Source organism: Methylobacterium tarhaniae (assembly GCF_001043955.1).
GTDB classification, from domain to species: Bacteria; Pseudomonadota; Alphaproteobacteria; order Rhizobiales; family Beijerinckiaceae; genus Methylobacterium; species Methylobacterium tarhaniae.
On the sequence record NZ_LABZ01000098.1, the window covers coordinates 1 to 47,724 of the forward strand.

The 47,724-nt window shown below is 72.0% G+C and carries 44 protein-coding genes; 31 read left to right on the plus strand and 13 right to left on the minus strand.

Going from position 1 to position 47,724, the window contains the following annotated elements; translation table 11 throughout:
* The 12 genes from VQ03_RS14200 to VQ03_RS33795 all read left to right on the plus strand — a co-directional run.
* The coding region (locus VQ03_RS14200; protein WP_048451542.1) for a methyltransferase at nucleotides 1–369 on the plus strand (369 nt) is incomplete at its 5' end.
* 128 nt (nucleotides 370–497) lie between these two features.
* Nucleotides 498–1,430, plus strand: a complete 933-nt coding sequence (gene bchC, locus VQ03_RS14205) for a chlorophyll synthesis pathway protein BchC (protein ID WP_048451543.1) — start codon at nucleotides 498–500, stop codon at nucleotides 1,428–1,430.
* The gene (locus tag VQ03_RS14210) at nucleotides 1,427–2,425 is read left to right on the plus strand and encodes a chlorophyllide a reductase iron protein subunit X (protein ID WP_048451544.1); all 999 of its coding nucleotides are present in this window, start codon (nucleotides 1,427–1,429) and stop codon (nucleotides 2,423–2,425) included. Before bchC ends, VQ03_RS14210 begins: the two co-directional genes overlap by 4 nt.
* Before the next feature lie 2 nt (nucleotides 2,426–2,427).
* Entirely contained in the window at nucleotides 2,428–3,975 is a 1,548-nt protein-coding gene (gene bchY, locus VQ03_RS14215) for a chlorophyllide a reductase subunit Y (protein WP_048451545.1), read from the plus strand.
* A complete protein-coding gene (bchZ, locus tag VQ03_RS14220) occupies nucleotides 3,975–5,447 on the plus strand; it encodes a chlorophyllide a reductase subunit Z (RefSeq protein WP_048451546.1) in 1,473 nt (490 codons plus the stop codon). Before bchY ends, bchZ begins: the two co-directional genes overlap by 1 nt.
* A 94-nt stretch (nucleotides 5,448–5,541) precedes the next feature.
* Nucleotides 5,542–5,754, plus strand: coding sequence for a hypothetical protein (locus tag VQ03_RS14225; RefSeq protein ID WP_048451547.1), 213 nt, complete (start codon nucleotides 5,542–5,544; stop codon nucleotides 5,752–5,754).
* Nucleotides 5,755–5,898: 144 nt separating this feature from the next.
* Nucleotides 5,899–6,129, plus strand: a complete 231-nt coding sequence (gene pufB, locus VQ03_RS14230; RefSeq protein ID WP_048451548.1) for a light-harvesting antenna LH1, beta subunit — start codon at nucleotides 5,899–5,901, stop codon at nucleotides 6,127–6,129.
* A gap of 16 nt (nucleotides 6,130–6,145) precedes the next feature.
* Entirely contained in the window at nucleotides 6,146–6,325 is a 180-nt protein-coding gene (gene pufA / locus VQ03_RS14235) for a light-harvesting antenna LH1, alpha subunit (protein ID WP_048451549.1), read from the plus strand.
* A 103-nt stretch (nucleotides 6,326–6,428) separates the two neighbouring features.
* On the plus strand, nucleotides 6,429–7,253 hold the full coding sequence (gene pufL / locus VQ03_RS14240; RefSeq protein WP_048451550.1) for a photosynthetic reaction center subunit L: 825 nt from the start codon (nucleotides 6,429–6,431) through the stop codon (nucleotides 7,251–7,253).
* A 52-nt stretch (nucleotides 7,254–7,305) separates the two neighbouring features.
* Complete coding sequence (pufM, locus tag VQ03_RS14245; RefSeq protein WP_048451551.1) at nucleotides 7,306–8,286, plus strand: photosynthetic reaction center subunit M; 981 nt, start codon at nucleotides 7,306–7,308, stop codon at nucleotides 8,284–8,286.
* Nucleotides 8,283–9,329 carry a photosynthetic reaction center cytochrome PufC gene (gene pufC / locus VQ03_RS14250; protein ID WP_048451552.1) on the plus strand — a complete coding sequence of 349 codons (1,047 nt, stop codon included), beginning with the start codon at nucleotides 8,283–8,285 and terminating at the stop codon, nucleotides 9,327–9,329. Before pufM ends, pufC begins: the two co-directional genes overlap by 4 nt.
* A 270-nt stretch (nucleotides 9,330–9,599) precedes the next feature.
* Nucleotides 9,600–9,776: a hypothetical protein gene (locus VQ03_RS33795; protein ID WP_167376098.1), complete on the plus strand. Its 177-nt coding sequence runs from the start codon at nucleotides 9,600–9,602 to the stop codon at nucleotides 9,774–9,776.
* Nucleotides 9,777–9,949: 173 nt separating this feature from the next.
* On the opposite strand, the gene VQ03_RS14255 is transcribed toward VQ03_RS33795, so the two are convergent.
* The 8 genes from VQ03_RS14255 to VQ03_RS14290 form a co-directional block, all read right to left on the minus strand.
* Nucleotides 9,950–11,521 carry a cytochrome c gene (locus VQ03_RS14255; RefSeq protein WP_048451580.1) on the minus strand — a complete coding sequence of 524 codons (1,572 nt, stop codon included), beginning with the start codon at nucleotides 11,519–11,521 and terminating at the stop codon, nucleotides 9,950–9,952.
* A gap of 71 nt (nucleotides 11,522–11,592) precedes the next feature.
* A complete protein-coding gene (locus VQ03_RS14260; RefSeq protein WP_048451553.1) occupies nucleotides 11,593–11,862 on the minus strand; it encodes a hypothetical protein in 270 nt (89 codons plus the stop codon).
* A gap of 247 nt (nucleotides 11,863–12,109) precedes the next feature.
* The gene (locus VQ03_RS14265) at nucleotides 12,110–12,541 is read right to left on the minus strand and encodes a TspO/MBR family protein (protein WP_083467997.1); all 432 of its coding nucleotides are present in this window, start codon (nucleotides 12,539–12,541) and stop codon (nucleotides 12,110–12,112) included.
* A 53-nt stretch (nucleotides 12,542–12,594) separates the two neighbouring features.
* On the minus strand, nucleotides 12,595–13,773 hold the full coding sequence (locus VQ03_RS14270) for a geranylgeranyl diphosphate reductase (RefSeq protein ID WP_048451554.1): 1,179 nt from the start codon (nucleotides 13,771–13,773) through the stop codon (nucleotides 12,595–12,597).
* A 48-nt stretch (nucleotides 13,774–13,821) separates the two neighbouring features.
* The gene (locus tag VQ03_RS14275) at nucleotides 13,822–15,156 is read right to left on the minus strand and encodes a BCD family MFS transporter (RefSeq protein WP_048451555.1); all 1,335 of its coding nucleotides are present in this window, start codon (nucleotides 15,154–15,156) and stop codon (nucleotides 13,822–13,824) included.
* Complete coding sequence (gene chlG, locus VQ03_RS14280; protein ID WP_048451556.1) at nucleotides 15,153–16,067, minus strand: chlorophyll synthase ChlG; 915 nt, start codon at nucleotides 16,065–16,067, stop codon at nucleotides 15,153–15,155. Before chlG ends, VQ03_RS14275 begins: the two co-directional genes overlap by 4 nt.
* A gap of 328 nt (nucleotides 16,068–16,395) precedes the next feature.
* Nucleotides 16,396–17,808: a transcriptional regulator PpsR gene (gene ppsR, locus VQ03_RS14285; RefSeq protein ID WP_048451557.1), complete on the minus strand. Its 1,413-nt coding sequence runs from the start codon at nucleotides 17,806–17,808 to the stop codon at nucleotides 16,396–16,398.
* An 80-nt stretch (nucleotides 17,809–17,888) separates the two neighbouring features.
* Nucleotides 17,889–18,662, minus strand: a complete 774-nt coding sequence (locus tag VQ03_RS14290; RefSeq protein ID WP_245292082.1) for a cobalamin B12-binding domain-containing protein — start codon at nucleotides 18,660–18,662, stop codon at nucleotides 17,889–17,891.
* 384 nt (nucleotides 18,663–19,046) lie between these two features.
* Between VQ03_RS14290 and bchF the strand changes: the two genes are divergently transcribed.
* The 19 genes from bchF to VQ03_RS14385 all read left to right on the plus strand — a co-directional run bounded on the left by bchF (nucleotide 19,047) and on the right by VQ03_RS14385 (nucleotide 41,330).
* Nucleotides 19,047–19,538, plus strand: coding sequence for a 2-vinyl bacteriochlorophyllide hydratase (bchF, locus tag VQ03_RS14295; protein ID WP_048451558.1), 492 nt, complete (start codon nucleotides 19,047–19,049; stop codon nucleotides 19,536–19,538).
* Nucleotides 19,535–20,821 carry a ferredoxin:protochlorophyllide reductase (ATP-dependent) subunit N gene (locus VQ03_RS14300; protein ID WP_048451559.1) on the plus strand — a complete coding sequence of 429 codons (1,287 nt, stop codon included), beginning with the start codon at nucleotides 19,535–19,537 and terminating at the stop codon, nucleotides 20,819–20,821. The genes bchF and VQ03_RS14300 overlap by 4 nt, the downstream gene beginning before the upstream one ends.
* Nucleotides 20,822–20,826: 5 nt before the next feature.
* Nucleotides 20,827–22,356: a ferredoxin:protochlorophyllide reductase (ATP-dependent) subunit B gene (bchB, locus tag VQ03_RS14305; RefSeq protein ID WP_048451560.1), complete on the plus strand. Its 1,530-nt coding sequence runs from the start codon at nucleotides 20,827–20,829 to the stop codon at nucleotides 22,354–22,356.
* Entirely contained in the window at nucleotides 22,331–26,038 is a 3,708-nt protein-coding gene (locus VQ03_RS14310; RefSeq protein WP_048451561.1) for a magnesium chelatase subunit H, read from the plus strand. Before bchB ends, VQ03_RS14310 begins: the two co-directional genes overlap by 26 nt.
* Nucleotides 26,035–26,928, plus strand: coding sequence for a ferredoxin:protochlorophyllide reductase (ATP-dependent) iron-sulfur ATP-binding protein (gene bchL, locus VQ03_RS14315; RefSeq protein WP_048451562.1), 894 nt, complete (start codon nucleotides 26,035–26,037; stop codon nucleotides 26,926–26,928). Before VQ03_RS14310 ends, bchL begins: the two co-directional genes overlap by 4 nt.
* A gap of 259 nt (nucleotides 26,929–27,187) precedes the next feature.
* Entirely contained in the window at nucleotides 27,188–27,889 is a 702-nt protein-coding gene (gene bchM, locus VQ03_RS14320; protein WP_048451563.1) for a magnesium protoporphyrin IX methyltransferase, read from the plus strand.
* Nucleotides 27,886–29,292, plus strand: coding sequence for a BCD family MFS transporter (locus tag VQ03_RS14325; protein WP_048451564.1), 1,407 nt, complete (start codon nucleotides 27,886–27,888; stop codon nucleotides 29,290–29,292). Before bchM ends, VQ03_RS14325 begins: the two co-directional genes overlap by 4 nt.
* Nucleotides 29,293–29,304: 12 nt before the next feature.
* Nucleotides 29,305–30,096 carry a photosynthetic reaction center subunit H gene (gene puhA / locus VQ03_RS14330; protein WP_048451565.1) on the plus strand — a complete coding sequence of 264 codons (792 nt, stop codon included), beginning with the start codon at nucleotides 29,305–29,307 and terminating at the stop codon, nucleotides 30,094–30,096.
* Nucleotides 30,093–30,716, plus strand: a complete 624-nt coding sequence (puhB, locus tag VQ03_RS14335; protein WP_048451566.1) for a photosynthetic complex putative assembly protein PuhB — start codon at nucleotides 30,093–30,095, stop codon at nucleotides 30,714–30,716. Before puhA ends, puhB begins: the two co-directional genes overlap by 4 nt.
* Before the next feature lie 10 nt (nucleotides 30,717–30,726).
* Nucleotides 30,727–31,176: a photosynthetic complex assembly protein PuhC gene (gene puhC, locus VQ03_RS14340; RefSeq protein ID WP_048451567.1), complete on the plus strand. Its 450-nt coding sequence runs from the start codon at nucleotides 30,727–30,729 to the stop codon at nucleotides 31,174–31,176.
* Entirely contained in the window at nucleotides 31,176–31,475 is a 300-nt protein-coding gene (locus tag VQ03_RS14345; protein ID WP_048451568.1) for a hypothetical protein, read from the plus strand. Before puhC ends, VQ03_RS14345 begins: the two co-directional genes overlap by 1 nt.
* Entirely contained in the window at nucleotides 31,472–32,533 is a 1,062-nt protein-coding gene (acsF, locus tag VQ03_RS14350) for a magnesium-protoporphyrin IX monomethyl ester (oxidative) cyclase (protein ID WP_048451569.1), read from the plus strand. Before VQ03_RS14345 ends, acsF begins: the two co-directional genes overlap by 4 nt.
* Nucleotides 32,534–32,540: 7 nt before the next feature.
* Nucleotides 32,541–33,323, plus strand: a complete 783-nt coding sequence (gene puhE, locus VQ03_RS14355; protein WP_048451570.1) for a putative photosynthetic complex assembly protein PuhE — start codon at nucleotides 32,541–32,543, stop codon at nucleotides 33,321–33,323.
* Between the two features lie 44 nt (nucleotides 33,324–33,367).
* On the plus strand, nucleotides 33,368–34,579 hold the full coding sequence (gene hemA, locus VQ03_RS14360; protein WP_048451571.1) for a 5-aminolevulinate synthase: 1,212 nt from the start codon (nucleotides 33,368–33,370) through the stop codon (nucleotides 34,577–34,579).
* Between the two features lie 387 nt (nucleotides 34,580–34,966).
* Nucleotides 34,967–35,989 (plus strand): magnesium chelatase ATPase subunit I, encoded by a 1,023-nt coding sequence (gene bchI, locus VQ03_RS14365; protein WP_208605515.1) that lies wholly within the window; start codon nucleotides 34,967–34,969, stop codon nucleotides 35,987–35,989.
* A gap of 20 nt (nucleotides 35,990–36,009) precedes the next feature.
* Complete coding sequence (locus VQ03_RS14370; RefSeq protein ID WP_245292083.1) at nucleotides 36,010–37,764, plus strand: magnesium chelatase subunit D; 1,755 nt, start codon at nucleotides 36,010–36,012, stop codon at nucleotides 37,762–37,764.
* Nucleotides 37,765–37,769: 5 nt separating this feature from the next.
* Entirely contained in the window at nucleotides 37,770–38,657 is an 888-nt protein-coding gene (gene bchO / locus VQ03_RS14375; RefSeq protein ID WP_048451574.1) for an alpha/beta fold hydrolase BchO, read from the plus strand.
* An 86-nt stretch (nucleotides 38,658–38,743) separates the two neighbouring features.
* Complete coding sequence (gene crtI / locus VQ03_RS14380; protein WP_048451575.1) at nucleotides 38,744–40,270, plus strand: phytoene desaturase family protein; 1,527 nt, start codon at nucleotides 38,744–38,746, stop codon at nucleotides 40,268–40,270.
* Nucleotides 40,251–41,330 (plus strand): phytoene/squalene synthase family protein, encoded by a 1,080-nt coding sequence (locus tag VQ03_RS14385; RefSeq protein WP_048451576.1) that lies wholly within the window; start codon nucleotides 40,251–40,253, stop codon nucleotides 41,328–41,330. The genes crtI and VQ03_RS14385 overlap by 20 nt, the downstream gene beginning before the upstream one ends.
* 78 nt (nucleotides 41,331–41,408) lie before the next feature.
* Here VQ03_RS14385 and VQ03_RS14390 read toward each other — a convergent pair whose 3' ends face one another.
* From VQ03_RS14390 to VQ03_RS14410, 5 genes are all read right to left on the minus strand, one after another.
* On the minus strand, nucleotides 41,409–43,082 hold the full coding sequence (locus VQ03_RS14390) for an AMP-binding protein (protein WP_245292084.1): 1,674 nt from the start codon (nucleotides 43,080–43,082) through the stop codon (nucleotides 41,409–41,411).
* A 623-nt stretch (nucleotides 43,083–43,705) separates the two neighbouring features.
* Nucleotides 43,706–44,749, minus strand: a complete 1,044-nt coding sequence (locus VQ03_RS14395; RefSeq protein ID WP_048451577.1) for a DUF3616 domain-containing protein — start codon at nucleotides 44,747–44,749, stop codon at nucleotides 43,706–43,708.
* A 135-nt stretch (nucleotides 44,750–44,884) separates the two neighbouring features.
* Nucleotides 44,885–45,208 carry a hypothetical protein gene (locus tag VQ03_RS14400; RefSeq protein WP_048451578.1) on the minus strand — a complete coding sequence of 108 codons (324 nt, stop codon included), beginning with the start codon at nucleotides 45,206–45,208 and terminating at the stop codon, nucleotides 44,885–44,887.
* A gap of 190 nt (nucleotides 45,209–45,398) precedes the next feature.
* The gene (lpdA, locus tag VQ03_RS14405; RefSeq protein ID WP_048451579.1) at nucleotides 45,399–46,793 is read right to left on the minus strand and encodes a dihydrolipoyl dehydrogenase; all 1,395 of its coding nucleotides are present in this window, start codon (nucleotides 46,791–46,793) and stop codon (nucleotides 45,399–45,401) included.
* A gap of 1 nt (nucleotide 46,794) precedes the next feature.
* Nucleotides 46,795–47,724 (minus strand): dihydrolipoamide acetyltransferase family protein (locus tag VQ03_RS14410; protein ID WP_048451584.1); only part of this gene is annotated, 930 nt, incomplete at its 5' end.

Sequence of the window (47,724 nt, forward strand, 5' to 3'; positions counted from 1 at the left end):
GCCGGGCGCGCCACGGCCCGCGGCGGCAGTTTTCACGATGGGCTGCCGCCCGGGGCCGACGCGGTGTCGCTGGTGCGCGTGGTGCACGATCACGACGACGCGCCCGCCCTCGCCCTCCTGAAGGCGGCCCGCGCGGCCCTGCCCCCCGGCGGCACGCTGCTGCTGGCCGAGCCGATGGCCGGCACCCCCGGCGCCGAGCCGATCGGCGACGCCTATTTCGGGTTCTATCTCCTCGCCATGGGGAGCGGACGGCCGCGCACCAGGCCCGAACTCGCCGACATGCTCGCGCAGGCGGGCTTCTCGCGGGTGCGCGAGCACCGGACCCGGCGCCCGATGCTGGTGCGCCTCCTCGTCGCGACCGCACCCTGACGGACCGCGCCAGCGTCGGATGCCCGACGCAAAAGTGTAAAGCAAACTTGACGCCTGTTGTTGTCCATCTAAGATGACGTCTGCCGCCTCGAACGGCAGTTTTCCGCAACCGCGGGGGGCCGTACCGCATGCACGCGCAGGCCGTGATCCTCGACCGTCCCGAACGGCTCGGCCTCGCCCGGCTCGCTCTCGACGCGCCCGGCCCCGCCGACGCGACCGTGGAGGTCGCCTGGAGCGGCATCAGCACCGGCACCGAGCGCCTGCTCTGGTCGGGCCGGATGCCGGACTTCCCCGGCATGGGCTACCCGCTGGTCCCGGGCTACGAATCCGTCGGCCGCGTGGTCGAGGCCGGCCCCGCATCCGGCTGCCGCGTCGGCGAGACGGTGTTCGTGCCGGGAGCCCGCTGCTTCGGGCCGATCCGCGGGCTGTTCGGCGGCGCGGCCTCGCATCTCGTCTCCGCCGGCAGCCGGCTGCGGCCGATCCCGGACGCCCTCGGCGAGCAGGGCATCCTGCTGGCGCTGGCCGCCACCGCCCGTCACGCGCTCGAAGGCAGCGAGGGCCGGGGGCGCCAGCTCGTCGTCGGGCACGGGGTGCTCGGCCGGCTCATCGCCCGGCTGATGCGCGCCTCGGGCCTCGACCCGGTGGTGTGGGAGCGCGACCCCGCCCGCCGCGGCGGCGACGAGGGCCCGGTGATCGACCCGTCGCAGGACGAGACGCGGTACGCCCGCATCATCGACGCGAGCGGCGATGCCGGCCTCCTCGACACTCTCATCGCCCGGCTCCAGCCCGGCGGCGAGGTGGTGCTGGCCGGCTTCTACGAGGCGCCGCTCTCCTTCGCCTTCCCGCCCGCCTTCCTGCGCGAGGCACGGATCCGCGTCGCGGCGCAGTGGCAGCCCCACGACCTCGACGCCGTCGCGGTCCTCGCCGGCAGCGGCGCCCTGTCCCTCGACGGCCTCATCACCCATCGCCGCCCGGCGGCGGAGGCGCCGGACGCCTACCGCACCGCCTTCGGCGATCCCGACTGCCTCAAGATGATCCTCGACTGGAGAGCCCAGCCATGAACGCTTCGCTGACCGGCGCCGCTCTTCACGCCTCCGTGCTGCGCGCCGAGGCCGCGATCCCGCCGGACCCGGTCCCGACCACCGCGACCCGCGAGACGCAAATCATCGCGATCTACGGCAAGGGCGGCATCGGCAAGAGCTTCACGCTCGCCAACCTGTCCTACATGCTGGCCCAGCAGGGCAAGCGGGTGCTGCTGATCGGCTGCGACCCGAAGAGCGACACGACCTCGCTGCTCTTCGGCGGCCGGGCCTGCCCGACGATCATCGAGACCTCCACGAAGCGCAAGCTCGCGGGCGAAGCGGTCGAGATCGGCGACGTCTGCTTCAAGCGCGACGGCGTGTTCGCCATGGAGCTGGGCGGGCCGGAGGTCGGCCGCGGCTGCGGCGGGCGCGGCATCATCCACGGCTTCGAGCTGCTTGAAAAACTCGGCTTCCACGAATGGGGCTTCGACTACGTCCTGCTCGACTTCTTGGGCGACGTGGTCTGCGGCGGCTTCGGCCTGCCGATCGCCCGCGACATGTGCCAGAAGGTCATCGTCGTCGGCTCGAACGACCTGCAATCGCTCTACGTCGCCAACAACGTCTGCTCGGCGGTGGAATACTTCCGCAAGCTCGGCGGCAATGTCGGCGTCGGCGGCCTCGTCATCAACAAGGACGACGGCACCGGCGAGGCGCAGGCCTTCGCCGAGGCCGCCGGCATCCCGGTCCTCGCCTCGATTCCCGCCGACGACGACATCCGCAGGAAGAGCGCGAATTACGAGATCATCGGCCGGCCCGACGGGCGCTGGGGTCCGCTCTTCGCGGAACTCGCCGACAACATCGGTGCCGCCCTGCCGCACCGGCCGGCGCCGCTCTCGCAGGATGCGTTGCTCGGCCTGTTCAAGGGCGAGGCGGTCGGGCGCGGGGTGGTGCTCGATCCGGCCAGCGACGCCGACATGCGCGGCCGCCCGGTCGAGCGCCGGCCCTCCCTCGAAGTCGTCTACGAGGCGGTCTGACCATGGGCGCCTCCCTCGACCTCGCCGCGCTCCGCGCACGAACGCCCGTCGACACCCCGGTCAACCTGGAGGCGACGCGCCAGGACGGGCTCGGCTGCCACTCCGGCAAGGAGACGATGCGCCAGGCGGCCGAGGCCGCCGGCATGGGCGAGACCCTCGACGCCCTGAAGCGCGACTATCCCGTCGGTCCCCACGACCAGCCGCAGAGCATGTGCCCGGCCTTCGGCTCGCTGCGGGTGGGCCTGCGGATGCGCCGCACCGCCACGATCCTGTCCGGCTCGGCCTGCTGCGTCTACGGCCTCACCTTCACCTCGCATTTCTACGGCGCGCGGCGGACCGTCGGCTACGTGCCGTTCAATTCCGAGACGCTGGTCACCGGCAAGCTGTTCGAGGACATCCGCGACGCGGTCCACGCGACCGCCGATCCGGCGCTCCACGACGCGGTCGTGGTCATCAACCTCTGCGTTCCCACCGCCTCCGGCGTGCCGCTGCGGCTGCTGCCGCGGGAGATCGACGGGGTGCGGATCATCGGCATCGACGTTCCGGGCTTCGGCGTGCCGACCCACGCCGAGGCCAAGGACGTGCTCGCCGGCGCGATGCTGAAGGTCGCACGAAGCGAGGCGGAGCAGGGTCCCGTCGCGGCGCCACGCCAAGGCACAGCGAGCCAGGGCCGCGACGGGCGCCCGACCGTCGCGCTGCTCGGGGAGATGTTCCCGGCCGACCCGGTCCAGATCGGCGCGCTTCTCGAACCGCTGGGCCTCGCGGCCGGCCCGGTCGTGCCGACGCGGGAATGGCGCGAGCTCTACGCGGCCCTCGACTGCACGGCGGTGGCGGCGATCCACCCGTTCTACACCACGTCGTTGCGCGAGTTCGAGGCGGCCGGCCGGCCGGCCGTCGGCTCCGCGCCGGTCGGTCACGACGGCACCGCCGCCTGGCTCGACGCGGTGGGGGAGGCCTGCGGCGTCTCCCGCCACACCATCGAGGCGGCCAAGAGCCGGGTCCTGCCGGCGATCCGCGGCGCGCTCGCCGCCAACCCGATCCGCGGCCGGATCACGCTCACCGGCTACGAGGGCTCGGAGCTGCTGGTGGCCCGCCTTCTCGTCGAGAGCGGGGCCGAGGTTCCTTACGTCGGCACCGCCTGCCCGCGGACCCGGCATTCGGACGTCGACCGCGACTGGCTCGCGGCGAGGGGGTGCCGGGTGCAGTTCCGCGCCTCCCTGGAGCAGGATCTCGCCGCAGTGGAGGAGTTCCGGCCCGACCTCGCCATCGGCACCACGCCCGTGGTCCAGAAGGCCAAGGAGCGGGCGATTCCCGCCCTCTACTTCACCAACCTGATCTCCGCCCGGCCGCTGATGGGCGTCGCCGGGGCCGGGTCGCTCGCGCAGGTGGTGAACGGCGCCATGGCGCAGGCCGAGCGGTTCGACGCCATGCGGTCGTTCTTCGCCGGTGTCGGCACGGGCCATGCCGCCGGCATCTGGGAGGACGTGCCGAAGAAGCGCGCGGCCGTGAAACGGGCGGCGCCCGAGAAGCCGGTCGGGGAGACGGTCTGATGCTCGTGCTCGATCACGACCGCGCCGGCGGCTACTGGGGGGCCGTCTACGTCTTCACGGCGGTGAAGGGCCTGCAGGTCGTCATCGACGGCCCGGTGGGCTGCGAGAACCTGCCGGTGACCTCGGTGCTGCACTATACCGACGCGCTGCCGCCGCACGAATTGCCGATCGTCGTCACGGGCCTGGCCGAGGAGGAGCTCGGCCGGCACGGCACCGAAGGCGCGATGCGCCGCGCCCACGCGACCCTCGATCCGAAGGAGCCGAGCGTCGTCGTCACCGGCTCGATCGCCGAGATGATCGGCGGCGGCGTCACGCCGGAGGGCACCAACCTCCAGCGCTTCCTGCCCCGCACCATCGACGAGGACCAGTGGCAGGCCGCCGACCGGGCCCTGTCCTGGCTCTGGCACGAATACGGCGCCAAGAAAGCAGCCAGGAAAGGTGTGATCCCGCCCCGGCCGGAGCGGGCGCCCGGGATCAAGCCGCGGGTCAACCTGATTGGGCCGGCCTACGGAACCTTCAACATGCCCTCCGACCTCGCCGAGATCCGGCGCCTCGTCGAGGGCATCGGGGCCGAGGTGAACCTGGTCTTCCCCCTCGGCACCCACCTTTCCGACATCCCGCGCCTCGTCGAGGCCGACGCCAATATCTGCCTCTACCGCGAGTTCGGGCGCCTCCTCTGCGAAGCCCTTGACCGGCCGTATCTCCAGGCGCCGATCGGCGTGCACAGCACCACCAAGTTCCTCCGCGCGCTGGGCGAGATCCTGGGACTCGATCCCGAGCCGTTCATCGAGCGGGAGAAGCACACGACGCTGAAGCCGCTCTGGGACCTCTGGCGCTCGGTGACGCAGGACTTCTTCGCCTCGGCGAGCTTCGGCGTGGTGGCGACCGACACCTATGCCCGCGGCCTGCGCCACTTCCTCGAGGAGGAGATGGGCCTGCCCTGCCGGTTCAGCTTTTCCCGCAAGGCCGGCGCCAAGCCCGACAACGCGGCCGTCCGCAAGGCCATCCGCGAGACGCCGCCCCTGGTCCTGTTCGGCTCCTACAACGAGCGCCTCTACCTCGCCGAGAGCGGGGGGAGGGCGGTGTTCATCCCGGCTTCCTTCCCCGGCGCCGTGGTGCGGCGGCACACCGGCACGCCGTTCATGGGCTATTCCGGCGCGACCTACCTGGTGCAGGAGGTCTGCAACGCGCTGTTCGACGCGCTCTTCCACATCCTGCCGCTGTCGCGCGACCTCGATGCCGTCGAGGCGACGCCGGCCCGCGCTCCGAATTCCGCCCAGGCGGCTCTCCCCTGGGACGACGAGGCCCGCCGGCGCCTCGACGCCTCGGTGGAGGCGAGCCCGGTCCTGGTGCGGATCTCCTTCGCCAAGCGCCTGCGGGATGCCGCCGAGCGCGAGGCGGCCCGAGCCGGATCCGCGCGCGTGACCGGCGTTTTCGTCGAGCGCGCCCGCGTCGCGCTCGCGGCGGCCTGACGGCCGCTGTCCATCCGGCGCGGGCCCCGCCGCGCCGGTCTCGTCGCAATCGCTCGCGAGCGCCCGCTCGCGAGAAGGGAGGAGAGCCGAGACCATGTCCCGTCCGTTCGTCACGGTTTCGCGGTCCCGTTCGGAAGCGGTCCAGTTCCGGGCCATCCTGGCGGCGACCTACCCGGTCTTCCTGGTCGCCGCCGTGCTGCAGCGCCTGCGGCCGGGATCGGCCGCCCCCGCCGGGCCGCGGCGTTCGGTCTTCGGCGAGGCGCGGGCGATGGCGCTCTCGGCGATCCCCTTCGCCTTCATGGGCTGACGCCCGGGCCAGAGCCTTCTCTCCCCAGCCTTCCTGGGCCGAGTTTCCGCTGTCGTTCCAGGCGGCGGAGAGACCGCCCGACCGTCACGGCCGGGCAAAGCCGCGCGGGAGCCCCCGCGCGGATCCGCATCCGGAGGTTCGGCAATGGCCAACGGCATGGACAAACCCAGCGTACTCTCAGGACTCACCGAAGAGGAGGCGAAGGAGTTCCACGGCATCTTCGTCACCAGCTTCATCATCTTCACGGCGATCGCGGTCGTCGCGCACTTCCTCGTCTGGCTGTGGCGGCCCTGGCTGCCGGGGCCGAACGGCTACTCCGCGCTGGAAAGCAGCGTGAAGGTCGCCGCCAGCGGCATCCTGCCCTTCATCTCGTAGGTAAGGACCTCACGCCATGCACAAGGTCTGGCTTCTCTTCGACCCGCGCCGCACGCTCGTGGCGCTCTTCACCTTCCTGTTCGTCCTCGCCCTGATCATCCACTTCATCCTGCTCAGTACCAACCGGTTCAACTGGCTGGAAGGCCCGGCGGCGAAGAAGGCGGAGATCGCGCAGAGCCTCGTCCTGCCGACCTGACCGGCCAACCGGGCGCCCTGCCGGGGCGGCCCCGCACCGCGGACGGGCTCGATCCCCGCCCGCGGCCACCACGCTGTTTCTCGCGGACGGGGAGGGCCGCGCCATGGCCATGCTGAACTTCGAGCGCAAATACCGGGTTCGCGGCGGCACTCTGCTCGGCGGCGACCTGTTCGATTTCTGGGTCGGGCCGTTCTATGTCGGCTTCTTCGGCGTCACCGGCCTGTTCTTCACCCTGCTCGGCACCGGCCTGATCGTCTGGGGCGCGGCCATCGGGCCGACCTGGAACGTCTGGCAGATCAACATCGCGCCGCCCGACCTCAAATACGGGCTGGCGCTCGCCCCCTTACGCGAGGGCGGCCTGTGGCAGATCATCACCTTCTGCGCCATCGGGTCCTTCGGCTCCTGGGCCCTGCGCGAGGTCGAGATCTGCCGCAAGCTCGGCATCGGCTATCACGTGCCGTTCGCCTTCTCGGTGGCGATCGCGGCCTACGTGACCCTGGTGGTCGTCCGTCCCCTGCTGATGGGCGCCTGGGGCCACGGCTTTCCCTATGGGATCCTCAGCCACCTCGATTGGGTCTCGAACGTCGGCTACCAGTATCTCCACTTCCACTACAATCCGGCGCACATGCTCGCCGTGACGTTCTTCTTCACGACGACCTTCGCCCTGTCGCTGCACGGCTCGCTGATCCTGTCCTCGACCAATCCCGGCAAGGGCGAGGTGGTCAAGACTCCCGAGCACGAGGACACCTACTTCCGGGACACGATCGGCTACTCGATCGGCACGATCGGCATCCATCGCCTAGGCCTGTTCCTCGCCCTCTCGGCGGGCTTCTGGAGCGCGGTCTGCATCGTCATCAGCGGCCCGTTCTGGACCCGCGGCTGGCCCGAATGGTGGGGCTGGTGGCTGAGCCTGCCGATCTGGCGCTGAGTCCTCCCACCCGCTCCCGCGAGACATCACCCTTCAGAAGGCATCCGCCGCCATGGGGTACTACCAGAACATCTACACGCAGGTGCAGGTCCACCCGCTCCACCCGGAGGCCGGCGTCGAGGTCCCGGACATCGAGAACCGCGTCGGCAAGGGCGGCTTCAACTACCTGGCCGGCCTCGTCGGCAACGCCCAGGTCGGGCCGATCTATCTCGGCACGCTCGGTACGCTGTCCCTGGCCTGCGGGTTCATCGCCATCGAGATCATCGGCCTCAACATGTGGGCCTCGGTGAACTGGGATCCGATCCAGTTCATCCGCCAGCTGCCCTGGCTGGCCCTCGAGCCGCCCCGACCGGAATACGGGCTCACGATCCTGCCGCCGCTCGCCGAAGGCGGCTGGTGGCTGATGGCCGGCTTCTTCCTCACCGCCTCGATCCTGTTGTGGTGGGTCCGGCTGTTCCGGCGTGCCCGGGCGCTGGGCCTCGGCTACCACGTGCCCTGGGCCTTCGCCTCGGCGATCTGGCTCTACCTGGTGCTCGGCTTCATCCGGCCGATCCTGATGGGGAGCTGGAGCGAGGCGGTGCCGTTCGGGATCTTCCCGCATCTCGACTGGACCGCGGCGTTCTCGCTGCGCTACGGCAACCTGTTCTACAACCCCTTCCACATGCTCTCGATCGTCTTCCTGTACGGGTCGACGATGCTGTTCGCCATGCACGGCGCCACCATCCTGGCGGTGAGCCGCTACGGTGGCGAGCGTGAGATCGAGCAGATCGTCGATCGCGGCACCGCGACCGAGCGCGCCGCCCTGTTCTGGCGCTGGACGATGGGCTTCAACGCCACGATGGAATCTGTCCATCGCTGGCTGTGGTGGTTCGCCTTCCTGACGACCCTGACCGGCGGCATCGGCATCCTGCTCACCGGCACCGTCGTCGACAACTGGTACCTCTGGGCCGTCAAGCACGGCGTCGCCCCGCATTACCCGCAGATCTACGGCCCGGTGGTGGATCCGCTCGCGAACCCGGGAGGCACGCCATGAAGCTCGCCCTTCAGATCCTCGGCGTCGTGGTGGCGGTGCTGCTCACCGGCGCGATGCTCGGCACCGCGGGCTGGACCCGGCCCCCGGTCCGCTCCGAGCAGACGGGGTTCCGCGGCACCGGCATGGTGCAGGTGCAGAATCCCCGCACCCTCGCGGCCAAGATCGAGGAGAACGCCGCGCCTGCGCCGCAGGACCCCGCCCCGCCCGGCGGCGAGCCCGCGACGCAGACCTACCAGAACGTCAAGGTGCTGACCGACCTCACCACCGACCAGTTCAACCGCCTGATGGTCTCGATCACCGAATGGGTCGCTCCCGAGCAGGGCTGCGCCTATTGCCACAACGTCGAGAACATGGCCGACGACAGCGTCTACGCGAAGACGGTGGCGCGCTCGATGATCCGGATGGTCCGGCACATCAACGCGGACTGGAAGAACCATGTCGGGCAGACCGGCGTGACCTGCTACACCTGCCACCGTGGCAATCCGGTGCCGCAGGCGGTGTGGCACAACAATCCCGGCCCGCCCCACGCGCAAGGGTTCGCCGCCCGGGACGGCGGCCAGAACCACCCGGCGCCGGAGGCCGGCCTCACCTCGCTGAACTACGACCCCTACAAGGACCTGCTCGGCGACAAGGACGTCGACCAGAACGCCGTGCGGGTCGCGGCCAAGACGGCCTTGCCGACGAGCCCGTCGAAGCCGCTCCAGACCACCGAGCGGACCTACGCCCTGATGATCCACATGTCGGAGGGATTGGGGGTCAACTGCACCTACTGCCACAACAGCCGCGCCTTCTCCTCCTGGGAGGAGAGCACGCCGAAGCGCGTGACCGCCTGGCACGGCATCCGGATGGTGCGCGACATCAACGGCAACTACATCGAGCCGCTGACGCCGGTGCTGCCCGAGGCCCGGCTCGGGCCGGAGGGCGATCCGCCCAAGGCCAACTGCACCACCTGCCACCAGGGCCTGGTGAAGCCCCTCAACGGCGCCGACATGCTCAAGGACTACCCCGAACTCGCCGGAGGGCCGATGCCGAAGGCCCCGTGAGGCCGCGCCCCACCGCGACAGGGCCCCGGTTCCGACAGGATCCGGGGCCTTCGCACGTGTGCCGAACCAATGATGCGCCATCGATTGCCCGTGACCGGCCCACTATTCGCGGGCGCTATGCGACCGGACAGGTTCGGCTCATCTCACGACGATTTGCCGCATCGGCATTCTCATGGGTCCGGTGAGTTGGACTACACGTGCGACGGCGGTCTTCCGCCCGTGCGCCCGTCAACCCCGCCCTGTCGAGGGCAATCCACGGAGGCAACGGCCATGGGCGATTCAGGCCTGATCTACATGCTCGCCTTCACGACCTTCGCGCTGGTCATCCTGTTCCTGATCTGGCAGCGGATGCGCGTCCAGCGCGCCAAGGAGACCGGCGAGCGCTCGAGCTTCACCGACCATCATGGCGGCCCGCCGCGGCCGAACCAGGGGGTGGATCCGCGCTAGGCCCCCTTCCGCGAGACGGTCGACGGACATGAACCCTCCCCCCGATGGAACTCGGGCCTGCCCGATTTCCGCACAAAGAGCCCAAGTCGGAGAGGCCCGACTTGGGATGGGGGAGGGTTCCTGTGCAAGCGGTCCGGCGGTCATGCCGAGTCGAAGCGCCGCTTTGGCGGCGCCTACTTCTCCGCCCGGTTCGGCGTCTTGATCTGCCCGTAGACCACCCCCGCGAAGGCGCCGAGGGTCGTCGGCCAGTCGAGGCCGGTGGCCGAGCGGTCGGCCGCCTGGCAGTAGGTGGCCGTCAGCCCGTTGACCAGCTCGGCCGTGCTCACTTGCGGGGCGGCCTGGCGCACGGCCGGCAGCAGGGTGGCGATCCGGTGGAGCATCTGCTCGGCCTTGACGTCCTTGAGCTGGCCTGCGGCATCAGCCTGCTTCAGCGCCTCGGCCAGCGTCGGGTTCGCGACGGTCTCGCAGGGCGCGTTGCCGGCGAGCATGGTCTGGGTCTCGGCGCGCAAGGTCGCCACCTGGCCGGGCTCGGCGGTCGGCGGGGCCTGGTTGCCGAAGGTCTGGCGGACGTAGTTCGTGACCGCCGCCACCTCCGCATCGGTCATGCCGACGCCGACCGCCGGCATCGCCGCGTACTCGCCCTTGGCGTCGAGGCCGCCGAGGATCACGCGGATCACCGTCTCCGGGCCCTTGGCCAGCACCGCGCCGTTGCCGGCGAGCGACGGGATCGCCCCCGGCATGCCCTGGCCGTCCGGCCGGTGGCAGGCGACGCAGCGGTTGAGATAGGTGTCGGCGCCCGGTGCCGTGGCGGCTTGGCGGAAGTCGGATTTCACGTCGGGCGTGTAGGTGGGCTTGGGCGCCAGGGTCTTGAGGTAGGCGGCGATGGCGCGCACGTCGCCGTCGGTCATCTTGCTCAGGCTCTCCTCGATCACCTGCCGCATCGGCCCGGCGACCACGCCGGCGCGGCCCGGGGCGGCGCCGGTCTTGAGATAGGTGAAGAGCTGGTCCTCGCTCCAGAGCCCCAGGCCTTCCTTGTCGTCGCCCGACAGGTTGGGGGCGTACCAGCCGTCGATCGTGCCGCCCTCGAGATAGCCGCTCCATTGCGAGGCGCCGACGAGCTTGCTGCCGTTGTGGCAGGCGCCGCAATGGCCCGGGCCCTCGACCAGGTAGGCGCCGCGATTGACCTCTTCGCTCGCCTTCGGGTCGGGTTTGAAGCGGCCTTCCGTGAAGAAGGCGAGGCGCCAGGCGAGCAGCCCGTCGCGGATGCTGAACGGGAAGGCGATGTCGGCGGCTTTTCGCGGCGCGTTCACCGGTTCGAGCGAGAACAGGTAGGCCTTGATCGCCCCCACATCCTCGTCGGTCATGCGGGTGTACCAGGGGAACGGAAAGGCGGGATAGAGATAGCTGCCGTTCTTGGTGATGCCCTGGTGCATGGCGCGCTTGAAGTCGTCGTCGCTCCAATTGCCGATGCCGGTCTCCTTGTCGGGGGTGATGTTCGGCGTCGCGAGCTTGCCGATGCTCCCCGGGAAATTGATGTACAGCCCGCCCGCGTAGGGTTTGCCGCCGGGCGCGGTGTGGCAGGCGACGCAATCGCCCGCCGTGGCGAGGTAGCGGCCCTTCTCGACGAGGTCGGAGGGCGCCGCCTGCTGCGCCCAGGCGGCTCCGGCCGTGAGGGCGAGCGCGCCGGAGCCGAGAAGCAGGGCGTTGACCGCGCGGCGGCGGGTGACGGGCTTGCGGCGAGTCATGGGCTCGCGGCGAGTCATGGGCTCGCGGCGAGTCGTGGGCTTGCGGCGCATGGGGGGCTTCCTCCGGAGGGTTATGGGGCGGCGGACCGCAGCCGCAGCCAGAGATCGGCGACATGGGCGGCGCCCGCCCCGGCGAGCGCCGCGGCGAGCCAGAATCCGGGCGCGCCTGCGAGCACGGCGCGCAGGGCCAGCATCAGGCAGGCGCCCGAGGCGAGGTTGACGAGGAGCGCTCCCCGCCGAGGGCCGCGCCGGCGCCGCCACAGAACGAGCAGAGCGGCCTCCGCGGCGACGATCAGCAGCGCAGCATCGACGATATGGCTGCTGGTAAGGAGGTCCGGCACGCGTCAATCCTCCTGATCGCATCGACGATGCGCAGTCGATCGGGGAGATGCCTTAGGAAACGTGAGGGTCCAGTTCTGCAAACTCAGGAGATAGGGTGGCGTTCGCCGAAATCGCGCCGCGGTTCACGATGTCGCATCTGCGTCGATCCGGTCTCGGGCAATCCGATCTTTCGCGATCCAGGACGTGGATGCGAGGCCGGCCCCGGCCTGACCTGCGCCCTGTTGTGCCGATGCTTCGCGAAGCCGATCAGAATGGTCCGTTCAGCCGCACGATCGACCAGTTGAGCATGGCGGCGGTGCCGACCCAGACCAGGTAGGGCAGGAGGAGCAGCGCCCCGAGCCCGGAATGCCGCCCGACCACCAGGATCAGCAACGCCACCGAGAGCCAGAGCGCCGCCACCTCGATCAGCGCCCAGTCCGGCCGCTGCAGGCGGAAGAACACCCCGCTCCAGGCGATGTTGAGGATCCCGTTGAGCGCGAAGGCGGCCAGCAGCCAGGCGCGCTCGGACCCGTCCGGCGCCGCGTTCCAGGCGAGCACGCCCGCGATGGCGGTGAGCGTGAAGATGGTGGTCCAGACCGGGCCGAACGCCCAGTCCGGCGGCTTCCAGGACGGCACCTGCAGGCTCCGGTACCAGGGGCCCAGCGTCGTCAGCCACGCGCCCGCCGCCGCCACCACCATGGCCGAAACGGCCGCCACCAGGATCGGGCCCCAGCGCCCGCTCGAGCCGTCGATCACGGCGAGACCCAGCGGAAGAGGTGGGCGAGATCCTTGAAGAAGATCCGTGCGTGGGCCGCAGGTTTCGCCCGTACCAGTTCCTTGTTCATGTAGGCGTCCCAGGTGAGCGACTGCACGTCGGGGTCGCGGCAGATGCTGACGAAGCGCTCGCGCAAGCCGTCGTTGCGGTACCAGACGGTCTGCATCAGCCGCAGGATCCAGAACACCCGGCCATGCGCCTTGAGGAAGCGGCGGCGCGCCTGGGCCAAGGCGCGGGGATGGCCGGTGGCGAGGAAATCGTGCGCGGCCTCGGCCGCCAGACGCCCGCCGACCATCGCGTAGTAGATGCCCTCGCCCGAGGCCGGGGCGACGAGGCCGGCGGCGTCGCCGGTGAGCAGCACGTCGCGGCCGTTGTCGAAGCGCGAGAGCGGCTTGAGCGGCAGCGGCGCGCCCTCGCGCCGGACCGTCTCGCCGCCATCGAGCCCGGTCGCGGCGCGAAGCCGCCCGACCGCGCCGCGCAGCGAGAAGCCTTTTCGCGCGCTGCCGGTGCCGATGCTGAGCGTGTCGCCGTGAGGGAAGATCCAGGCGTAGAAATCCGGCGAGAGGACGCCCTGGTAATAGACGTCGCAGCGCGTCGCCTCGACCGCGCCGGAGGGCGGCGTGCGCACGATCTCGTGGTAGGCGAAGACCTGCCGCATCCGGGCATGGGCCGGGATCTCCTGGCGTCCCACCGCCGAGTTGGCCCCGTCGGCCCCGATGACGAGGCGGGTGCGGATCTGCCCTTCGACGCCCTGCGCGTCGCGGTAATGAACCGTTGCCGGACCGCCCTCCTCGCGGGCGAGGCGCAGATAGGTGCCGGTCACCCGCTCGACGCCGGCCAGCGCGGCGCGCACCCGCAGCCATTCGTCGAACGGCCCGCGATCGACCATGCCGACGAAGCCTTCGCCGACAGGCATGTCCACCGCCCGGTTCCGCGGCGAGACCATGCGGGCGGAGCGGATCTTCGCCACCAGCAGCTCGTCGGGGATGGCGAAATCGCGGATCAGCCGCGGCGGGATGGCGCCGCCGCAGGGCTTGATGCGCCCGGCCCGGTCGAGCAGCACGACCCGGCGCCCGAGCCGCGCCAGATCGGTCGCCGCCGTCGCCCCGGCCGGTCCCCCTCCCACCACCACCGCGTCGACGATGCCCTCGTCCATGGCCGTGCCTTTCGGGGTTGTCCGGGCCGGGCTCGGCCGGATGGTTCTTCAGATCGCGTGCCGCACCGACAGGCTCTCGATGGCCCGCCCGCTCCGCGCCGGCCGCCCGATCCGCAGGGCCAGCCCGGCGGCGACGAGGAACAGGACGGCCTCGGTGACGAACACCGCCGCGTAGGCCGGCACCACCGTGCCGAAGGCGAGGCGCGCGAGATCGACCCCTGCCGCACCCAGGAACCCGCCGAGGCCGAAGGCGACGCCCTGCGCGGCGCCCCAGACGCCCATGCGGGTGCCGTGGCGGCGCTCGCCGTCGGGGGCGCCGCCGCTGCCGGCGAGCGCCATCATCGAGCCGATCGCCGCGACCGCGAAGATGCCGTTGAACAGGCCGAGCCCGACCACGCAGACACGCAGGGGCGATCCGGGCCCGGCGAAGCCGCAGGCCGCGATCGCCGCGAGCGCGGCGGCCGAGCCGAGGCAGCCGGCGACGGTCCAGAGGCGCAAGGAGGCGAGCCGTCCGCGGCCGTTGGCGGTGACGAGGGCGACGAGCACCATGCCGGCGAGCACGCCGCCGTTCTGGAGGCCGGAGAGCTTGGTGGTGGCACCCGGCGACAGGGCGAAGACGAGGCCGGCGAAGGGCTCGAGGATCAGTTCCTGCGCGCTGTAGGCGAGCATCGCCAGGAACACGAACACCGTGAAGCGGCGCGCCTCCGGCTCGGCCCAGACCTCGGCGAGAACCTGGGCGAAGGGCCGCGCCGGCGGGCCTTCGGCGGGAGCGGGCGCCCGCGCCGGCTCGACGCCCCACAGGGCGACGAGCGCCACCAGGAAGGCGATCAGCGACACGCCGCCCGACACCGCGACGAGGCGCGGGGGGGAGAACGGATCGAGCAGGTGCCCGGCGGTCGGCGCGGTGACGACGAAGCCGGCGATCATCATGATCCAGACGATCGTCGCGGCCGCACCCCGGCGGTGGGGGGCGACGCCGGTGGAGAGCAGGACGAGGAGCGAGGTGCCGGCCGCCCCGACGCCGATGCCGACCCCGAGGAAGGACAGGACCAGGAGCGCGTAGCCCGCCGCCGGATGGCTCGCGACCAGGGCCGTGCCGAGGGCGGCGCCGGCCCCGCCGAGGGCGAGCAGCGCCATGCCGCCGACGATCCAGGGCGTGCGGCGGCGGCCCAGGTCCGAGCCGTACCCCCAGCGCGGGCGCAGCACCTGCACGGCGTAGTGCAGCGCCACCAGCCCGCCGGGGAGCGCCGCCGGCAGCGCCAGCTCCACCACCATCACCCGGTTGAGGGTCGAGGTGATCAGCACCACGATGGCGCCGAGCGCGGTCTGGACGAGGCCGAGGCGCAGGATCGTGCCCCAGCCGAAGGAGGCCGGCCCGGTCATGCGAGGGAACCCCGGAGGGCGAGCGCCGCGGTCAGCATGCCGAGGACGTAGAGGAGCGTGCCGGTGCCGTTGTACCAGGCGGCCCAGCGGTGCGGATCGGCGAGGAAGCGGCGCATCAGCAGGCCCTGGCCGGCGAGCAGCGCGGCGACGAGGGCGGCATGCCAGGGCGCGTCCCAGGCGAGGAGCAGCGCCACCACCGCCGCTTGCGGCGCCGCCATGACGAGGCAGGCGAGGCGGGCGGCGCGGGACGCGCCGAGCCGGACCGGGAGCGAGCGGATGCCGGTGCGTCGGTCGCCCTCCATCGACTTGAAGTCGTTCAGGGTCATGATGCCGTGGGCGCCCAGGCTGTAGAGGGCGGCGAGCCCGATGATCCGGCCGTCCGGCAGGGCGCTCCCCATCACGGCAGCGCCCGTGAACCAGGGCAGGCCTTCGTAGCAGAGGCCGCAGGCGGCGTTGCCCCACCAGCCGTCGCGCTTCAGCCGCACCGGCGGCGCGCTGTAGAGCCAGGCGAGGGCGAGCCCGAACAGGGCCGCCCCCAGCACCCAGGGACCGAGCAGGGCGGCGGCCGCGAGCGACAGGAGCGTCCAGGCGAGCGCCACGTAGAGGCCCCAGCGGCCCGGGATGCGGCCGGACGGGATCGGCCGATGCGGCTCGTTGATGGCGTCGACGTGCCGGTCGAACCAGTCGTTCGCCGCCTGGCTGGTGGCGCAGACGAGGGGGCCGGCGAGCAGGATGCCGGCGATCACCACGGGCCAGCGCCCCTGGATCGCGGCGCCGGAGGAGACCACCCCGCAGGCGAAGGCCCACATCGGCGCGAACCACGTGATCGGCTTGAGCAGTTCCAGCAGCGCCCGGGGCGCCGGAACCGCCGCAGGCGTGATCAGGGGCTTGATCAGAGGCTCGGTCGTCATGCGCCGAGGGTGGGACGGCCCCCGAGGGGTGTCAAGTAAACTTTACATTCGGGTGGTGGGCAGCGGGCGCGCAAGGCAATCCGGGACGCGGCGAGTGCGGAAGCACGGCGTTCGTTGTCGGACAATCCTTCACAGTCGCGACCGCATCCTTCGAAGCGGCGCGAACGAGGATCACGCAGCTTCGAAGCAGGGCTCCGGGTGGCTCCGAGACGTCAGGCCGCCTCTTGCGAGGCGAGCCGAGCACGCGTCTCGGGCCGAGGTCGCGAGCGGGCGCGTTCGACATCGGGAAACGGATTGCCTCGGCCGGGCGACCCTGGGACTTGCGCCCTCACTCTGCGCCCTCGTCCGCCTCTTCCGTGCCGTCGAGGTCGCCGAGGCCGTAGCGGCGCATCTTGGCGTAGAAGCCCTGCCGGCTGAGGCCGAGCATCTCGGCCGCCGAGGCGCGGTTGTCGTGGGTGATGCGCAGGGCCGCCTCGATGCACAGGCGCTCGATCAGGTCGGTGGTCTCGCGCACCAGCGCCTTCATCGAGACGCGGCCGACGAGCTCGGTCATGTGCTCGACCGAGCGCGGCAGCTCGCGCCCGCCCGGCGCCACCGCGGCGACGCGGCGGGGCAGGCTGCGCAGGGTGAAGCCGAAGCAGGGCCGGTCGCCGCCCGGCACCGAGACCGCCGCCACCTCGACCTCCTCGACCGCCCCGAACTCGCCGCGCACCACGGTGGCGAAGTGGCGCACCGCACCGTGCTCGGCCAAGGTGGTGAACAGGGCGGCGACCTCGGTGCCCTCGCGCCCGAGCCAGCGCTCCAGCGATTCGCCCTTGGCCTGGTGCTCGGTGGCGAGCTGCGCCAGGTCGAGGAAGGCGGCGTTGACGCCGATGATGCGCCGGTCGCGGTCGGTGACGACGAAGCCCTCCGGCATCGCCTCGATCACCTCCAGGGCGCCGGAGCGCGTCGCCGCCGGGCTCGGGGCGGGCGCCAGGGGGCTGAGGCGGACCAGGATGCTCATCCCGGCCTCCTCGCGGAACAGCGTGGCGGAGACCCGCGCCTCGCCCCGCCGCTGGGCGAGGCGGGTGGAGAGGTCTTCCGCCTGGCCGGTGAGGCGCAGGCCGACGAGGAGCGCCTGCACGGCGCGGGCGCCCTCGGGCTCGAACAGGTCGATCAGGTCGCGCCCGACGATGCGCTTGACCGCCCGGCCGAGGAGGCGGGCGGCGGCGGGGTTGATCTCGGCGATGCGGCGCGTCGAGGCATCGACGATCAGGATCGGCTCGCCGGCGAGCTGGAACAGCACCCGGTAGCGGGTCTCGGCGCTGCGCAGGCGGGCATAGTCGCGCTCCAGCGCCTGCTGCGATTCGGCCAGGCGCTGCTGCAGGGCCGAGAGCGCCCTGAGATCCCGTCCGATCACGATGATCCGGTCGTCGTCGGGCACGCGGAGGGCCGCGTAGCGGATCGGCACGTCGGCGCCGCCCTGCACGGAGGGGTGATTGACCTGGCGCCAGCGGGTGACCGTGCCGGGCTCGGCATCTTCGAGCAGGCTCAGCACCTTTGGCCGGCTCTCGACCGTGACGGTGTCGATCCAGCGCCGGCCGAGCCACCGGTCGCCCGCCTCGTCGGACAGCCCGTCGGCCCCGAAGGCGGCATCGCGGATCACGCCCTCCCCGTCGACGACCAGGGACACGTCGCTGGCTGCAGCGACGAGGCTGCCCGTCGTTCGGGGATCGAGGCGGGAGACGGCGTCTCGAAGCACCGCGAAAGTTTCCTTCGCAGCAGGGCTCACGGGTCTGTTCAAGGGCCACCAACACACGCCGACCGCATCGAACAGGTCTTTCAGCAGGCTCTAATCCGCAGATCAAGCAAGCTTTGTACGATTCCGGGCGCATCGCGCGCGTCGTCGACAGCCGCGTCGGCGCCGACGAGCCGGACCCGGTCCGGCCGCCCGTGGAAAGCGGGGCCGCCGACGATCACCCGCAGGTCGCGGTTGCGCGAGGCGCGCCGCAGCAGCGGGACCGCCGCGACCAGCCTCTCGACGCAGACGTCGCAGGAGAGCGACAGCCCGATCACGTCGAACCACTCGGCCCGCAGGCGCTCCAGCGCTTCGGCGAGGTGGCTGTCGAAGCTCGTCGTCACCTCCCAGCCGGCTTCGGCGAAGAAGTGGGCGGCGAGCGTCAACCCGAAGGTGTGGGTCTCGCCGGGCGCGGGCACGAGCAAGACCCGACGGCTCGCCGGATCGACCGGCTGCGGGTCGAGGCAGAGCGTCTCCAGGTCGTGGACGAGGCGGCGCAGCCGCGCCATCGCCGTCGTCACCTGGACGAAGTCGCAGACATCCTCCTCCCACAATCGGCCGATATGCCGGGCGGTGGGCGCCAGGAGGCCGGTCAGCACCTCCTCGACGGTCATGCCGTCCTCGACGAGGCCGCGGATCTCCACGAGCGCGTCGCGATCCTGCTGCGCCAGCATCAGGACGGTGAGCCGGCCGACATCGTCGATCTCGGCAAGGCGGGCGGGCTGGCGGCGCGGGCGGGTCTCGCTGCGATGGGCCAGCATCAGCCGCGGGATGATCTCGCCCTCGACGACCTGTGCGAGATCATCCCGCCAGCGCAAGTTGCGATGTACTCCCCCAGAGTGTCTGTCGAGGGGCGGCCGGTCACGGAAAGTCCGATCACGGGGACTATGCCTCTCGCCCGGCAAGGTGCCGGGCTGTGCTTGATCTCCCACCGGCACCTCCCCGATGCGCAGGAAAATCGGGTTTGCTCGATCTTCTGTCGTGTATTCTACATTGGGAGCGCCATTGAGCGTGCGGCGTCATCCGGATTCATTCCAGGATACATCTCCGGCGCCGCGCCGCAAGGCGCATTCGCGATCCACTCCCCCGAATGTCATCGCACCTCACTGTCAACTTAGATTGACACTTCGCCGTCGCCGGCCCTAGGCTTCCTCCATCGGCATCCGCGGGCAACGCGGGCCGTCCAGGCGAGGGCAGGCGCGATGGCGACGTCCACGGACCGGCCGTTTCTCTACAGCGAGGCCGAGCGACGGCGCCGGGACGCCTCGCCCTGGACCCTGGTCCAAGGGATCCTGGCCCCGCTCCAGTTCGCGATCTTCCTGGTGAGCCTCGTCCTGGTCTCGCGCACGCTCGCGACAGGGGAGGGGGCGGCCCTCGCCAACGCCTCGGTGATCGCCAAGACGCTGGCCCTCTACGCCATCATGGTCACCGGCTCCCTGTGGGAGAAGGCGGTGTTCGGGCGCTACCTGTTCGCCCCGGCCTTCTTCTGGGAGGACGCGGTCAGCATGCTGGTGCTGGCGCTCCACACCGCCTACCTGGTGGCGCTCGCCACCGGCGCCCTCGGCACCGCCGGGCTGATGCTGCTGGCGCTTGGCGCTTACGCCACCTACCTCGTCAATGCCGGCCAGTTCCTGCTCAAGCTGCGCGCCGCCCGGTTGCAGGCGCCCGCCTACGCGATGGGGGTGGCGCGATGACGGCGCACGCGACTTCCCTGGCCTGTGGCCAAAAGATCAGCCAAGAAACTCGTCAAGAGATCCGCCACGAGCGCGGCCAGCGCGCGGTGTTCTGCGGCCTCACCGGCATCGTCTGGCTGCACCGCAAGATCCAGGACGCCTTCTTCCTGGTGGTCGGCTCGCGCACCTGCGCGCACCTGATCCAGTCGGCCGCCGGCGTGATGATCTTCGCCGAGCCGCGCTTCGCCACCGCGATCATCGAGGAGCGCGATCTCGCCGGCCTCGCCGACGCGCATGAGGAACTCGACCGGGTGGTGCGCCGCCTGCTGGAGCGCCGGCCCGACATCAAGCTCCTGTTCCTCGTCGGCTCCTGCCCGTCGGAGGTGATCAAGCTCGATCTCGGCCGCGCCGCCGCGCGCCTCTCGGGCGATTTCGCTCCGGATGTCCGCGTGCTGAGCTATTCCGGCAGCGGCATCGAGACGACCTTCACGCAAGGCGAAGACGCCTGCCTCGCCGCCCTGGTGCCGGACTTAACCCGGAGCACCGACGAGTCGCTCCTCGTCGTCGGCGCGCTCGCCGACGTGGTCGAGGACCAGTTCTCGCGGTTGTTCGCCGATCTCGGCATCGCCAATGTGCGCTTCCTGCCCGGGCGCCGGGCGGCGGATCGGGCACCCATCGGCCCGAACGCCCGCTACCTCCTCGCCCAGCCGTTCCTCGCCGACACCGCCCGCGCTCTCGAAGACCGTGGCGTCACCCGCATCCCGGCGCCGTTCCCGCTCGGCGCCGAGGGCACGACCCTGTGGCTGGCCGCCGCCGCCAGCGCCTTCGGCATCCCGCCCGCCCGGGTCGTCGCGGTGACCGAGGCCGGACGGGCCCGGGCGGCGCGGGCGCTCCAGGCCCATCGCGCCGCGCTTTCCGGCCGGCGGGTGTTCTTCTTCCCCGATTCGCAGCTCGAAGTGCCGCTCGCCCGCTTCCTGTCGCGGGAGATGGGCGCCGAGCTGATCGAGGTCGGCACGCCCTACCTGCACCGCGCCCACCTCGCCGAGGATCTGGCGCTCCTGCCCGACGGCACGGCGGTGACGGAGGGCCAGAGCCTCGACGACCAGCTCGATCGCTGCCGGGCGGCGCGGCCCGACCTGACGGTCTGCGGCCTCGGCCTCGCCAACCCGCTGGAGGCGGAGGACCTTCCGACCAAGTGGTCGATCGAGCTGCTGTTCACCCCGATCCAGGGCTACGAGCAGGCCGGCGACCTCGCCGGGCTGTTCACCCGACCGCTTGCACGCCGCGCGCGGCTGGAGGCCTGAGGCGAATGCAGCTCACGCTCTGGACCTACGAGGGGCCTCCTCATATCGGCGCCATGCGGGTCGCCACCGCGATGCGCGGCCTGCACTACGTGCTGCACGCGCCGCAGGGCGATACTTACGCCGACCTGCTCTTCACCATGATCGAGCGGCACGGTGCCCGCCCGCCGGTGACCTACACCACGTTCCAGGCCCGCGACCTCGGCGCCGACACCGCCGAGATCTTCAAGCAGGCGGTGGCCGCGGCGTATGAGCGCTTCCGTCCCCAGGCGATGATCGTCGGCGCCTCCTGCACCGCGGAACTGCTGCAGGACGACCCGGCCGGGCTCTCCCGGGCGCTCGGCCTGCCGATCCCGGTGATTCCGCTCGAGCTGCCCGCCTACCAGAAGAAGGAGAACTGGGGCGCCTCCGAGACCTTCTACCGCCTGGTGCGCATGCTCGCCGGTCCGCCCGCCGAGACGCGGCCGAAGGCCAGCTGCAACATCCTCGGGCCGACCTCGCTGGGCTTTCGCCACCGCGACGACCTGCGCGAGGTGCGCGGGCTCCTCGGGGAGCTCGGCATCGCCGTCAACGTCGTGGCGCCGCTGGGCGCGACGCCGGCCGATCTCGGGCGCTTGAGCGAGGCCGCCTTCAACCTGGTGCTCTACCCGGAAGTGGCGCGCTCGGCCGCGCAATGGCTGGAACGCACCCACGGGCAGCCCTTCGTCGAGACCGCGCCGATCGGCGTGAAGGGAACGACGGCCTTCATCGAGGCGGTGGCGACGCTCGCCGGCATCGATCCTTCGCCGGTCCTTTCGGGCGAGGGCTCGCGCCTGCCCTGGTATTCGCGCTCGGTCGATTCGACCTATCTCACCGGCAAGCGCGTCTTCGTCTTCGGCGATGCCACCCATGCGGTCGCCGCGGCCCGGGTCGCGGCGCGCGAGATCGGCTTCTCCGTCGTCGGGCTCGGCACCTATTCGCGCGAATTCGCCCGCGAGGTACGGGCGGAAGCGGCCCATCATGGCATCGAGGCGCTGGTCACCGACGATTACCTGGCGGTCGAGGCGGCGATCACGGCGGCGCAGCCGGAACTGGTGCTCGGCACCCAGATGGAGCGCCACATCGCCAAGCGCCTCGGCATTCCCTGCGCGGTGATCTCGGCACCGATGCATGTGCAGGACGTGCCGGCCCGCCACGCCCCCCAGATGGGCTTCGAGGGCGCCAACGTCCTGTTCGACACCTTCGTCCACCCGCTGATGATGGGGCTGGAAGAGCATCTTCTGGCGATGTTCCGGGACGACCCGGAATTCCATGACGGCGTCGCCCCCTCGCATCTCGGCGGCCGGCCGCGCGAGGAGGCCGGGACCGTGGTCGCCGCGCCCGTCACCGCCACCGCGCCGGTGGTCTGGTCGATCGAGGCCGAGCGCGAGCTGAAGAAGGTCCCGTTCTTCGTGCGGGGCAAGGCCCGCCACAACACCGAACGCTTCGCCCGCGAGCGGGCGCTCCCGCTCATCACCGTCGAGACCCTGTACGATGCCAAAGCGCATTTCAGCCGTTGACCGGCCAGACGCGCTGCCGGAGCTGCGCGTCGTCATCGTCACCCTCGACAACCACCTCGCCGGGGCGGTGGAGCGGGCGCGCCGGGTGCTGGCGAAGACCGCGCCAAACCTGATCCTCGGCTTCCACGCCGCCGCCGAGTGGGAGACCGATCCGGCCTCCCTCGAAGCCTGCCGGGCCGACATCGCCCGGGCCGACATCGTCCTCTCGGCGATGCTGTTCATGGACGAGCATGTCCGCGCCGTGCTGCCCGCTCTGCTCGCCCGTCGCGCGGATTGCGACGCGATGGTGGGCTGCCTCTCGGCATCGGACGTGGTGCGCACCACCCGGATGAACCGCTTCGCGATGGACGGCTCGCAGCGCGGCGCGCTCGACTTCCTCAAGCGCCTGCGCGGCAAGTCGGGGCCGGGGGGCGCGCAGGGGAGCGGCGCGCGCCAGATGGCGCTGATCCGCCAGATCCCCCGGATCCTGCGCTTCATCCCGGGCTCGGCCCAGGACGTGCGGGCGTATTTCCTCACCTTGCAATACTGGCTCGCCGGCTCGGACGAGAACGTCGTCAACCTGGTGCGCTTCCTCGCCGGCCGCTACGCGAGCGGCCCGCGCGCCGGCTGGCGCCGGCATCTCTCGGCCGCCGAGCCGCTGGCCTATCCGGAAACCGGGCTCTACCACCCGCGGATCCCCGAGCGCGTCACCGAGCGCCTCGACCGGCTGCCGGCCTCGGGCCGGGCGGGACGGGTCGGGCTCCTGCTGATGCGCTCCTACGTGCTCGCCGGCAACACGGCGCATTACGACGGGGTGATCGCGGCCCTGGAGGCCCGCGGGCTCAGCGTGGTGCCGGCCTTCGCCAGCGGGCTCGACAACCGGCCGGCGGTCGAAGCATTCTTCCTGCGGGACGGGCGGCCGGCGATCGATGCGCTGGTCTCGCTCACCGGGTTCTCCCTCGTCGGCGGTCCGGCCTACAACGATGCCGCGGCGGCGGGCGCGATGCTGGCGCAGCTCGACGTGCCCTATCTCGCCGCGCAGGCGGTGGAGTTCCAGAGCCTGGAGCAGTGGGAGGCCTCCGCCCGCGGCCTGTCGCCGGTCGAGGCGACCATGATGGTGGCGATCCCCGAACTCGACGGGGCCACCGCCCCGATGGTGTTCGGCGGCCGCGCCGCCGGTGGGGCTGAGTCCCGCGACATGGCGGTGCATCCCGAGCGCGCCGCCCGCCTCGCCGACCGGGTGGCCCGCCTCGTGTCCTTGCGGTGCCGCGCCCGCTCCGAGCGCCGGATCGCCGTCATCCTGTTCAACTTCCCGCCGAATGCCGGCGCCACCGGCACGGCCGCCTTCCTGTCGGTCTGGGAGTCGCTCCACCGCGTGCTCCGGGGGCTGAAGGCCGACGGCTACGCGGTCGAGATCCCCGAGACCGTCGATGCGCTGCGCGCCCGGGTGCTGGAAGGCAATGCCGCCCGTTACGGCACGCAGGCCAACGTCGCCCACCGCATCCCGGCCGACGAGCATGTGCGGCGCGAGGCCCATCTCGCCGAGATCGAGGCGCAATGGGGCCCGGCCCCCGGCCGGCACCAGAGCGACGGTTCGTCGATCCTGGTGCTCGGCGCTCAGCTCGGAAACGTCTTCGTCGGGGTGCAGCCGGCCTTCGGCTACGAGGGCGACCCGATGCGCCTGCTGTTCGAGCAGGGCTTTGCGCCGACCCACGCCTTCTCGGCCTTCTACCGCTACCTGCGCGAGGACTTTTGTGCCGACGCCGTTTTGCATTTCGGCACCCATGGGGCGCTGGAATTCATGCCCGGCAAGCAGACCGGGCTGTCGGCCGCCTGCTGGCCCGAGCGGCTGATCGGGGCTTTGCCGAACGTCTACCTCTACGCCGCCAACAACCCCTCGGAAGGCACGCTCGCCAAGCGCCGCATCGCCGCGACTTTGGTCAGCTACCTGACGCCGAGCCTCGCCCAGGCCGGGCTCTATCGCGGGCTGATCGACCTCAAGGCCTCGCTGGAGCGCCGCCGCGCTCTGCCGCCGGAGGATGCCGCCGAGCGCGAGAAGCTGGCGCTGCTGCTTCACAGCCAGGCCCTCGCCCTCGACCTCGCGGAGGATGACGGGTGGGGCGAGGATGCGGAAGCCCGCATCGCCGACCTGGGCGGGCGGCTGATCGAGCTCGAACACACCCTGATCCCGCACGGGCTGCACGTGGTGGGGCAGGGCACTCCGGAGGAGGAGCGGGTGGACCTCCTCCTGGCGCTCGCCGAATCCGTTCACGCCGTCCAGCCGGATCGCGCCGCCATCGCCCGGCTGGCGGCCGGCGCCTCGCCGGAAGAGGCGGCCGGTCCGGATGCCCACGCCGCGATCCTCGCGGCCTTCCGGGCGCTCGCCGAGACCGACCGGCTGCTTGCCGAGGATCACGAGATCCCGGCCCTGCTGCGCGCCCTCGACGGCCGCTTCATCGCCCCGGTCGCCGGCGGCGACGTGCTGCGCTCGCCCGCGATCCTGCCGACGGGCCGCAACCTGCACGGCTTCGATCCCTATCGGATCCCGAGCGCCTTCGCCCTCGTCGACGGAAGGGCTCAGGTCGAACGGTTGCTCGCCCGCCACGCGGCCGATGGCGGCGCCTATCCGGAGAGCATCGCCCTCGTCCTGTGGGGCAGCGACAACCTGAAGAGCGAGGGCGCGCCGATCGCCCAGGCGCTCGCCCTGATGGGTGCCGCGCCGCGCTTCGACGGCTACGGCCGGCTCTGCGGCGCGGTGCTGATCCCGCTCGAAGACTTGCGCCGTCCGCGCATCGACGTCGTCGCGACGCTCTCGGGCATCTTCCGCGATCTCTTGCCGCTCCAGACCAAGCTCCTCGCCGAAGCTGCCTATCTCGCGGCGAGCGCCGACGAGCCGGAAGCGATGAACTTCGTGCGCAAGCATGCGCTGGCCCACCAGGCCGCGCAGGGCATCGATCTCGAGACCGCTTCGCTCCGGGTGTTCAGCAACGCCGAGGGCGCCTACGGCGCCAATCTCAACCACCTCGTCGATTCCGGGCGCTGGGAGGACGAGACCGAGCTGTGCGAGACGTTCTCGCGCCGCAAGAGCTTCGCCTATGGCCGCACCGGCAAGCCGGAGCCACGCCGCGCCCTGATGCAGGCGGTGCTGGCGGGTGTCGACCTCGCCTACCAGAACCTCGATTCGGTCGAGGTCGGGGTAACCAGCGTCGATCATTATTTCGACGGGCTCGGCGGCATGGCCCGCGCCGTGGCGAAGGCCCGAGGGACTTTTGTCCCCGTCTATATCAGCGACCAGACCCGGGGCGAGGGCCGGGTGCGCTCGCTCTCCGAGCAGGTGGCTTTGGAGACCCGCACCCGCATGCTCAACCCGAAATGGGTCGAGGGGATGCTGGGCCACGGCTACGAGGGCGTGCGCCAGATCGACCAGCACCTCACCAACACGGTCGGCTGGTCGGCCACCACCGATCAGGTCGCGCCCTGGATCTACCAGCGCATCACCGAGACCTACGTCCTCGATGAGGCGATGCGCGAGCGCATGGCGGCGCTCAACCCCGCCGCCTCGGCCAAGGTCGCCCATCGCCTGATCGAGGCGCATCGGCGCGGCTTCTGGAGCCCCGACCCCGAAACCCGCGCCGCCCTCGACCGGGCCGAGGAGGCCCTGGAGGACCGGCTGGAAGGCATCACCGCGGAGGCTGCGGCATGAACATCGCGATCCGAAACCCCGTGCCGGCGCGCCGGGAAGAGGGCAGTCTTCAGGTCGCCCTCGATCCGGACATCCGCATCGAGACCGCCAAGGTCTTCGCCGTCTACGGCAAGGGCGGCATCGGCAAGAGCACGACCTCGTCGAACCTCTCCGTCGCCTTCTCGAAGCTCGGCAAGCGGGTCCTGCAGATCGGCTGCGACCCCAAGCACGATTCGACCTTCACGCTGACGAAGCGCCTGGCGCCGACCGTCATCGATGCGTTGGAGGCCGTGCAGTTCCATTCGGAGGAGCTGCGCGTCGAGGATTTCGTGGTCGAGGGCTATAACGGCGTGCGCTGCGTCGAGGCCGGCGGTCCCCCTGCCGGCACCGGCTGCGGCGGCTACGTCGTCGGCCAGACCGTGAAGCTCCTCAAGGAGCATCACCTGCTCGAGGATACCGACGTGGTGATCTTCGACGTGCTCGGCGACGTGGTCTGCGGCGGCTTCGCCTCGCCGCTCCAGCACGCCGACCGCGCGTTGATCGTCACGGCGAACGACTTCGACTCGATCTTCGCGATGAACCGGATCGTCGCGGCGATCCATGCGAAATCCAAGAATTACGGCGTGCGCCTCGGCGGCGTCATCGCCAACCGCTCGGCCAAGACCGACGAGATCGACCGCTTCAACGACGCGGTGGGCTTGAAGCGCCTGGCGCATTTCCAGGATCTCGACGTGGTGCGTCGCTCGCGCCTGAAGAAGGCGACGTTGTTCGAGATGGATCCCTCGCCGGAATTGCTGGCGGTGCAGGCCGAGTACCTGCAACTGGCGGAGCAGCTCTGGGCCGGCGTCGACCCGCTCCCGGCGGTGCCGATGAAGGACCGGGATCTCTTCGAATTTCTCGGGTTCGATTAAGGAGAGCGCCGATGATCCTCTCCTTTTCACTCCCCCGTGCTGAAGCCCGCGCGCCAGACCCCTCCCCCCTCTGCGGGGGAGGGTGCCCCACGGAGTGGGGCGGGAGAGGGGACGCCGCTTCCGGAGAAGTCGCGGCCATTCTGAAGGGCGCCCCATCCTGCATCGTCGCGCCGCCCCTCTCCCGGCTCACTTCGTTCGCCACCCTCCCCCGCAGAGGGGGGAGGGTTGGGGTTGCGCTCTGGAACGAAGGTCTCCCCTCATGACCAGCCCCACCTACGCCGCCCGCCGGGCGCAGCTCGAAACCTATTTCGACCGCACCGCCGTCGAGGCCTGGGCGCGGCTCACTTCCGACGCGCCGGTGAGCCGGATCCGCGCCACCGTGCGGGCCGGCCGCGACGCGATGCGGGCGGAACTCCTCTCCTGGCTCCCCGCCGACCTCTCGGGCCGGCGCCTGCTCGATGCCGGCTGCGGTACCGGGGCGCTTGCCGTCGAGGCGGCGCGGCGGGGCGCCGAGGTCGTGGCGGTGGACGTGTCGCCGACGCTGATCGAGCTTGCCCGCGAGCGCACCGCCAGCCTCAGGCTCCCGGGCTGCCTCGATTTCCAGGTCGGCGACATGCTGGACGAGGGGCTCGGGCATTTCGACCACGTCGTGGCGATGGATTCGCTGATCCATTACCGGACTCCCGACATCGTCCGCGCCCTGTCGGCCCTCGCCCGCCGCACCGACGCCGCGCTGCTCTTCACGGTGGCGCCGCGCACCCCGCTGCTGACCGTGATGCACGCGGCAGGCCGCCTCTTCCCTCGCGGCGACCGCGCTCCGGCGATCGAGCCGGTCGGGGAGGGGGCGTTGCGCCGCCGCATCGCCGCCGATCGGGGCCTGGGGGCCTTCACGCTGGCCCGGAGCCGGCGGATCACCTCCGGCTTCTACTTCTCCAACGCCCTGGAGCTGGCGCGCCGATGAGCACAGCCAGCCGCCTCGCCCGCGCGCTCGCCGATCTCGGGCCGCGCTACCTGCCCTTCGCGGATGCCGCGACCGTCGAGCTGCCGCTCGGCCGGCTCCTGCGGCTGTCGCTGTTCCAGGTCACGGTCGGGATGGCGGCGGTGCTGCTGATCGGCACCCTGAACCGGGTGATGATCGTCGAGCTCGACGTGCCGGCCTGGATCGTCGCCGTGATGCTGGCGCTGCCGCTTCTGGCCGCCCCGTTCCGGGCGCTGGTGGGCTTCCGCTCCGACACCCATCGCTCGGTCCTCGGCTGGCGGCGCGTGCCCTACCTGTGGTTCGGCACGCTGCTGCAATTCGGCGGCTTCGCCATCATGCCGTTCGCCCTCCTGATCCTGTCGGGGGACACGACCGGCCCTGTCATCGTCGGCCAGGCGGCGGCGGCCCTCGCCTTCGTGCTGGTCGGCGCCGGGCTCCACACCACGCAGACGGTGGGCCTCGCGCTCGCCACCGACCTCGCGCCCCCGCATGCCCGCCCGAAGGTGGTGGCGCTCCTTTGCGCCATGCTGCTCGCCGGCATGATGGCGAGCGCGGTGGTGTTCGGGCTGGCGCTGGCGAATTTCTCCGCCATCCGGCTGATCCAGGTGATCCAGGGCGCGGCGCTCGCGACGCTGATCCTCAACGGCATCGCCCTGTGGAAGCAGGAGCCGCGCGACACCTCCCGCAAGTCCGTCCCGGCCCGCCGCTTCGGCGAGGCCTGGCAGGCCTACACGGCCCAGGATCAGGCGCGGCGCCGGCTCATCGCCACCGGGCTCGGCACGGCGGGGTTCAGCATGCAGGACATCCTGCTCGAACCCTATGGCGGCCAGATCCTGCACCTGCCGGTCGCCGCGACGACCGCGCTCACCGCCGTGCTCGCGATCGGCGGCGGAATCGGGCTCCTCACCGCGGCGCGCTGGCTCAACCGCGGCGGCGATCCGTTCCGGGTCGCGGCGGCCGGCGCGGTCGTCGGCATCGCGGCCTTCTCGGCGGTGGTCTTCGCCGCGCCCCTCGGGTCCGGCGGGCTCTTCGCCTGCGGCGTCGCGCTGATCGGCCTCGGCGGCGGGCTCTTCGCCCATGGCACCCTCACGGCCTCGATGGCCGGCGCGGCGCCCGAGCAGACCGGGCTCGCGCTCGGCGCCTGGGGCGCCGTCCAGGCCACCGCCGCAGGCGCCGCCATCGCGGCGAGCGGCATCCTGCGCGATCTCGGCTCGGCTCTCGCCGTCTCGGGCCGCCTCGGCGAGGCTTTGTCCGAGCCGTCCACCGGCTACCTCGTCGTCTACCACATCGAGATCGGGCTCCTCTTCGCCACCCTGGTGGCGATCGGGCCGCTGGTGCGCCGGCCCGATCGCGCCCCGCTCTCCGCCCGTCCGGCCCTATCGTAGGAGGAGGCCTCCATGCCCAAGGGTGCCCTCACAGGCTATCTCGACGTCGCGCAAGTGGTGCTCTACGCGTTCTGGATCTTCTTTGCGGGTCTCGTCTTCTACCTGCGCCGCGAGGACCGCCGGGAAGGTTACCCCCTCGAATCCGAGGTCCATGGCGGTCTCAAGGGCTGGGACTGGCTGTTCGTGCCCTCTCCCAAAACCTTCCTGCTCGCCGACGGCTCGACCGTGCTGGCGCCCCGGCCCCACGAGGGCCCGGTCGGCGAACTCAAGGCGGTCAAGCTCGAGCCCTGGCCCGGCGCCCCGATCGTCCCGACGACGAACGACGATTCGCGGCTTGCCGACGGCGTCGGCCCGGGTGCCTATGCGCTGCGCGCCGAGCGGCCGGACCTGACCTGGGAGGGCAAGACCCGCATCGTGCCGATGCGCGTCGCCGAGGAGTTCACGGTCGCGGCGGACGACCCCGACCCGCGCGGCATGCCGGTCTACGGCGCCGACGGCGTGCTGGCCGGCACCGTCACGGAGATCTGGGTCGATCGCGGCGAGTCGCTGCCGCGCTACTACGAGATGGAGCTGGACGGCGCCCGCGACCGCACCGTGCTGATCCCGGTGACCTTCGCGGATGTGAAGCGCTTCAGCCGGGACAAGAAGATCGTCGTCGCCGCCCTGCTCGCCCGCCAGTTCGCCGGCGTGCCGCAGCAGCGCGACCCCGACAGCATCACCTTGCGGGAGGAGGAGCGGGTCATCGCCTATTACGGCGCCGGCACGCTCTACGCCACCGATCGTCGCCAGGAGCCGCTGCTGTGACGGACACCCTGCCCAACGGGCTGCCCGGCCCGCTGCCCCCCGGCGAGCGCCTGCTGTGGCAGGGCCGCCCGGCTCTCCTCAGCCTCGCGCGTCGCGCCTTCCACGTCGATCTCGTCGCGCTCTATTTCGGCGGGCTCGCGCTCTACCAGGCGGTCTCGGCCGGACGCGCCGGCGCGGCCGTCCCGGTGCTGCTCGCCGGCGCGCTCGGACTGGCGATCCTGTTCGCCCTCGCCTGGGGCGCCTGCCGGACCACGGTCTACACCCTGACCGAACGGCGGCTGATGCTGCGAATCGGCATCGCGCTCCAGATGGACGTCAACCTGCCGCTCCGGGAGATCGAGGCCGCCTCGTTCCGCCGGCTCCGTGACGGCAGCGGCGACCTGCCGTTTCGGCTCAAGCCCGGCGTGCGCCTCGCCTACCTGCATCTCTGGCCGCATGCCCGGCCTTGGCGCCTGACCCGGCCCGAGCCGATGCTGCGCTGCGTGCCGGAGGCGGAATCGGTCGCCAAGCGCATCGCCGCGGCCCTCGCCGAGGCGAACGGCCAGCCGGTCCAGGCCGTGCCGCCGGCCCCGGTGGCGGCTCCCGTTCTTCCCGGCCGCCTCGCGGCGGCGGGCCATTAGGGAGGCGGCGATGGCGCACGACATCCCGGTCCCCCGCGCCCTCCTGCGCAATGCCGGCCTCCTCGTCGCCTTCTCCCTCGCCGCGGTGGCGATCGGGCGGTTCGGCCAAGTGGGCACCACGCAGATGCCGCCGGCCCAGGCGGTCCAGGTGCTCGACCTCACGGTCGAGGACCGGCCGGACGGCCGCGTGGCGCTGCGCGACGCGGCCACCGGCCACCTCGTGGCGGAGGTGCAGCCCGGCGAGGACGGGTTCCTGCGCGCGACCTTGCGGGTGATGGCCCAGGCGCGCCTGCGCGAGGGCCTGTCGCGGACACCGCCGTTCCGGCTCACCCGCTGGGACAACGGCACGCTCTCGCTCGACGACGTCGCGTCGGGCCGGCGGATCAACCTCGAAGCCTTCGGGCTCGGCAACGCGGCCGCCTTCGCGCGGCTGCTCGAACAGGGGAGGGGCGCATCGTGATGCAGTGGCTGAGCGGCGGACGCCGCATCGAGGTGCCGTGCACGGTCGAGATCGAGCAGACGGCCGAGAGCCTGCACGCCCACGTCACCCTGGATGGCGGGCTCCTGATCGCCCCGGGCGACGAGGTGACGGTGCACGACGCGCCGACCTCCGTCCCCTACGGCGACCGGATCGTGGTGCGCCGCACCGCCACCGTGGTGCGCGCCGGCGCCATCGAGCGCCTGTGGACCCGCATCGCGGGCCATTTCGAGCTCACCGAACTCTACGAAGTCAGCTTCTCGGAAAGGACGCGGCTATGAGCGCGACGCCCCTGAAGACCCCGAACGAGAGCACCCAATCGGCCCAGGCAACCACCTTCCTGAGCCCGCGCTTCTACACCACCAATTTCGAGGAGCTCGACCGCACCGACGTCGAGCCGGTGCGGGCCGAGTGGGACGTGCTCATCGCCGAGATGCGCTCCGACCCGAACAAGCGCCACTTCGTGCGCAACTCGGATTTCGACCTCGACCTGTCGGGCCTCGACCCGGAGCTGCGCAAGGAATTCCTCGACTTCCTGGTCTCGTCGATCACCGCCGAGTTCTCGGGCTGCGTGCTCTATGCCGAGATGCGCAAGCGCGCCAAGAACAAGGACATCCGCGAGCTGTTCGGCTTCATGAGCCGCGACGAGGCCCGGCACGCCGGCTTCATCAACGACACGCTGAAGGATTTCGGGGTCGGCATCGATCTCGGCTTCCTGACCAAGGCCAAGAAGTACACCCATTTCCGGCCGAAATTCATCTTCTACGCCACCTACCTGTCGGAGAAGATCGGCTATGCCCGCTACATCACGATCTTCCGCCACCTCGAGCGCCATCCGGACAAGCGCTTCCACCCGATCTTCAAGTGGTTCGAGAAGTGGTGCAACGACGAGTTCCGCCACGGCGAGGCCTTCGCGCTCTTGATGCGCGCCAACCCGAAGCTGCTGACCGGCATCAATTATTACTGGATCAAGTTCTTCCTGCTGGCGGTGTTCTGCACGATGTACGTGCGCGACCAGTGCCGGCCGGCCTTCCACAAGGCGCTCGGGGTCGATCCGAAGGAGTACGACTTCCAGGTCTTCGCCATCACGTCGGAGATCTCGCGCCAGGTCTTCCCGCTCACCCTCGACATCGACCATCCGGGCTTCCGGGCCGGGCTCGAACGGCTGCTGGCCTGCGCCCGCGGCATCGAGGAGGCGAAGGCGCGGGGCGGGATCGTCGGCAAGCTCAAGCACGCCGGCTACGCGGCCAAGGCGGCCCTCGCCTTCGGGCGGCTGATGGTGATGCCGGCGAAAGCCAACCCGATGCCCGCGCAGATCCGCCTCAGCCCCGCCTGGTAGCGCCCGCATGTCCGACTATGCCGCGCCGATCCTCTACGCCGTCGTGATCTGGTGGTTCCTGACCGGGGCGATCCTCTGGCTGAACCACCGGCCGCGCCGCACCCATGCCTGGAGCTTCGGCGCGACGACGCTGGCCCTCGCGGGGGCGCTCTGGGTCATCGCCTGGAGCGCCACCCAGGAGAGCGAGGCGGGGGCCTACGCGGCCTTCACGGCGGCGCTGATCGTCTGGGGCTGGCAGGAGATGGCCTTCTACATGGGCTATCTCGCCGGTCCGAGGCGGACCCCGGGCGAACCCGGCGACCGGGGCCTCGCCCGCTTCGGCGCCGCGGCGGCCACCAACCTCTGGCACGAGGCGGCGATCATCTCAGGTGCCGCCGCCATCGCCTGGCTGACGGCCGGCGGCCCGAACCGGATGGCCTTGTGGACCTACCTGGTTCTGTGGGGGATGAATCTCAGCGCCCGCCTCAACCTGTTCCTCGGCGTGCGCAACCTCAACGCCGAGTTCCTGCCCGAACATCTTCGCTATCTCGGCAGCTTCTTTCGCCGCGCGCCGATGAACGCGCTGTTTCCGGTGGCGATGATCCTCGCCACCGGCTTCCTCCTGGTGTTGCTGCACCCCGCCGTCACCGAGAGCGCCTCCGCCTTCAAGCGCTCCGGCCACACCATGATGGCGACCCTGATGGCGCTCGCCATCCTGGAGCACGGGTTCCTGATGCTGCCGTTGCCTTCCGCCGCGCTCTGGGGCTGGGGGCTGCCCGCCCGCCGCCCGGGAGCCGACGCAGCGCCGTAACCACAAGAACACGACCGGACAAACGCCGTACAAGGGGACGTTTGATGGACTACGAAGCGCACTTCTCCGCCGCTCTCCAGGGCCTGCACCGCGAGGGACGCTACCGGATCTTCACCGACCTCGAGCGCCAGTCCGGCCGCTTCCCCTACGCCACGCAGCACGGCGCCCACGGCACCCGCGAGGTGACGGTGTGGTGCTCGAACGATTATCTCGGCATGGGCCAGCACCCGGCGGTGACGGGGGCGATGCACGAGGCGATCGACCGTTGCGGTGCGGGCGCGGGCGGCACCCGCAACATCTCCGGCACCAACCATTACCACGTTCTCCTGGAGCAGGAGCTCGCCGACCTGCATGCCAAGGAGGCGGCGCTCCTCTTCACCTCGGGTTACGTCTCGAACTGGGCCGGGCTCGGGACGCTCGCCTCGAAGCTGCCGGGCTGCGTGGTCTTCTCCGACGAGGGCAACCACGCCTCAATGATCGAGGGCATCCGCTCGAGCCGGGCCGAGCGCCACATCTTCCGCCACAACGACCCCGACGACCTCGACCGCAAGCTCCGCCTCGTCGATCCGAAGTTGCCGAAGCTCGTCGCCTTCGAATCCGTCTACTCGATGGACGGCGACATCGCGCCGATCGCCGAGCTCTGCGACGTGGCCGAGGCGCACGGCGCCATGACCTATCTCGACGAGGTCCACGCGGTCGGCCTCTACGGCCCGCGCGGCGGCGGCATCGCCGAGCGCGAGGGGCTGATGCACCGCCTCACGGTGATCGAGGGCACGCTGGGCAAGGCCTTCGCGGTCTCAGGGGGGTACATCGCGGCGTCGGCGGCTTTGTGCGACTTCGTGCGCAGCTTCGCCTCCGGCTTCATCTTCACCACCTCGCTGCCGCCCGCCATCGCGGCGGGCGCGGCGGCGAGCATCCGCCACCTCAAGGCGAGCGGGGCGGAGCGCGCGCGGCATCAGGACCGCGTCGCGGCGGTGCGCCGGCGGCTGTCGGCCATCGGCATCCCGCTCCTCGACAATCCGAGCCACATCGTGCCGGTGATGGTCGGCGATCCGGTCCAGTGCAAGCTGATCAGCGACACCCTGCTCGACGAATTCGGGATCTACGTCCAGCCGATCAACTACCCGACCGTGCCCCGCGGCACCGAGCGCCTGCGGATCACCCCGTCGCCGCTGCACAGCGATGCGGATATCGACCACTTGGCGCTGGCGCTCGGGACGATCTGGGGCCGGATCGGGCTGGCGCGGGCGGCCTAGCTCCAAACCCTCCCCCCTCTGCGGGGGAGGGTGCCCCGCGGATGCGGGGCGGGAGAGGGGACGCCGCTTCCGGATGAGGCGGAGCCGTTCTGACAGGCGCGGTACACGGCACCGTCGCGCTGCCCCTCTCCCGGCCTGCTCCGCAGAGAGGGGAGGATTCCGTGCGCGACCGGTGCGATCTTCCGAAGACGATCGGCGCGAAACTGTCACCCGGATCACCCGTCATTTTCATTAGACAATTCCCCCTCCCCGTCCGATCCTGCCTCTCAACCGTTACCCGCGAGGACACGCACCGTGGCCCCCACCCACTCGGCCCTGTCCCGGCGGGCTCCCAAGCCGGGCTTCTCGAAGCCGATCGTCGTGGATCCCGCCGCGCTCCCTGAGGCGATGGTCCGCCCACCCTATCCGTTCTCGGCCATCGTCGGGCAGGACGGGATGCGGCGCGCGCTGCTGGTCGCGGCGGTCGATCCGGCGGTCGGCGGGGTTCTGGTCTTCGGCGATCGCGGCACCGGCAAGTCCACCGCCGTGCGGGCGCTCGCCGCCCTGCTGCCGCCGATGCGGGCCGTGGCGGGCTGCCCTTACGCCTGCGATCCCGTCGATGCCGCCGCCTTCTGTCCGGCTTGCGCGGCGCGAAGGGGGCAGGGGCTGACGGTCAAGACCGTCCCGGTGCCGGTGGTCGACCTGCCGCTCGGCGCCACCGAGGACCGGGTCGTCGGGGCGCTCGATATCGGCCGGGCGCTCGGGGCCGGCGAGAAGGCGTTCGAGCCGGGGCTGCTCGCCCGCGCCAACCGGGGCTTTCTCTACATCGACGAGGTCAACCTGCTCGAAGACCACCTCGTCGACCTGCTGCTCGACGTGGCGGCCTCGGGGGTGAACGCCGTCGAGCGCGAGGGCCTGAGCCTGCGCCATCCGGCGCGCTTCGTCCTCGTCGGCAGCGGCAACCCGGAGGAGGGCGAGCTGCGGCCGCAGCTCCTCGACCGCTTCGGCCTCGCGGTCACGGTGACGACGCCGGCCGACCTCGCGAGCCGGGTGACGATCGTGCGCCGCCGCGACGCCTACGAGCGCGATCCCGCCGGATTCGCGGCCGAATGGGCCGGCGAGGAGGCGCGGCTCGGCGGGCAGATCCTGGCGGCCCGGGCGCATCTGGCCGAGGTCGAGGTGCCCGACGCGGTGCTGGAGGCGGCGGCCCGCCTCTGCCTGGCGCTCGGCACCGACGGGTTGCGCGGCGAACTCACCCTGATGCGCACTGCCCGGGCGGTGGCGAGCCTGGACGGGGCCGGAACCGTGACCCTCGACCACCTGCGCGAGGTGGCCCCGAGCGCCTTGAGCCACCGCCTGCGCCGCAACCCCCTCGACGAGGCCGGATCCGAGGCCCGGATCGCCCGGGCGCTCGCCGACATCCTCGGGTGAGTGCCGTGCCAGAGGCGACGGTGTCGGACGCGACCGTGCGGGGTGCGGCTTTGTCGGATGCCACTTGGGAGAATGCCTGCCTCGCGGCGGCCCTCGTCGCCCTGGATCCGGCGGGAACGGGCGTCGTGCTGCGTGCCCGGCCGGGCCCGGTGCGTGAGGCCTGGCTTGACCGGCTGCGCGCCCTTCTCCCCGAAGGAACGCCGGTGACGCGCCTGCCGGCCGCCATCGCCGACGACGCGCTCCTCGGCGGGCTCGACCTGCCGGCGACCCTGGCGACGGGACGTCCGGTGGCGCAGCCGGGCCTCCTCGCCCGCAGCCATGGCGGTGTGGTGCTGGTGCCGATGGCCGAACGTCTGGCTCCCGGCACCGCGGCGCGGATCGCGCAAGGCCTCGATACCCATAGTGTCGAGGTCGCCCGGGACGGGATCGCGACCCGGCACCCGGCCCGCTTCGGTCTCGTGCTCCTCGACGAGGGGGAGGGTGAGGACGAGGCCGTGCCGGCCTGCCTCGCCGACCGGGCGGCCCTCCATCTCGACCTCGACGGCGTGTCCGTGGGTGCTCTTGCCGCCGCGCCGCCGGTGCCGGGCCTCGCGGCGGCCCGCTCGGCCCGGCCCGAAGGTCCACCCGAGGCGGCCGAGATGCTCTGCGCCGTCGCGGCGCGCCTCGGCATCGCCTCGCTGCGCGCTCCGCTCCTCGCCCTGCGGGCGGCGCGGCTGCATGCGGCTCTGGCCGGTCGCGCGAGGGTGGACGATTCCGATCTGGCCGCCGCCGCCGGCCTGGTGCTCGCGCCCCGGGCACGCCTGTGGCCCTCCGAGGAGGCCGGGGCTGCGTCCGAGCCCCCGCCGCCCGACCGGGACCAGGTCGGAGGGGCAGACCGGGACAACGACGACCCGAACGGGGAGAGCCGGAGCCTCGACGACCGCGTCCTCGCGGCCGTCGCGGCGCGGCTGCCTCCGGGTCTCCTCGCCCGCCTGCTCGCGGGCCACGGACCCCGCACCCGCAGCCCGGGCGCCGGCCGAGCGGGCGCTGCCGCGTCGGCCCGGCGGGGCCGCCCGGTCGGGACGCGGCCGGGCGATCCGCGCCGCGGGCGCCTCGCCCTGAGCGAGACCCTGCGCGCCGCCGCCCCCTGGCAGCGCCTGCGCCGGGGCGACGACGAGGCGCGCCTGCGCATCACGGCGCAGGACCTGCGCATCCGCCGCCTGGTGCAGAAGCGCGAGACCACCACGATCTTCGCGGTCGACGCCTCCGGCTCCGCCGCCCTGGAGCGGCTGGCGGAGGCCAAGGGCGCGGTCGAATCGCTGCTCGCCGAGTGCTACATCCGTCGCGACCGGGTCGCCCTGGTGGCCTTCCGGGGCCGCGGCGCCGACCTGCTGCTGGTCCCGACCCGCTCGCTGGTGCGGGCCAAGCGCGCGCTGGCCTCCCTGCCGGGCGGCGGCGGCACGCCCCTCGCGGCGGGCATCGAGGCGGCGGGCCGGCTCGCCGCCGCCGAGCGCCGGGCCGGGCGCAGCGCGACCGTCCTTCTCCTCACCGACGGCCGAGCCAACATCGCCCGCTCCGGCGCACCGGGCCGGGCCCAGGCGGGGGCCGACGCCCTGAGCGCCGCACGGGTCCTGGCGGCGGAGGGCACGAGCGCCCTGGTGATCGACACCGCCGCCCATCCGCAGGAATCCGCACGGGCGCTCGCCGCCGCCATGGCCGCGCGCTACCTGCCGATGCCACAGGCCGACGCCGCGCGCCTGACCCAGGCGGTGCGCGAGGCCGCCTTGCCGGGTTGAGCGCGATGGCCCCCTCCGACGACAGGCCCGCCTTCGCGCGGGAGGGCCGCGACTGGCCGAACCGCGAGGCGAGCCGCTTCGTGACCGCCGGCGGCCTGACCTGGCACGTGCAGGAGGCGGGCGAGGGGCCGCCGCTCCTCCTCGTCCACGGCACCGGCGCGGCGACCCATTCCTGGCGCGGGCTGCTGCCGCTCCTCGCCCGCGACTTCCGGGTGATCGCCCCCGACCTGCCGGGCCACGGCTTCACCGATCCGCTGCCGACGCCCTCCCTGCCGCGCATGGCCCGGGCGCTCGCCGGCCTCCTGCGCCTCCTCGATGCCAGCCCCCAGGTCGCGGTCGGCCACTCCGCGGGGGCGGCGATCCTGGCCCGGCTCTGCCTCGACGGCGCGCTGTCGCCCCGTCTCCTCGTCGGGCTCAACGCGGCCTTGAAGCCCTTCCCGGGCATGGCCGGCTTCCTCTTCCCGGCGATGGCCCGCGCCCTGTTCCTCAACCCGGTCACCCCGCGGGTCTTCGCCTGGTCGGCCGACCGGGCGGCGGTGGAGCGGCTGATCGGCGGCACCGGCTCGACCCTCGACCGCACCGGCCTCGACCTCTATCGCCGCCTGTTCCAGAAGCCCGGCCACGTCGCCGGCGCGCTCGGCATGATGGCGCACTGGGACCTCGCCGCCCTCGACCGCGACCTGCCCCGCCTCGCTCCCCCGCTGCTGCTGATCGTCGGCGGAGAGGATCGCACCATCGCCCCCGACGTCTCCTTCGGCCTCGCCGACCGCCTCGGCGGACGGGCCCGGGTGGAGCTGCTGCGCGGCCTCGGGCACCTCGCCCACGAGGAGAGGCCGGAGGTTGTGGCCGGGTTGATCCGGGCCGGGGCGGAGCGGGAGGGGATCGTGGCGTGAGCTTTGGGCGGGCCGCCGCGAGGACGGGGCGCGAGATCGCCTTTCCCGCTTGCCACCGGCCCCGGCCGCGATGATAGTGTCAACTTATGTTGACACTCGACGATGCGCCGCCGCGGATCACCTCCGCCCGGCGCCGCCCCCGTGCGGTGGTGATCGGCAGCGGCTTCGGCGGGCTCGCGGCGGCCGTCAGGCTCGGCGCGCGGGGCTACCGGGTGAGCGTGCTGGAGCGCCTGGACCAGCCGGGCGGGCGGGCGCGGGTGCACCGGCAGGACGGGTTCACCTTCGATGCCGGGCCGACCATCGTCACCGCCCCGTTCCTGTTCGAGGAGCTGTGGAACTTGTGCGGGCGTCGTCTCTCCGACGACGTGACCCTGGTGCCGATGCGCCCGTTCTACCGCATCCGCTTCGACGACGGCGCCACCTTCGCCATGAGCGGCGAGGCGGAGGCGATGCGCGACGAGGTGGAGCGCCTGAGCCCCGGCGAGGCTCCGGCCTATGACCGCTTCATGGCGCTCTCGGACGAGCTGTGCCGAGTCGGGTTCGAGCAGCTCGGCGCAGTGCCGTTCGGGCGCCTCACCGACATGCTGCGCATCGCCCCCGACCTCCTGCGGATCGGCGGGCACCGCAGCGTCTACGGCCTCGTCTCCTCGGTGTTCCGCGACGAGCGCCTGCGCACGGCTTTCAGCTTCCACCCGCTCCTCATCGGCGGCTCGCCGTTCCGGGCGAGCGCGCTCTACTGCCTGATCGCCGCCCTGGAGCGCCGGTGGGGCGTGCATTCGGCTTTGGGCGGCACCGGCGCCCTGGTGCGCGGGATGGTCGGCCTGATCGAGGGCCAGGGCGGCGAGGCGCGGTGCGGCGCCGAGGTCGCGCGCATCCTGGTCACGGAGGGCGCCGCGCGGGGCGTGGCGCTCACGGACGGCACCGAGATTCCCGCCGACGTGGTGGTGTCGAACGCCGATTCGGCGGTCACCGCGCTCCGCCTGCTGCCTCCCGAGGCGCGGGGCTGGCGCGAGCGGCGCCTGCCGCGGGCGCATTCCTCGATGGGGTTGTTCGTCTGGTATTTCGGCACGCGGCGGACCTATCCGGATCTCGCCCACCATACGATCCTGCTCGGGCCGCGCTATCGCGGGCTCCTCGACGACATCTTTTCCCGGAAGGTGCTGGCCGAGGACATGAGCCTCTACCTGCACCGCCCGACCGCGACCGATCCGAGCGTGGCGCCGCCGGGCCACGACGCGTTCTACGCCCTCGCCCCGGTGCCGAACCTCGCCGGCGGGCAGGACTGGGCCGCCCTCGCCGAGCTCTTTCGGCAGCGCATCGCCGCGCGGCTGGAAGCCACCGTGCTGCCGGGCCTGTCGGACTCCCTCGTCACCTCCCGGGTGACGACGCCGCAGGATTTCTCCGACGACTTTCTGTCCTGGCGCGGCTCGGGCTTCGGCCTGGAGCCGATCCTGACCCAGAGCGCGTATTTCCGCCCGCACAACCGATGCGGCGCGGTGCGCCACCTCTACCTCGTCGGCGCCGGCACCCATCCGGGGGCGGGGCTGCCGGGGGTGCTCTCGTCCTCCAAGATCCTCGATCGCGTGGTGCCGGATGCTGCCGTCTTCGCCTGATGCGCGTCGTCAAACGCCCTTCGCCGCTTCCCTGGCCCGCTCCGCCGACCACGCCGCCTGCCGGGCGGCGATCCGGGCCGGCTCGCGCAGCTTCTACGCCGCCTCGTGGCTGCTGCCCGAAGCGGTGCGCCGCGACGCCTACGGGCTCTACGCCTTCTGCCGCCTCTCCGACGACGCGGTGGACGGGGCGGGCGCCCGGGCCGACGCGGTCCCGCGGCTGCGCGCCCGCCTGGCGGCGGCCTATGCCGGCCGCCCCGCCGACGCCCCCGCCGACCGGGCGCTCGCCGAGATCGTGGCCCGCCACGCGATCCCCGAGGCGCTGCCCGCCGCCCTCCTCGAGGGCCTGGCCTGGGACGCCGCCGGGCGGCGCCACCCGGATCTCTCCTCCCTCGTCGCCTACGCGGCCCGGGTTGCCGGCTCGGTCGGGGCGATGATGACCCTGGTGATGGGCGAGCGGTCGCCGGAGGCGCTGGCGCGGGCCTGCGACCTCGGCATCGCGATGCAGCTCACCAACGTCGCCCGCGACGTCGGCGAGGATGCGCGGGCCGGCCGCCTCTACCTGCCGGAAACCTGGCTGCGCGAGGCCGGGATTGACCCCGACGCCTTCCTGGCCCGGCCGGAGCCGAGCCCCGCGCTCGCCGCCGTGGTGACCCGCCTGCTCGCGGCGGCCGACCTCCTCTACGCCCGGGCCGAATCCGGCATCGCCATGCTGCCGCCCGCCTGCCGCCCGGCGGTGCGCGCCGCCGGGCTGATCTATGCCGAGATCGGCCGTGACCTCGCCCGCTCCGGCCTCGACCCGGTGACCCGCCGTGCCCGGGTGCCGGGGGCCCGCAAGGCCCGGCTCCTCGCCCGCGCCGTCGTGACGCCGTCGACCCGCCGCGCCGACCGGCCGGCCCTGCCGGAGGCGGCCTTCCTGGTCGAGGCGGTGGCGGCGATGCCCTCGGCCCCCGCCATGCCGCGGCCAGCCTGGTGGAACCTCGGCGGGCAGGTCGTGCGCGTGCTCGACCTCATCGAGACCCTGCGCGAGCGCGAACGCCTGGGCGGTGCGGCCCCGTCGTGAGCGCGACGCTGGTCGCGCTCTTCAATTCCGCCCAAGGATTCGACCGTAGGTTCAAGCGCCTCGTCGGGTTCTCCTGAGTCACACCGTATCCCGCCCGGGCAATCTCACGTGCCGGCCCGACGGTGGTCCCGGCGCCGCGCTCCCGGTTGAGGGCTCGCCACCGGGATCGGCGACCGTCTCGCGCAGGACGCGACGCAGGACCTTGCCGACCGGCGATTTCGGGAGGGTATCGAGGAAGACCACGCGACGCGGCACCTTGTATCCCGTCAGCAGAGCGCGAGCGTGCGCGATCACCGCCGCTTCGGTGAGGTTCGGATCGCGCCTCACCACGCAGGCCAGGATCGCCTCGCCCGATCGGGCGTCCGGAACGGCGATCGCCGCCGCCTCCTGGATCCCGGAGTGGCTCAGCAGCACCTCATCGATCTCGCTCGGATAGACGTTGAAGCCGCCGACGATCGCCATGTCCTTCTTGCGGTCCACGAGGGTGAGGAACCCGTCTGCGCCCATCGTCGCGATGTCGCCCGTCGCGAGGAAGCCGCGGAGGTCGAGGACCCGGGCGGTTTCCTCCGGCTGATTGTAGTAGCCGCGCATGACATGAGGACCGCGGATATGGATCTCGCCGGGCTCGCCCGGATCCGCGGGAGAGCCGTCGTCCCGGCGAATCTCGATCTCCGTCGAGCAGACGGGATAGCCGATGCCGCCGCGCGACGAGGGTTGACCGAGAGGGTTCATGGCGGCGACGCCCGCCGCCTCGGTGAGCCCGTAACCGTTGATGATCGTGAGCCCGGTGGCCGCCGTCCAGGCTTCGGCGACGGAGGCCGGCAGCGGCGCTCCGCCGGAGCAGCAGGCCACGGTCTGGCTGAAATCGACCTTCCGGATACCCGGATGCCGCGCCAGCGCCTGGAAGAGGCTCGGGACACCTGCGAGGCTCGTGAAACGGTACTGCTGCATGACCGCGACGAGGCCGTCCACATCTCGCGGATTGGCGATCAGCACGCCGCAGCCGCCGCACATGAAGCGATGGACGGCTTGGCAGATGAGCGCGAGGGCATGATAGAGCGGCAGCGCCACGAGGTAGGTGTCTCGACGGTCGGTGCCGATCGCCGAGAACCACGCTCCCAGAATCAGCGCATTCGCCAGCACGTTGCCATGGGTCAGGACGGCACCTTTGGCAGGCCCGGTCGTCCCGCCGGTGTATTGCAGGAGGGCGACGTCGTCCCGCCCGGCAGCAACGGGAAGCGTCCCGGGCGCACCTCGCCGTGAGACGATCTGGGGCCAGCGCTGCGCGCCGTCGATCTGCCAGGGTGGAACCAGCTTCCGGACGCGCCGCACGACGAAGTTCGCCAGCATTCCCTTCGCGCCGCCGAGTTCGTCGCCGATGCCGGTCACGATCACGTGCCGCACCGCGACGCGGCGCAGGGCTTCCTGAACCGTCGCGCAGAAGTTCTCGAGGACGATGATCGCCGTCGCGCCACTGTCTTCGAGCTGATGCACGAGTTCGCGCACGGTGTAGAGCGGGTTGATGGGGACGGCGACGAGGCCGGCCCTGACCACGCCGAAGAAGGCGATCGGATATTGCAACAGGTTCGGGAGCATGATCGCGACGCGATCACCGCTCTGCAGGTCGAGGACACGGCGCAGATGAGAGGCGAGCCGAGCCGAGGCGGCGTCGAGGTCGCCATAGGTGATGTCGCGACCCATGCTGCTGAAGGCGGGCCGGTCCCGGAACCGGGCGACCGTCGCGTCGACCATCTGCCCCAGCGAGGTGAACTGCGCGACGTCCGCATGCTCCGGAACGCCGGGATCATAGTGGTCTAGCCAAGGTTTCCTCATGCCGGGCCTCCATCGCAGGGCGAAGGCACATCGATTTTGCTGACTATCGCCGGCATGGGCGAGGCATCACAAGTTCGATTTCAGGCCATCCTCGGCGCGGACGAAAGCTTGAAGTTTTGAAGATCGGCTTCGGCAATGATGCCAGTATTGGCCGCACACTTGAGGCGGGCCTATGGCCGCGGGCGTCACGTGCCGCCGATCGAGCCATGGCGCGCGGGTGGGCGGCGCTCCAGGGCAGCTGCGCCCTTGCCCGCCACGCTGGCCCTTGATCGGCGAGGGCCACAGCTTGTTCCGGGCAGGGTCGACCAGGGTCAAGCGCAGCCGCGCGGCCAGGAGGGGGTGACCCGCCTCATCTGCCAGCCGGGCAACGGCATCTGTCTCACCACCGGCGACCGCCGCGGCGGGCCGCAGGCGGACGACACGGTCAGCCCCGCAAGGGGCGTTCCCGGCGTCACCGGGCCGGGGGGCTCATCCGAGCCGGTCGGGCACGTGCTGCCGGCCCGGGATGGCATCACCGGCCGGCAGCATGGCGGGCCGCCCCCTCACTCCAGGTCCAGCACCACGCTGCGAAACGCTTGCGGCTTGCGCGCCGGGCAGGCATCGGCGTCGTCGCTGAGGATCTGCACCTTCTTGCCATCAGACGCGACGAGCAGGCCTTCGGGCTGGAAGTCGGGCAGCGCCGCCAGCGCCTCGGCCACCCCCGCGACCCGGGTCGGGGCCTCGCCGGCCTGGCCCGACCAGCGGTAGAGGTCGGCGGCCTCGCCGCCGCTGCCGGAGCCACCGGCAACGAGGAAGTAGGCCTTGATCCCCGGCGCGTAGGCGATGTCGCGGATGCCGCGGCCCTTCAGGTCGAGGGCGATCGGCTTGCCGAGCTTCGGTGCCGCCCCGCCCGTCAGCGCCTCCGCGGCGTTCTCGAACGGCACCACCAGGGCGTCGTTGTCGGCATTGAGCGGGTTGCGCAGGCCGACCAGCAGGCCGCGCCCGTCCGGCGTCTGGCTCAGGCCCTCGAGGGCGAGGCCCCGCCGCTTCGGGCTCAAGCTCGCCTTGGCCGCGAGGTCCACGGCGATCCGCTCGGACAGGCGCGGGTCGAGGTCGGCGATCGCCTTGGCGAGGCCCTGGAACGCCTTGCCCTTCGGCGTCACCGCCGGGGCCTTGCCGTCGCCGCCCATCGACAGGGCGAGCATCTGGCGCGCGGCCTCGCGGGTGCGGCCTTCCCCGTCTCGGGCGTGCGAGCCCATCACCACGAGGTCGCTGCCGAGCCAGGCGAGGGATTCGAGGTCGGCCTTGGCCGGCTCCTCGCGGGCGCTCGTCGCGAGTGCGGCGTCGAGGTCACCGCCCTTCAGGGCGAGCGGCGGGCCGGACTCGTCGGCCTTGTAGAGGCGCAAGGTGTTGTCCTCGTCGTCGACCACCAGGAAGCGGTCGCCGAAGCTGCCGGCCGGGTAGGGAACGGCGCCGGAGGCCTCGCACGGGCCCCAATGCATCAGCACCGGCCCGGTCTTCACCTCGGCCCGCGCTCCTCCCGCCGCGAGGCAGAGGGCGAGCACGGAAACGAGTCTCTCCAGGCGCAGCGTGCCCCGGCCCGTCATGGCGATTCTCCCTGGATCGCGGCCCGTCTTGGCGAGACCGTCTTCGCAGTATTTCACGCGGCCGGGGATCTATTCAATGCGAGCAGGAAAAATTCTTCGTGTTCCGCTCCCTCGGGGAGACGGTGCCGCGGCTCGTCAGGCTTCCTCCGGCGCGGTTTCGTCGCCGGCTTCCTGCCGTTGCGCGGCGACGAAGCGGCGGCGCGTCTCGGCGGCCTCGCGAAACGCCTTCGAGCGCGGCGCCTCGCGCGCAAGCTTGCCGATCTCGCGCAGGATCAACTCGGCCTCGAACGCCGCGGCGCGCTCCGCCGCGGCGGCCCGGCTGTCGGTGCCGTGGGAGGCGGTGTACCGCTCCAGCCCGTCGCGGCACACCGCGACGCGATATTCCAGCCATTCGATCACGTCGCCGAAGGCCCGGTCGCGGATCTCCGCGGCCGTGGCCCGGCGCCTCTTCTCGCTCACGCGTCGTCCCTCCGCGGCCCGGACGAGCGATGATCTCGCATATCCCGCCACGATTCGCCGACTCCGCCGGTCCGGGTTCGCGGATCGGGTCCCGGCGCCTCCTCGCCGCGCGAGCGGCCCGGCCAGGCCACGCTTTCACCGCGCAGCCGGGGCAGGATCGCCGCCGGACGTCACCGCCCGGCGGCACATCTCAGATGTGCAAGGCCTCCCCGAGCGCCCGCAGGTTCGCCTCATGGAAGGCTTCGCCGAGAGTCGGGTGGGCGTGGATCGTGCCGGCGATGTCCTCCAGCCGGGCGCCCATTTCCAGGGCGAGGCCGAACCCCGCCGCCAGTTCCGAGACCCCCGCACCCACCGCCTGGATGCCGAGGATGAGGTGGTTGTCGGCCCGCGCCGTCACCCGCACGAAGCCGTCCTCGGCGCCCAGCGTCATGGCGCGCCCGTTGGCGGCGAAGGGAAAGAGGCCGGTGCGGATCTCGTGGCCGGCTTTTCGCGCTTCGTCCGGCGACAGGCCGGCCGAGACCACCTCGGGATCGGTGAAGCACACCGCCGGGATCGCCGCCTTGTGGAAGGCGCGGCGGCGGCCGGCGACGAGGTCGGCCACCATCTCGCCCTGCGCCATGGCGCGATGGGCCAGCATCGGCTCGCCGGTGACGTCGCCGACGGCCCAGACGTTGCGCATCGAGGTGGCGCAGCGCTCGTCGATGCGGATGAACGGCCCGCTCATGTCGAGGTCGAGCCGGTCGAGCCCGAGGTCGTGCGTGCGGGCCTTGCGCCCGACCGCGACCAGGATCACCTCCGCCGGTATGGTTCGGCGCTCGCCGCCCGTCGCGACGTCGAGCGCATCGCCCGCAGCCGAGAGGCCGGTCGCCTTCGCGCCGAGCAGAACGTCGATCCCGAGGGCATTCAGGCGCCGCGCCACGGGCCGGGTCAGCTCGGCATCGTAGGCCGGCAGGATCCGCTCGGCCATCTCGACCACCGTCACCTTGGCGCCGAGCTTGGCGAAGGCGGTGCCGAGTTCGAGGCCGATATAGCCCGCCCCCACCACCGCCATCGTGGCCGGGACCTGCCGCAGCGACAGGGCCTCGGTCGAGGAGATCACCCGCCCGCCGAAGGGGAGGTGGGGGAGCGCCGCCGCGACCGAGCCGGTGCTAAGGATCACGTGCTCGGCCCGGACCCGCTCGGGGCCGGTATCGGTCTCGACGAGGCAGGTCTTGCCGTCGACCATGGTCCCACGCCCGCGCAGGATCTTGACCCCGCCGCGCTTGAGGAGCGACGCGACCCCGGTATTGAGCCGCCCGACGATCCCGTCCTTCCAGGCGATCGTGCGGGTGAAGTCGAGCCGGGGCGGGCCGGCGGAGAGCCCGAAGGGCGAGGCGTCCTCGGCCTGGAGCATGGCGGCGTGGAAGGCCTCGGCCGCGTGGATCAGCGCCTTCGAGGGGATGCAGCCGACATTGAGGCAGGTGCCCCCTAACCGGTTCTCCTCGACCAGCACCGTGTCGATGCCGTGCTGGCCGGCGCGGATCGCCGCGACGTAGCCGCCCGGGCCCCCGCCGAGCACCAGGAGCTTGGTGGTGATCTCGCCCACGTCAGGCCTCCATGAACAGGGTCGCGGGCGTCTCGAGCAGGCTTTTGAGCGCCTGCACGAACAGGGCGGCGTCGTAGCCGTCGACCACCCGGTGGTCGAAGGACGCCGAGAGGTTCATCGTCAGGCGCGGCACGAAGGCGCCGTCGCGCCAGACCGGGCGCATCACCTGCTTGTTGACGCCGATGATCGCCACTTCCGGCCGGTTGATCACCGGCGTCGTCACGATGCCGCCGAGCGCGCCCAGCGACGTGATGGTGATGGTCGAGCCCGACAGCTCGTCGCGGGCCGCCAACCCGTTGCGGGCGGCCTCCGCCAGGCGCCGGACCTCGGTGGCGGAGTTCCACAGGTCGCGGGTCTCGGCATGGCGCAGCACCGGCACCATCAGGCCGGACGGCGTCTGGGTGGCGATGCCGACATGCACGCCGGCATGGCGATGGATCACCTCCGCCTCGTCGTCGTAATGCGCGTTCATCTGCGGGAAGTCCGGCAGGGCGCGCACCAGGGCCTGGACCAGGAACGGGATCAGGGTCAGCTTCGGACGGCTCGCGCCGTGGCGCTGGTTGAGGGCGGCGCGCAGCTCCTCCACCGCCGTCACGTCCACCTCCTCGACGTAGGAGAAATGGGCGACGCGGCGCTTGGCATCGGCCATCCGCTGGGCGATGCGCCGGCGCAGGCCGATGACCTTGATCTCCTCCACCGCCGTCCGGGCCGCGCGGCCGGCGGGGGCCGGCGCGGCATCCTCGGGCGGGGCGTTCAGGAAGGCGTCGAGGTCGTCATGGCCGATGCGGCCCGCCGGCCCGGTGCCGCGCACCTGGCGCAGGTCGATGCCGGCTTCCAGCGCCCGCCGTCGGACCGCCGGGGAGGCGACCGGCTTCTCGCCTGGAGGACGGGGCGGGCCGGAGGACGGCGCCGCAGCGGCGGGGCGCGGGGC

Coding starts and splice junctions, on each gene's coding strand:
- bchC (WP_048451543.1), top strand. CDS start 498: ATGCACGCGCAGGCCGTGATCCTCGACCGTCCCGAACGGCTCGGCCTC.
- VQ03_RS14210 (WP_048451544.1), top strand. CDS start 1,427: ATGAACGCTTCGCTGACCGGCGCCGCTCTTCACGCCTCCGTGCTGCGC.
- bchY (WP_048451545.1), top strand. CDS start 2,428: ATGGGCGCCTCCCTCGACCTCGCCGCGCTCCGCGCACGAACGCCCGTC.
- bchZ (WP_048451546.1), top strand. CDS start 3,975: ATGCTCGTGCTCGATCACGACCGCGCCGGCGGCTACTGGGGGGCCGTC.
- VQ03_RS14225 (WP_048451547.1), top strand. CDS start 5,542: ATGTCCCGTCCGTTCGTCACGGTTTCGCGGTCCCGTTCGGAAGCGGTC.
- pufB (WP_048451548.1), top strand. CDS start 5,899: ATGGCCAACGGCATGGACAAACCCAGCGTACTCTCAGGACTCACCGAA.
- pufA (WP_048451549.1), top strand. CDS start 6,146: ATGCACAAGGTCTGGCTTCTCTTCGACCCGCGCCGCACGCTCGTGGCG.
- pufL (WP_048451550.1), top strand. CDS start 6,429: ATGGCCATGCTGAACTTCGAGCGCAAATACCGGGTTCGCGGCGGCACT.
- pufM (WP_048451551.1), top strand. CDS start 7,306: ATGGGGTACTACCAGAACATCTACACGCAGGTGCAGGTCCACCCGCTC.
- pufC (WP_048451552.1), top strand. CDS start 8,283: ATGAAGCTCGCCCTTCAGATCCTCGGCGTCGTGGTGGCGGTGCTGCTC.
- VQ03_RS33795 (WP_167376098.1), top strand. CDS start 9,600: ATGGGCGATTCAGGCCTGATCTACATGCTCGCCTTCACGACCTTCGCG.
- VQ03_RS14255 (WP_048451580.1), bottom strand. CDS start 11,521: ATGACTCGCCGCAAGCCCGTCACCCGCCGCCGCGCGGTCAACGCCCTG.
- VQ03_RS14265 (WP_083467997.1), bottom strand. CDS start 12,541: ATGGTGGTGGCGGCGGCGGGCGCGTGGCTGACGACGCTGGGCCCCTGG.
- VQ03_RS14270 (WP_048451554.1), bottom strand. CDS start 13,773: ATGGACGAGGGCATCGTCGACGCGGTGGTGGTGGGAGGGGGACCGGCC.
- VQ03_RS14275 (WP_048451555.1), bottom strand. CDS start 15,156: ATGACCGGGCCGGCCTCCTTCGGCTGGGGCACGATCCTGCGCCTCGGC.
- chlG (WP_048451556.1), bottom strand. CDS start 16,067: ATGACGACCGAGCCTCTGATCAAGCCCCTGATCACGCCTGCGGCGGTT.
- bchF (WP_048451558.1), top strand. CDS start 19,047: ATGGCGACGTCCACGGACCGGCCGTTTCTCTACAGCGAGGCCGAGCGA.
- VQ03_RS14300 (WP_048451559.1), top strand. CDS start 19,535: ATGACGGCGCACGCGACTTCCCTGGCCTGTGGCCAAAAGATCAGCCAA.
- bchB (WP_048451560.1), top strand. CDS start 20,827: ATGCAGCTCACGCTCTGGACCTACGAGGGGCCTCCTCATATCGGCGCC.
- VQ03_RS14310 (WP_048451561.1), top strand. CDS start 22,331: ATGCCAAAGCGCATTTCAGCCGTTGACCGGCCAGACGCGCTGCCGGAG.
- bchL (WP_048451562.1), top strand. CDS start 26,035: ATGAACATCGCGATCCGAAACCCCGTGCCGGCGCGCCGGGAAGAGGGC.
- bchM (WP_048451563.1), top strand. CDS start 27,188: ATGACCAGCCCCACCTACGCCGCCCGCCGGGCGCAGCTCGAAACCTAT.
- VQ03_RS14325 (WP_048451564.1), top strand. CDS start 27,886: ATGAGCACAGCCAGCCGCCTCGCCCGCGCGCTCGCCGATCTCGGGCCG.
- puhA (WP_048451565.1), top strand. CDS start 29,305: ATGCCCAAGGGTGCCCTCACAGGCTATCTCGACGTCGCGCAAGTGGTG.
- puhC (WP_048451567.1), top strand. CDS start 30,727: ATGGCGCACGACATCCCGGTCCCCCGCGCCCTCCTGCGCAATGCCGGC.
- VQ03_RS14345 (WP_048451568.1), top strand. CDS start 31,176: ATGCAGTGGCTGAGCGGCGGACGCCGCATCGAGGTGCCGTGCACGGTC.
- acsF (WP_048451569.1), top strand. CDS start 31,472: ATGAGCGCGACGCCCCTGAAGACCCCGAACGAGAGCACCCAATCGGCC.
- puhE (WP_048451570.1), top strand. CDS start 32,541: ATGTCCGACTATGCCGCGCCGATCCTCTACGCCGTCGTGATCTGGTGG.
- hemA (WP_048451571.1), top strand. CDS start 33,368: ATGGACTACGAAGCGCACTTCTCCGCCGCTCTCCAGGGCCTGCACCGC.
- bchI (WP_208605515.1), top strand. CDS start 34,967: ATGGTCCGCCCACCCTATCCGTTCTCGGCCATCGTCGGGCAGGACGGG.
- bchO (WP_048451574.1), top strand. CDS start 37,770: ATGGCCCCCTCCGACGACAGGCCCGCCTTCGCGCGGGAGGGCCGCGAC.
- crtI (WP_048451575.1), top strand. CDS start 38,744: ATGTTGACACTCGACGATGCGCCGCCGCGGATCACCTCCGCCCGGCGC.
- VQ03_RS14385 (WP_048451576.1), top strand. CDS start 40,251: ATGCTGCCGTCTTCGCCTGATGCGCGTCGTCAAACGCCCTTCGCCGCT.
- VQ03_RS14390 (WP_245292084.1), bottom strand. CDS start 43,082: ATGGTCGACGCGACGGTCGCCCGGTTCCGGGACCGGCCCGCCTTCAGC.
- VQ03_RS14395 (WP_048451577.1), bottom strand. CDS start 44,749: ATGACGGGCCGGGGCACGCTGCGCCTGGAGAGACTCGTTTCCGTGCTC.